Annotated in this window: 59 protein-coding genes and 1 pseudogene (1 of these 60 cut by a window edge); 37 read left to right on the top strand and 23 right to left on the bottom strand. The window is 72.2% G+C overall.

Annotated features, from left to right (window positions below; genetic code table 11):
- Positions 1-15 precede the first annotated feature (15 nt).
- A complete protein-coding gene (locus N7925_RS32300; RefSeq protein WP_265603005.1) occupies positions 16-504 on the top strand; it encodes a glutathione peroxidase in 489 nt (162 codons plus the stop codon).
- 65 nt (positions 505-569) lie between these two features.
- Here the strand turns inward: N7925_RS32300 and N7925_RS32295 are convergent, their stop codons facing one another.
- A complete protein-coding gene (locus tag N7925_RS32295; protein WP_265603004.1) occupies positions 570-1,796 on the bottom strand; it encodes an acyl-CoA dehydrogenase family protein in 1,227 nt (408 codons plus the stop codon).
- Positions 1,797-1,983: 187 nt separating this feature from the next.
- On the opposite strand from N7925_RS32295, the gene N7925_RS32290 reads away from it, so the two are divergent.
- Complete coding sequence (locus tag N7925_RS32290) at positions 1,984-2,646, top strand: TetR family transcriptional regulator (RefSeq protein WP_274345945.1); 663 nt, start codon at positions 1,984-1,986, stop codon at positions 2,644-2,646.
- A 37-nt stretch (positions 2,647-2,683) separates the two neighbouring features.
- Here N7925_RS32290 and def read toward each other — a convergent pair whose 3' ends face one another.
- A complete protein-coding gene (def, locus tag N7925_RS32285; protein ID WP_265603002.1) occupies positions 2,684-3,229 on the bottom strand; it encodes a peptide deformylase in 546 nt (181 codons plus the stop codon).
- A gap of 114 nt (positions 3,230-3,343) precedes the next feature.
- Between def and N7925_RS32280 the strand changes: the two genes are divergently transcribed.
- The 7 genes from N7925_RS32280 (at position 3,344) to N7925_RS32250 (ending at position 9,891) form a co-directional block, all read left to right on the top strand.
- Positions 3,344-4,582 (top strand): MurT ligase domain-containing protein, encoded by a 1,239-nt coding sequence (locus tag N7925_RS32280; RefSeq protein ID WP_274345944.1) that lies wholly within the window; start codon positions 3,344-3,346, stop codon positions 4,580-4,582.
- Positions 4,583-4,616: 34 nt separating this feature from the next.
- Entirely contained in the window at positions 4,617-5,345 is a 729-nt protein-coding gene (locus N7925_RS32275; RefSeq protein WP_265603000.1) for a type 1 glutamine amidotransferase, read from the top strand.
- 175 nt (positions 5,346-5,520) lie between these two features.
- Positions 5,521-6,546, top strand: coding sequence for a 6-phosphofructokinase (locus tag N7925_RS32270; protein ID WP_003970624.1), 1,026 nt, complete (start codon positions 5,521-5,523; stop codon positions 6,544-6,546).
- A 132-nt stretch (positions 6,547-6,678) separates the two neighbouring features.
- The gene (locus N7925_RS32265; protein WP_265602999.1) at positions 6,679-7,629 is read left to right on the top strand and encodes a cytochrome c oxidase assembly protein; all 951 of its coding nucleotides are present in this window, start codon (positions 6,679-6,681) and stop codon (positions 7,627-7,629) included.
- Between the two features lie 66 nt (positions 7,630-7,695).
- Positions 7,696-7,854: a hypothetical protein gene (locus N7925_RS32260; protein ID WP_274345943.1), complete on the top strand. Its 159-nt coding sequence runs from the start codon at positions 7,696-7,698 to the stop codon at positions 7,852-7,854.
- A gap of 206 nt (positions 7,855-8,060) precedes the next feature.
- Positions 8,061-8,777, top strand: coding sequence for a lysophospholipid acyltransferase family protein (locus N7925_RS32255; protein ID WP_274345942.1), 717 nt, complete (start codon positions 8,061-8,063; stop codon positions 8,775-8,777).
- Positions 8,778-8,841: 64 nt separating this feature from the next.
- The gene (locus N7925_RS32250) at positions 8,842-9,891 is read left to right on the top strand and encodes an NAD-dependent epimerase/dehydratase family protein (RefSeq protein ID WP_274345941.1); all 1,050 of its coding nucleotides are present in this window, start codon (positions 8,842-8,844) and stop codon (positions 9,889-9,891) included.
- Between the two features lie 94 nt (positions 9,892-9,985).
- On the opposite strand, the gene N7925_RS32245 is transcribed toward N7925_RS32250, so the two are convergent.
- The 7 genes from N7925_RS32245 to N7925_RS32215 form a co-directional block, all read right to left on the bottom strand.
- Complete coding sequence (locus tag N7925_RS32245) at positions 9,986-10,774, bottom strand: urease accessory protein UreD (RefSeq protein ID WP_274345940.1); 789 nt, start codon at positions 10,772-10,774, stop codon at positions 9,986-9,988.
- Complete coding sequence (ureG, locus tag N7925_RS32240; protein ID WP_274345939.1) at positions 10,771-11,448, bottom strand: urease accessory protein UreG; 678 nt, start codon at positions 11,446-11,448, stop codon at positions 10,771-10,773. Before ureG ends, N7925_RS32245 begins: the two co-directional genes overlap by 4 nt.
- Before the next feature lie 22 nt (positions 11,449-11,470).
- On the bottom strand, positions 11,471-12,133 hold the full coding sequence (locus tag N7925_RS32235; RefSeq protein ID WP_265602993.1) for an urease accessory protein UreF: 663 nt from the start codon (positions 12,131-12,133) through the stop codon (positions 11,471-11,473).
- A 12-nt stretch (positions 12,134-12,145) separates the two neighbouring features.
- Positions 12,146-13,867: an urease subunit alpha gene (locus N7925_RS32230; protein WP_274345938.1), complete on the bottom strand. Its 1,722-nt coding sequence runs from the start codon at positions 13,865-13,867 to the stop codon at positions 12,146-12,148.
- Positions 13,860-14,171 carry an urease subunit beta gene (locus N7925_RS32225; protein ID WP_265602991.1) on the bottom strand — a complete coding sequence of 104 codons (312 nt, stop codon included), beginning with the start codon at positions 14,169-14,171 and terminating at the stop codon, positions 13,860-13,862. The genes N7925_RS32230 and N7925_RS32225 overlap by 8 nt, the downstream gene beginning before the upstream one ends.
- 13 nt (positions 14,172-14,184) lie before the next feature.
- On the bottom strand, positions 14,185-14,487 hold the full coding sequence (locus N7925_RS32220) for an urease subunit gamma (protein ID WP_274345937.1): 303 nt from the start codon (positions 14,485-14,487) through the stop codon (positions 14,185-14,187).
- A gap of 137 nt (positions 14,488-14,624) precedes the next feature.
- Complete coding sequence (locus N7925_RS32215) at positions 14,625-15,245, bottom strand: TetR/AcrR family transcriptional regulator (protein ID WP_265602990.1); 621 nt, start codon at positions 15,243-15,245, stop codon at positions 14,625-14,627.
- Between the two features lie 137 nt (positions 15,246-15,382).
- On the opposite strand from N7925_RS32215, the gene N7925_RS32210 reads away from it, so the two are divergent.
- Complete coding sequence (locus N7925_RS32210) at positions 15,383-16,366, top strand: ABC transporter permease (protein ID WP_274345936.1); 984 nt, start codon at positions 15,383-15,385, stop codon at positions 16,364-16,366.
- Between the two features lie 82 nt (positions 16,367-16,448).
- On the opposite strand, the gene N7925_RS32205 is transcribed toward N7925_RS32210, so the two are convergent.
- Positions 16,449-16,733 (bottom strand): type II toxin-antitoxin system Phd/YefM family antitoxin, encoded by a 285-nt coding sequence (locus N7925_RS32205; protein ID WP_274345935.1) that lies wholly within the window; start codon positions 16,731-16,733, stop codon positions 16,449-16,451.
- 85 nt (positions 16,734-16,818) lie between these two features.
- Here N7925_RS32205 and N7925_RS32200 point away from each other — a divergent pair, with 85 nt between their 5' ends.
- The 3 genes from N7925_RS32200 to N7925_RS32190 all read left to right on the top strand — a co-directional run bounded on the left by N7925_RS32200 (position 16,819) and on the right by N7925_RS32190 (position 18,780).
- On the top strand, positions 16,819-17,424 hold the full coding sequence (locus tag N7925_RS32200; RefSeq protein WP_265602987.1) for an ATP-dependent Clp protease proteolytic subunit: 606 nt from the start codon (positions 16,819-16,821) through the stop codon (positions 17,422-17,424).
- Between the two features lie 37 nt (positions 17,425-17,461).
- Entirely contained in the window at positions 17,462-17,767 is a 306-nt protein-coding gene (locus tag N7925_RS32195; RefSeq protein WP_018957895.1) for a hypothetical protein, read from the top strand.
- Between the two features lie 542 nt (positions 17,768-18,309).
- Positions 18,310-18,780 (top strand): C40 family peptidase, encoded by a 471-nt coding sequence (locus N7925_RS32190; RefSeq protein WP_097870801.1) that lies wholly within the window; start codon positions 18,310-18,312, stop codon positions 18,778-18,780.
- Between the two features lie 75 nt (positions 18,781-18,855).
- Here the strand turns inward: N7925_RS32190 and N7925_RS32185 are convergent, their stop codons facing one another.
- Positions 18,856-19,515, bottom strand: coding sequence for a LysE family translocator (locus N7925_RS32185; protein ID WP_274345934.1), 660 nt, complete (start codon positions 19,513-19,515; stop codon positions 18,856-18,858).
- A gap of 73 nt (positions 19,516-19,588) precedes the next feature.
- Here N7925_RS32185 and N7925_RS32180 point away from each other — a divergent pair, with 73 nt between their 5' ends.
- Positions 19,589-20,512 carry a LysR family transcriptional regulator gene (locus N7925_RS32180; protein ID WP_265602985.1) on the top strand — a complete coding sequence of 308 codons (924 nt, stop codon included), beginning with the start codon at positions 19,589-19,591 and terminating at the stop codon, positions 20,510-20,512.
- Positions 20,513-20,523: 11 nt separating this feature from the next.
- Here the strand turns inward: N7925_RS32180 and N7925_RS32175 are convergent, their stop codons facing one another.
- Positions 20,524-20,955, bottom strand: coding sequence for an ATP-binding protein (locus tag N7925_RS32175; protein WP_274345933.1), 432 nt, complete (start codon positions 20,953-20,955; stop codon positions 20,524-20,526).
- A gap of 234 nt (positions 20,956-21,189) precedes the next feature.
- Between N7925_RS32175 and N7925_RS32170 the strand changes: the two genes are divergently transcribed.
- Entirely contained in the window at positions 21,190-22,044 is an 855-nt protein-coding gene (locus N7925_RS32170) for a helix-turn-helix domain-containing protein (protein ID WP_274345932.1), read from the top strand.
- A 9-nt stretch (positions 22,045-22,053) separates the two neighbouring features.
- Positions 22,054-22,305: a DUF397 domain-containing protein gene (locus tag N7925_RS32165; RefSeq protein ID WP_274345931.1), complete on the top strand. Its 252-nt coding sequence runs from the start codon at positions 22,054-22,056 to the stop codon at positions 22,303-22,305.
- On the opposite strand, the gene N7925_RS32160 is transcribed toward N7925_RS32165, so the two are convergent.
- On the bottom strand, positions 22,298-23,458 hold the full coding sequence (locus N7925_RS32160; RefSeq protein ID WP_274345930.1) for an 8-amino-7-oxononanoate synthase: 1,161 nt from the start codon (positions 23,456-23,458) through the stop codon (positions 22,298-22,300). The genes N7925_RS32165 and N7925_RS32160 overlap by 8 nt on opposite strands.
- Before the next feature lie 201 nt (positions 23,459-23,659).
- On the opposite strand from N7925_RS32160, the gene bioB reads away from it, so the two are divergent.
- The 4 genes from bioB (at position 23,660) to N7925_RS32140 (ending at position 27,816) form a co-directional block, all read left to right on the top strand.
- Positions 23,660-24,943, top strand: coding sequence for a biotin synthase BioB (bioB, locus tag N7925_RS32155; protein WP_274345929.1), 1,284 nt, complete (start codon positions 23,660-23,662; stop codon positions 24,941-24,943).
- Positions 24,936-26,279 carry an adenosylmethionine--8-amino-7-oxononanoate transaminase gene (locus N7925_RS32150; RefSeq protein ID WP_274345928.1) on the top strand — a complete coding sequence of 448 codons (1,344 nt, stop codon included), beginning with the start codon at positions 24,936-24,938 and terminating at the stop codon, positions 26,277-26,279. Before bioB ends, N7925_RS32150 begins: the two co-directional genes overlap by 8 nt.
- A gap of 6 nt (positions 26,280-26,285) precedes the next feature.
- Entirely contained in the window at positions 26,286-26,981 is a 696-nt protein-coding gene (gene bioD / locus N7925_RS32145; protein WP_265602978.1) for a dethiobiotin synthase, read from the top strand.
- A 157-nt stretch (positions 26,982-27,138) separates the two neighbouring features.
- Positions 27,139-27,816 carry a class I SAM-dependent methyltransferase gene (locus tag N7925_RS32140; protein WP_274345927.1) on the top strand — a complete coding sequence of 226 codons (678 nt, stop codon included), beginning with the start codon at positions 27,139-27,141 and terminating at the stop codon, positions 27,814-27,816.
- Between the two features lie 72 nt (positions 27,817-27,888).
- Here N7925_RS32140 and N7925_RS32135 read toward each other — a convergent pair whose 3' ends face one another.
- A complete protein-coding gene (locus N7925_RS32135) occupies positions 27,889-28,260 on the bottom strand; it encodes a hypothetical protein (protein ID WP_018957883.1) in 372 nt (123 codons plus the stop codon).
- On the bottom strand, positions 28,257-28,484 hold the full coding sequence (locus tag N7925_RS32130) for a hypothetical protein (protein WP_010062312.1): 228 nt from the start codon (positions 28,482-28,484) through the stop codon (positions 28,257-28,259). The genes N7925_RS32135 and N7925_RS32130 overlap by 4 nt, the downstream gene beginning before the upstream one ends.
- Positions 28,485-28,600: 116 nt before the next feature.
- Between N7925_RS32130 and N7925_RS32125 the strand changes: the two genes are divergently transcribed.
- From N7925_RS32125 to mug, 6 genes are all read left to right on the top strand, one after another.
- Complete coding sequence (locus tag N7925_RS32125) at positions 28,601-29,035, top strand: GNAT family N-acetyltransferase (RefSeq protein WP_265602975.1); 435 nt, start codon at positions 28,601-28,603, stop codon at positions 29,033-29,035.
- Between the two features lie 167 nt (positions 29,036-29,202).
- The gene (locus N7925_RS32120; RefSeq protein WP_265602974.1) at positions 29,203-30,540 is read left to right on the top strand and encodes a hemolysin family protein; all 1,338 of its coding nucleotides are present in this window, start codon (positions 29,203-29,205) and stop codon (positions 30,538-30,540) included.
- Entirely contained in the window at positions 30,537-31,556 is a 1,020-nt protein-coding gene (locus N7925_RS32115; protein WP_274345926.1) for a hemolysin family protein, read from the top strand. Before N7925_RS32120 ends, N7925_RS32115 begins: the two co-directional genes overlap by 4 nt.
- Before the next feature lie 43 nt (positions 31,557-31,599).
- Entirely contained in the window at positions 31,600-32,469 is an 870-nt protein-coding gene (locus tag N7925_RS32110; protein WP_265602972.1) for an SGNH/GDSL hydrolase family protein, read from the top strand.
- Positions 32,470-32,569: 100 nt separating this feature from the next.
- A complete protein-coding gene (gene purB, locus N7925_RS32105) occupies positions 32,570-34,012 on the top strand; it encodes an adenylosuccinate lyase (protein WP_274345925.1) in 1,443 nt (480 codons plus the stop codon).
- 19 nt (positions 34,013-34,031) lie between these two features.
- Positions 34,032-34,613 carry a G/U mismatch-specific DNA glycosylase gene (mug, locus tag N7925_RS32100; RefSeq protein ID WP_265602970.1) on the top strand — a complete coding sequence of 194 codons (582 nt, stop codon included), beginning with the start codon at positions 34,032-34,034 and terminating at the stop codon, positions 34,611-34,613.
- A 66-nt stretch (positions 34,614-34,679) separates the two neighbouring features.
- Here the strand turns inward: mug and N7925_RS32095 are convergent, their stop codons facing one another.
- The gene (locus N7925_RS32095) at positions 34,680-35,417 is read right to left on the bottom strand and encodes an ABC transporter permease (protein ID WP_265602969.1); all 738 of its coding nucleotides are present in this window, start codon (positions 35,415-35,417) and stop codon (positions 34,680-34,682) included.
- A gap of 2 nt (positions 35,418-35,419) precedes the next feature.
- The gene (locus N7925_RS32090; RefSeq protein WP_274345924.1) at positions 35,420-36,352 is read right to left on the bottom strand and encodes an ABC transporter ATP-binding protein; all 933 of its coding nucleotides are present in this window, start codon (positions 36,350-36,352) and stop codon (positions 35,420-35,422) included.
- Positions 36,353-36,460: 108 nt separating this feature from the next.
- On the opposite strand from N7925_RS32090, the gene N7925_RS32085 reads away from it, so the two are divergent.
- From N7925_RS32085 to N7925_RS32075, 3 genes are all read left to right on the top strand, one after another.
- Positions 36,461-37,654, top strand: coding sequence for a sensor histidine kinase (locus N7925_RS32085; protein WP_274345923.1), 1,194 nt, complete (start codon positions 36,461-36,463; stop codon positions 37,652-37,654).
- On the top strand, positions 37,626-38,276 hold the full coding sequence (locus N7925_RS32080) for a response regulator transcription factor (protein ID WP_265602966.1): 651 nt from the start codon (positions 37,626-37,628) through the stop codon (positions 38,274-38,276). The genes N7925_RS32085 and N7925_RS32080 overlap by 29 nt, the downstream gene beginning before the upstream one ends.
- Before the next feature lie 100 nt (positions 38,277-38,376).
- Complete coding sequence (locus tag N7925_RS32075; RefSeq protein ID WP_265602965.1) at positions 38,377-39,534, top strand: ROK family transcriptional regulator; 1,158 nt, start codon at positions 38,377-38,379, stop codon at positions 39,532-39,534.
- Between the two features lie 248 nt (positions 39,535-39,782).
- Here the strand turns inward: N7925_RS32075 and N7925_RS32070 are convergent, their stop codons facing one another.
- Positions 39,783-40,553 carry a GntR family transcriptional regulator gene (locus tag N7925_RS32070; protein WP_265602964.1) on the bottom strand — a complete coding sequence of 257 codons (771 nt, stop codon included), beginning with the start codon at positions 40,551-40,553 and terminating at the stop codon, positions 39,783-39,785.
- A gap of 284 nt (positions 40,554-40,837) precedes the next feature.
- Positions 40,838-41,722: an RNA polymerase sigma factor SigJ gene (sigJ, locus tag N7925_RS32065; protein WP_274345922.1), complete on the bottom strand. Its 885-nt coding sequence runs from the start codon at positions 41,720-41,722 to the stop codon at positions 40,838-40,840.
- A 122-nt stretch (positions 41,723-41,844) separates the two neighbouring features.
- On the opposite strand from sigJ, the gene N7925_RS32060 reads away from it, so the two are divergent.
- Entirely contained in the window at positions 41,845-42,675 is an 831-nt protein-coding gene (locus tag N7925_RS32060) for an alpha/beta fold hydrolase (RefSeq protein ID WP_265602962.1), read from the top strand.
- A 93-nt stretch (positions 42,676-42,768) separates the two neighbouring features.
- On the opposite strand, the pseudogene N7925_RS32055 reads toward N7925_RS32060, so the two are convergent.
- A pseudogene (locus tag N7925_RS32055) lies at positions 42,769-43,611 on the bottom strand (DMT family transporter); the annotation flags it as partial.
- A gap of 47 nt (positions 43,612-43,658) precedes the next feature.
- Here N7925_RS32055 and pdxR point away from each other — a divergent pair.
- Both pdxR and N7925_RS32045 read left to right on the top strand, forming a co-directional pair.
- Positions 43,659-45,116: a MocR-like pyridoxine biosynthesis transcription factor PdxR gene (pdxR, locus tag N7925_RS32050; RefSeq protein WP_443032293.1), complete on the top strand. Its 1,458-nt coding sequence runs from the start codon at positions 43,659-43,661 to the stop codon at positions 45,114-45,116.
- Positions 45,117-45,244: 128 nt separating this feature from the next.
- Positions 45,245-46,837 carry an alkaline phosphatase D family protein gene (locus N7925_RS32045; RefSeq protein ID WP_274345921.1) on the top strand — a complete coding sequence of 531 codons (1,593 nt, stop codon included), beginning with the start codon at positions 45,245-45,247 and terminating at the stop codon, positions 46,835-46,837.
- A gap of 38 nt (positions 46,838-46,875) precedes the next feature.
- Here N7925_RS32045 and N7925_RS32040 read toward each other — a convergent pair whose 3' ends face one another.
- Positions 46,876-46,998, bottom strand: coding sequence for a hypothetical protein (locus tag N7925_RS32040; protein WP_265602959.1), 123 nt, complete (start codon positions 46,996-46,998; stop codon positions 46,876-46,878).
- A 196-nt stretch (positions 46,999-47,194) separates the two neighbouring features.
- Between N7925_RS32040 and N7925_RS32035 the strand changes: the two genes are divergently transcribed.
- The gene (locus tag N7925_RS32035; protein ID WP_274346588.1) at positions 47,195-48,673 is read left to right on the top strand and encodes a GNAT family N-acetyltransferase; all 1,479 of its coding nucleotides are present in this window, start codon (positions 47,195-47,197) and stop codon (positions 48,671-48,673) included.
- Here N7925_RS32035 and N7925_RS32030 read toward each other — a convergent pair.
- Positions 48,561-49,820 carry a trans-sulfuration enzyme family protein gene (locus N7925_RS32030; protein ID WP_274345920.1) on the bottom strand — a complete coding sequence of 420 codons (1,260 nt, stop codon included), beginning with the start codon at positions 49,818-49,820 and terminating at the stop codon, positions 48,561-48,563. The genes N7925_RS32035 and N7925_RS32030 overlap by 113 nt on opposite strands.
- 59 nt (positions 49,821-49,879) lie before the next feature.
- On the opposite strand from N7925_RS32030, the gene N7925_RS32025 reads away from it, so the two are divergent.
- The 3 genes from N7925_RS32025 to N7925_RS32015 all read left to right on the top strand — a co-directional run bounded on the left by N7925_RS32025 (position 49,880) and on the right by N7925_RS32015 (position 53,137).
- A complete protein-coding gene (locus N7925_RS32025) occupies positions 49,880-50,359 on the top strand; it encodes an Lrp/AsnC family transcriptional regulator (protein WP_265602957.1) in 480 nt (159 codons plus the stop codon).
- A 133-nt stretch (positions 50,360-50,492) separates the two neighbouring features.
- Positions 50,493-52,181 (top strand): DUF885 domain-containing protein, encoded by a 1,689-nt coding sequence (locus tag N7925_RS32020; protein ID WP_274345919.1) that lies wholly within the window; start codon positions 50,493-50,495, stop codon positions 52,179-52,181.
- 65 nt (positions 52,182-52,246) lie between these two features.
- Entirely contained in the window at positions 52,247-53,137 is an 891-nt protein-coding gene (locus N7925_RS32015) for an ATP-grasp domain-containing protein (protein ID WP_274345918.1), read from the top strand.
- Between the two features lie 58 nt (positions 53,138-53,195).
- Here N7925_RS32015 and N7925_RS32010 read toward each other — a convergent pair whose 3' ends face one another.
- Complete coding sequence (locus N7925_RS32010) at positions 53,196-53,690, bottom strand: rhodanese-like domain-containing protein (RefSeq protein WP_274345917.1); 495 nt, start codon at positions 53,688-53,690, stop codon at positions 53,196-53,198.
- Positions 53,691-53,779: 89 nt separating this feature from the next.
- Here N7925_RS32010 and N7925_RS32005 point away from each other — a divergent pair, with 89 nt between their 5' ends.
- Positions 53,780-53,839, top strand: partial view of an Lrp/AsnC family transcriptional regulator gene (locus N7925_RS32005; protein WP_265602953.1) — the beginning only. Its footprint extends 387 nt past the window's final position; the window shows 60 of its 447 coding nt (coding positions 1-60); its start codon is at positions 53,780-53,782; the stop codon falls past the right edge of the window.

Here is a 53,839-nt window from a genome sequence, read left to right as displayed (position 1 = left end):
ATCAGGGAGACTTTCATGACGCTGCACGACATTCCGCTGCGCACCCTCGCGGGCGAGCCGACCACGCTGGGCGCGTACAGCGGCCGGGCCGTCCTCTTGGTGAACGTCGCCTCCAAGTGCGGGCTCACCCCGCAGTACGAGGGTCTGGAGCGGCTGCAGCAGAACTACGGGGACCGGGGGCTGACCGTGCTCGGCGTCCCGTGCAACCAGTTCGCCGGGCAGGAGCCGGGGAGCGCGGAGGAGATCCAGAGCTTCTGCTCGACGACGTACGGGGTCACCTTCCCGCTGCTGGAGAAGATCGACGTCAACGGCGCGGACCGGCACCCGCTGTACGTGGAGCTGACGAAGCTGGCGGACGCGGACGGGGAGGCCGGGGACGTCCAGTGGAACTTCGAGAAGTTCCTCATCTCGCCGGCCGGTGAGCCCGTCGCCCGGCTCCGGCCGCGCGCCGAGCCCGAGGCCACGGAGGTCGTGGCGGCGATCGAGGCGCAGTTGCCCGGCTGAGTACACCGGGAGGGGGCGGTCCGGTACGCGTGTTCCGGACCGCCCCTTTCCGTCGCCCGCGGCGGCTACCGGATCGGCATGCCCGACAGCGTGCGGGCGATCACCAGGCGCTGGATCTCGCTGGTGCCCTCGAAGATGGTGTAGATGGCCGCGTCGCGGTGCATGCGCTCGACCGGGTACTCACGGGTGAAGCCGTTGCCGCCGAGGATCTGGATCGCCTGGGCGGTGACGTCCCGGGCGGTCTCGCTCGCGTACAGCTTGGACATGGAGCCCTCGGCCGAGGTGAACGGCTTTCCGGTAGTGGCCATCCAGGAGGCGCGCCAGACCAGCAGCCGGGCGGCGTCGATCCGGGTGCGCATGTCGGCGAGCTGGAAGGCGATGCCCTGGTTGTCGATGATCGGGCGGCCGAACTGGCTGCGGGTCTTCGCGTAGTCGAGGGCGACCTCGTAGGCGGCGCGGGCGGTGCCGACGGCCATCGCGCCGACGGCCGGGCGGGACGCCTCGAAGGTGGCCATCGCCGCGTTCTTGACGCGCTCGCCGCCGGACTTGGCGCGTTCCCGGGCGCGGGCGAGGCGCTCGTCGAGCTTCTCCTTGCCGCCGAGCAGGCAGTGTCCGGGGACGCGGACGTCCTCCAGGACCACCTCGGCGGTGTGCGAGGCGCGGATGCCGTGCTTCTTGAACTTCTGGCCCTGGGAGAGGCCGGGGGTGTTGGGCGGCACGATGAAGGAGGCATGGCCCTTGGAGCCGATGTCGGGGTCGACGACGGCGACGACGACGTGGACATTGGCTATGCCGCCGTTGGTCGCCCAGGTCTTGGTGCCGTTGAGGACCCATTCGTCCTTGGCCTCGTCGTATACGGCCCGGGTGCGCATCGAGGCGACGTCCGATCCGGCGTCCGGCTCGGACGAGCAGAAGGCGGCGACCTTCACGTCGTCGGCGTCGCCGTACATCTGCGGGATCCAGGTGCCGATCTGCTCCTCGGTGCCGTTGGCGAGGACGCCGACGGCCGCCAGGCCCGTACCGACGATCGACAGGCCGATGCCCGCGTCGCCCCAGAAGAGCTCTTCCATGGCCATGGGGATGCCGAGACCCGTAGGGTCGAAGAACTGCTGGGCGTAGAAGTCCAGGGAGTAGATGCCGACCTTGGCCGCTTCCTGGATGACGGGCCAGGGCGTTTCCTCACGCTCGTCCCACTCCGAGGCGGCGGGGCGGATGACATCCGCCGCGAAGCCGTGGAGCCACTCCTTGACCTGCTTCTGGTCGTCGTTGAGATCGAGCGTGAACTCGGCCATGTTCCCCTCCAGGCACTGCGGCGAAAACCATGCGTTACTTGCGGTAACCACAGTCTGTTACCGGCAAGTAGGTACTGTCAACCGCCACGGAGCCGATCAGGCGCCCGCCCAGCGGAGTGTTACGTTGCGCGGGCGTGCAGAGGCGATGCGACGGCATCGCGTGGCCAGGGGTGGGAGAAGAGACGACATGGAGACCGCACGAAACGCCGAGCGACAGCGGACCGCGGCCGAGCGCCGTCGCCGCGAGTTGCTGGAAGCGGCGGACCGGGTGGTGCTCAGGGACGGACCGCAGGCCTCGATGAACGCCATCGCCGCCGAGGCCGGGATCACCAAACCCATCCTCTACCGCCACTTCGGGGACAAGGGCGGCCTCTACCGCGCCCTCGCCAAGCGCCACACCGACGCGCTGCTCAGCGCCCTGCGGGCCGCCCTCGACGCGCCCGCCGGCCGGCGTGAGCGGGTGGAGTCGACGCTCGACACCTATCTCGCCGCGATCGAGGCCCGCCCCCAGGTCTACCGCTTCCTGATGCATCCTGCTGACGGTGCTGCCGCCGACACAGCCCCCTCCCCCGAGCAGGGCTTCGACGTCGGCCGGCACTCCGCCCCGCTGCTGCGCCGCCTCGGCGAGGAGCTGGGCCAGGTGATCGCCGAGCGCGTCGACCTGGGCCCGGACAGCGAGCAGATGGCCCGCATCTGGGGGCACGGGATCGTCGGCATGATGCACGCGGCGGGCGACTGGTGGCTCGGCGACCGGCCCTGCTCCCGCGAACGGCTGGTGAGCAGTCTCGCCGATCTGCTGTGGGGCAGGCTCGCGGAGGCCGGCGACCTCCAGGGCGGCCCTGGGTTCTGACCCTCTCGGGACGCCGGACCCCGGAGCCCGGCAGGCTTCAGTCCTTGCGCGCCCACGGTGCGCGGCGCGCCGCGCGCAGCGCCCGGGTACGCCGCAGCCCGGTCAGCCGGTCGGTGTAGACCATGCCCTCCAGGTGGTCGCACTCGTGCTGGAGGCACCGGGCGAACCATCCCGTCCCGGCGATCCGGACCGGCTCGCCGGTCATCGTGAGGCCCTCGACGACCGCGTGGTCGAAGCGATCCGTGCCCGCTTCCAGACCGGGAAGTGACAGACAGCCCTCCGGTCCGCGTACGGTGAGTCCGTCCGCCTCGACCAGTTCGGGATTGACCACGTGTCCCAGATGGCGGACATCGTCGTCGTCCGGGCAGTCGTAGACGAACACCCTGAGCGGGACGCCGACCTGGTTGGCGGCGAGTCCGACACCCTGCGCGGCGTACATCGTCGCGAACATGTCCTCGACCAGCCGCGCCAGCGACGGGCCGAAGTCCGTGACCTCCTCGCAGGCTCGGTGGAGCAACGGGTCGCCGAGCAGACTCATCTCACGGACCAGTCCGGAACTGCCGGGGATCGGGCGGTTTCGCATGGCGGCAAGGTTACGTTCCGCCGGGGCCGGGGAGTTCCCGTGGTGCCGCGGTGCGGTCGCCGCGCCGGACATCGATAGGCTGGGCGCGGACCGATGCAAGGAGGATCTAGGACGATGGCAGGCAACACGGAGCCGTTGTCGCCGCGGGCCAAACTGGCCGTGACGGCGGGCAAGGCCGCGGCGGCGGTGTCACGCGCCGCGGGGCGGGGCAGCGGATCGGTGATCGGCGGCCGGGTGGCGCTCAAACTCGACCCCGACCTGCTGGGGCGGCTGGCGCAGCACCTGGACGTGATCCTCGTGTCGGCGACGAACGGCAAGACGACCACCACACGGCTGATCGCCGAGGCGCTGCGGGCCGCCGGGCCCGTCGTGTCGAACGCGCTCGGCGCGAACATGCCCGCGGGCATCACCTCGGCGCTGGCCGGCGGCTCGGACGCGAAGTTCGGCGTGATCGAGGTCGACGAGAAGTATCTGGCGGGTGTCGCGCGCGACACCACGCCCAAGGTGATCGCCCTGCTCAACCTCTCGCGCGACCAGCTGGACCGCGCGGCCGAGACCCGGATGATGGCCGAGCACTGGCGCGAGGGCCTCTCCGGCTCGAAGGCCGTGGTCATCGCGAACGCGGACGACCCGCTGGTCGTCTGGGCGGCCTCCTCCTCGCCCAACGTGGTGTGGGTGGCGGCCGGCCAGGCGTGGAAGGACGACGCCTGGTCCTGCCCGTCCTGCGGCGGTGTGATGCAGCGCCCGGGCGACGACTGGTTCTGCGGGCAGTGCGGCTTCCGCCGCCCCGCCCCGAGCTGGGCTTTGAGCGGCGACTACGTCCTGGACCCGCACGGTTCGGCGTGGCCGATCCACCTCCAGCTGCCGGGCCGGGCGAACAAGGCGAACGCCACCAGTTCCGCCGCCGTCGCCGCCGTCTTCGGCGTGCCGCCGCAGGTCGCGCTGGAGCGGATGTACCAGGTGCAGGCGGTGGCCGGACGCTATGACGTCGTCACCTTCGAGAACCGTGAGCTGCGTCTGCTGCTGGCGAAGAACCCGGCCGGCTGGCTGGAGACCTTCTCGCTGATCGACCCGCCGCCGACGCCGGTGATCCTCTCGGTGAACGCGCGGGGCGCGGACGGCACGGACACCTCCTGGCTGTGGGACGTGGACTACACGCAGCTGGCGGGTCACCCGATCTTCGTGCTCGGCGACCGGAAGCTGGACCTCGCGGTCCGCCTCGAAGTCGCCGGTCTCGACTTCCGGGTCTGCGAGACGCTCGACGAGGCCGTGAGTCACGCACCGCCCGGCCGCATCGAGGTCATCGCCAACTACACCGCCTTCCAGGATCTGCGCCGTCGTGTCGGCAACTGACCCCGGCCCCGGCCACCTCCGGAGAGGACGAAGCATGAGCAACAACGGTCTGCGTCTGGTCTGGGTCTACCCCGACCTGCTCAGCACCTACGGCGACCAGGGCAACGCCCTGGTCGTGGAGCGGCGTGCCCGGCAGCGCGGTCTGGACGTGCAGCGCGTCGACGTGCGCAGCGACCAGCCGGTGCCGACGTCCGGCGACATCTATCTGATCGGCGGCGGTGAGGACCGGCCACAGCGCCTGGCGGCCGAGCGGCTGCGCCGCGACGGCGGGCTGAGCCGGGCCGCGTCCAACGGCGCGATCATCTTCTCGGTCTGCGCGGGCTACCAGATCCTCGGGCACGAGTTCGTCAACGACCTCGGCGAGCGCGAGGCCGGCCTCGGTCTGCTCGACGTGGTCTCCACCCGCGGCGAGGGCGCACGGTGCGTCGGCGACGTACTGGGGGACATCGACCCGCACCTCGGGCTGCCGCCGCTGACCGGGTTCGAGAACCACCAGGGCGTCACCCATCTCGGCCCGACGGCACGGCCGCTGGCCCGGGTGCAGTTCGGCCGGGGCAACGGCACCGGGGACGGCACGGAGGGCGCGTACAACGACACGGTCTTCGGGACGTACATGCACGGCCCCGTGCTGGCCCGCAACCCGCAGATCGCCGATCTGCTGCTGAAGCTGGCCCTCGACGTGAACGCGCTGCCGCCCACCGACGACCGCTGGTACGACGCGCTGCGCGCCGAGCGGATCGCCTCGGCGACCCAGCCCGCCTGAGGCACTTTCCGCTCGCCTGAGCGGTGTCCGTCTGAGGTGTTTTCCGCTCGGTTGAGCGGAGTCCAGCAGGCGGACGGCCGGTTCGGTCCCGCCACCCTGCGCCGGTAGGGTGGCGGGGATCCAACCGGACGACGTGGTCCGGTCGTCGACTCAACGTTGCAAAGGTTCCCGGGCCATGCGCATTGGCGTACTCACCTCCGGCGGCGACTGCCCCGGCCTCAACGCCGTCATCCGTTCCGTCGTGCACCGCGCGGTGGTGGACCACGGCGACGAGGTCATCGGCTTCCACGACGGCTGGAAGGGCCTGCTGGAGTGCGACTACCGCAAGCTCGACCTTGACGCGGTGGGCGGCATCCTGGCCCGCGGCGGCACGATCCTCGGTTCCTCCCGGGTCCAGCCCGCGCATCTGCGCGACGGCGTGGAGCGCGCCCGCGGCCATGTCGCGGACCTCGGTCTGGACGCCATCATCCCGATCGGCGGCGAGGGCACCCTCAAGGCCGCGAACCTCCTCTCCGAGGCCGGCCTCCCGATCGTCGGCGTCCCCAAGACCATCGACAACGACATCGCCTCCACCGACGTCACCTTCGGGTTCGACACCGCCGTCGGCGTCGCCACCGAGGCCCTGGACCGGCTGAAGACCACCGCCGAGTCGCACCAGCGGGTGCTGATCGTCGAGGTCATGGGCCGTCACACCGGCTGGATCGCCCTGCACTCCGGCATGGCCGCCGGCGCCCACGCCATCGTGGTGCCCGAGCGCCCCTTCGACATCGACGAGCTGACCGAGCTGGTCGGCAAGCGCTTCTCGGCCGGCAAGAAGTTCGCCATCGTGGTGGTCGCCGAGGGCGCGAAGCCCCGCGAGGGCTCCATGCAGTTCGAGCAGGGCGTCAAGGACATCTACGGTCACGAGCGGTTCGCCGGGGTGGCCACCCAGCTCTCCGGGGAGCTGGAGCAGCGGCTCGGCAAGGAGGCCCGTCCGGTCATCCTCGGCCACGTCCAGCGCGGCGGCACGCCCACCGCGTACGACCGGGTCCTGGCGACCCGGTTCGGCTGGCACGCGGTGGAGGCGGCGCACCGGGGCGAGTTCGGGATGCTGACCGCGCTGCGCGGCACCGACATCGTGATGGTCCCGCTGGGCGAGGCCGTCGAGACGCTGAAGACGGTCCCCGCCGAGCGGTACGCCGAGGCGGAGTGCGTGCTCTAGAACACCTCGTCCACCTCGTCGGGACACGTCGTCCCAGAACTGCCCCCGGCCGCAACCGCGGCCGGGGGCAGTTCTACTCTGGACCGGACAACCGGCACGAAACGGGGACGTGTCCCCATCGGGAGTGAACAGATGGATCACAGCGGGCACGGCATGAACATGGATCTGCCGCCGTTCACGCTGGGGCGGGGGCTGGAGCTCTCCGTCGACCCGTTCTTCCTGACCGGCTGCGTCCTGGCGCTCGCCCTGTACGGGTACGGCGTGGTGCGGCTGCGTCGGCGCGGGGACGGCTGGCCGGTGAACCGGATCGTGTTCTTCACCGTGGGCGTGCTGAGCATCGCGCTGGTGATGTGCACCAAGCTCAACGACTACGGCATGGTCATGTTCAGCGTGCACATGGTGCAGCACATGGTGATCAGCATGCTGTCGCCGATCCTGCTGCTGCTGGGCGCCCCGGTGACGCTGGCGCTGCGCGCGCTGCCGCCGGCCGGGCGGGGGCGGACCGGACCGCGCGAACTGCTGCTGAAGCTGCTGCACAGCCGGTACATGAAGATCATCTCGCATCCGGTGTTCACCATCCCGCTGTTCATCGCGAGCCTCTACGCGCTGTACTTCACGCCGATCTTCGACTTCCTGATGAGTTCGAAGCCCGGCCACATCGGGATGATGGTGCACTTCCTCGCGGTCGGCCTGGTCTTCTTCTGGCCGATCATGGGCGTGGACCCGGGCCCGCACCGGCCCGGTTACCTGATGCGCATGCTGGAGCTGTTCGCCGGGATGCCGTTCCACGCGTTCTTCGGGATCGCGCTGATGATGGCGTCGACGCCGATGGTCAAGACGTACGAGAACCCGCCGGCCTCGCTCGGCATCGACGCCCTGAGCGACCAGAACTGGGCGGGCGGCATCGCGTGGGCGTTCAGCGAGATCCCCTCCGTGCTGGTGCTGATCGCGCTGGTCTTCCAGTGGTACCGCTCCGAGCAGCGCACCGCGCGGCGCACCGACCGGGCTGCGGACCGCGACGGTGACAAGGAGCTGGCGGCGTACAACGCCTATCTCGCGTCTTTGCAGGCGCGCGGACGGTAGCGCGGAGGGCGCGTACGGGGTGACCATGGGGACAACGGCCGCGCGGCCGACGAGGAGCGTGCGCGCATGTCCGGATCGACGAAGACCATGGGATACCTGACCGGCGGGACCCTGATCGCGGTGACCGCGTACACGGTGGCGCTGGGAAGCAGTGGCTGGCTCTGGTTCGGCTGGGTGGTGCTGGGACTGTGCACCCTCGGCATGCTGGCCACGCAGGACACCTGAGCCCGCGGGACGGTCTCGGCAGCGGGTGAGCATGCCTGACGGGCCCGGAGGCGGGTACGAGCCGGGAGACCGGTTCGCTACGGTCGCACAGTGGTGCCGGGACCTACGCTTTTGGTCCCGGCACCACCGTGACCTGGTAGTACGCAGCCCTGAACCCGGCAGTACAGCCCTGACGCCGACCCGGCAGAGCGAGGTGCACCCGCAAGGTGTTCTATTACGTCCTGAAATATGTCGTGCTGGGGCCCGTACTGCGGCTGCTGTTCCGGCCCCGGATCGAGGGTCTGGAGCACCTTCCCGAGGACGGCGCGGCGATCGTCGCGGGCAACCACCTCTCCTTCTCCGACCATTTCCTGATGCCGGCCATCATCAAGCGCCGGATCACCTTCCTGGCGAAGGCCGAGTACTTCACGGGCCCGGGCATCAAGGGCCGACTGACCGCGGCCTTCTTCCGCAGCGCCGGGCAGATCCCGGTGGACCGGTCGGGCAAGGACGCCGGGCAGGCGGCCATCCGCGAGGGGCTCGGCGTGCTGAGCAAGGGCGAGCTGCTGGGGATCTACCCGGAGGGCACCCGCTCGCACGACGGTCGGCTCTACAAGGGCAAGGTCGGGGTCGCGGTGATGGCGATCACCGCGCAGGTGCCGGTGATTCCCTGCGCCATGGTCGGCACCTTCGAGATCCAGCCGCCCGGCCAGGTCGTGCCGAAGATCAAACGGGTCGCGATCCGCTTCGGCGCACCGCTGGACTTCTCCCGCTACGCGGGCATGGAGAACCAGAAGGCCGCGATCCGGGCCGTGACGGACGAGATCATGTACGCGATCCTCGTACTCTCCGGCCAGGAGTACGTGGACGAGTACGCGGCCAAGGTGAAGGCCGCCGAACAGGAGGCCGCGCCGCCGAGGAAGTTCCCCAAGCTGCGACGCTGAGCGCGAATACGCCACCGGCAGAGCGCCCTCCCCCCGGCGGGTCGGCTCCCCTAGCGTCGGACCCATGAGCAAGGGACACGCATGGGTGCTGGGAGCGACGGGCCAGATCGGGCGGGCCGCGGTGCGGGCGCTGGCCGCGGACGGCTGGGAGGTCACCGCGGCCTCGCGCGCCGGCGGCCGGGACGAGGGGTGGGACGCCGGGGTCCGGGCGGTGGCGCTCGACCGTGACGAGGAGGGGGCGCTCGGCCGGGCGCTGGGCGACGGCTGTGACGTGCTGGTCGACATGGTGGCGTTCGACGGCGCGCACGCCCGGCAGCTGACGGGGCTGGCCGACCGGATCGGATCGGCCGTCGTGATCTCCAGCGGGGCGGTGTACGAGGACGACCGGGGCCGCAGCTTCGACACGCAGGCGGAGCGTGACGGTTTCCCCCGCTTCCCGGTGCCGCTGCCGGAGACCTGGCGCACGGTGGCACCGGGGGACGCCTCGTACGCGACGCGGAAGATTCTGCTGGAGCGGGAGCTACTGGCGGCGGGCGAGGAGCTGCCGGTGACGCTGCTGCGCGCGGGCGCGGTCCACGGCCCGTACTGCCGCACACCGCGCGAGCTGTACGTGGTGAAGCGGCTGCTCGACGGGCGCCGGCGCCGGGTGTTCGTGTACGGCGGGGAGAGCCGCTTCCATCCGGTCCATGTGTCCAACGCGGCGGAGCTGATCCGGCTGGCCGCCGGGAATCCGGGCTCCCGTGTGCTGAACGCGGCGGACCCCGAGGCCCCCACGGTCGCGGAGATCGCGTCGGCCATCGACGACGTGCTGGGGCGGGAGACGGAGACGGTGCTGATCGAGGGCGCTTCCCCGGAGGGTCACATCGGGGTGACACCGTGGAGCGGCGCCCACCCCGTGGTCTACGACATGACGGCCGCCGAGGAACAGCTCGGCTACCGCCCGGTGACCGGGTACGCGGAGTCGCTGCCGGAGACGGTCGAGTGGCTCGCCGGGCAGCTGGCGGAGCGCGACTGGCGCGAGGCGTTCCCGAAGATGCTCGCCAACTACGGTGCCTGGCTCTTCGACTACGCGGCGGAGGACGCCTGGCTGGAGGCGTACGACCGGGGGCGCTGAGCGACCCCGGTCCCACGAACCGTTCTACGGCTTCGGCGTGGCGTGCGGGGCGCTGCGGAGGGTCGCTGAGTGGCCCCCGCCGGCCCAGCGGCCCTCAACCCGTGTCGTGGTCCGCCTGCAGACCGTCCAGCAGCTCACGCATCGCCTCGTCCAGGATCCCGCGCAGCAGGCGGGCGTCGGCGGCCACGGCGGTCACCAGGACGGCGGGGCCGGCGAGTGGGGTGAGGGCGGCGGTGGGCCCGAGAAGGCGCGCGGGGAGCGGGGCGTCCTCGAAGGCCGGGTCTGCGAGGAGCAGTTGGCCGACGGCCCGGTGGCCGCCGAGGACTGCCGGGCCATCCCAGCCACCCGGGGCACCGGGCCCGTAGGCCAGTTGCTGGTCCAGGAGCGGGCGGCCCGCGCGGTGGACGGTGAGCCGGGTGGTGAGCGCGCCGGTGGGCTCGCCGTGCCGGCCGAGGATCTGTTCCTCGCGCAGCAGCAGGCGGGCGGTGCGGGCGAGTCGGACCCGGGTGGTCTGGTGGAGATCGCTGCCGTGGGCGGAGACGAGTTGTTCGGGCAGCCAGTGCAGCACGGCCCCCTCCCCCACGGTCAGGTCCATCCCGTACGTGGACGGACCGGTGCCCGCCCGTGGGCCCGGGAGGGCGACGGTGGCCGCCGCCGCGTCCACGGTGAGGCGCGCCCCGTCCGCGATGTCCGCCTCGATCGCCAGCCGGTCGCCGTTGAGCGGGGCGCTCATCGCGCCGACGACGGTAACCCGGGCGTACGCGGCCTGCGGCGAGCGGGTGCGGCGCAGGGCGAGCGGGCCGTCGCTGACCAGGACGGGCAGGGCGGTCCCGTCCCGCCCGTCGGGCTCGGCGCGCAGCCGGGCCGTCGCGCGGACGCTCACGCGGCCCAGGCGGCGAGCTGTGCCCGCACCCAGTCGGCGACAGGACCGACGCCTTCGGCCGAGGTCAGCGAGGTGAAGGCGACGGGGAGGTCGCCGCGCTGCTTCTTGGCGTCGAGGGCCATCTGCTCCAGGTCGGAGCCGACGTAGGGGGCGAGGTCGGTCTTGTTGACGACCAGCAGGTCGGCGGTGGTGACGCCGGGGCCGCCCTTGCGCGGGATGTCGTCGCCGCCCGCGACGTCGATGACGAAGATCTGCGCGTCGACCAGTCCCTTGGAGAACGTGGCGGTGAGGTTGTCGCCGCCGGACTCGACGAGGATCAGGTCGAGCGGGCCGACCGCGTCCTCCAGGTCCTCGACCGCTTCGAGGTTGGCGGAGATGTCGTCGCGGATCGCGGTGTGCGGGCAGGCGCCGGTCTCGACGGCCTGGATCCGCTCGGGCGGCAGGACCGCGTTGCGCAGCAGGAAGGCGGCGTCCTCCTGGGTGTAGATGTCGTTGGTGACGACGGCGATGGAGAGCCGGTCGCGCAGTTCCCAGCAGAGGGCGGCGACGGTGGCCGTCTTGCCGGAGCCGACGGGGCCGCCGAGGCCGATGCGCAGGGCGCGCCGGGTGCCGTCGGGGCGGGTGGCGTCGGCGCTGACGGCGGCGGGGCCGTCGTGGGAGTGGCCGAGGTGCATGGGGGGCTCCTGTGGGTGCGGGTTACGAGGCGAAGAGGCGGACCGGCCAGGCGGCGTGCGCCTCGGCGGTGATGTCGAGGAGCGGCGACGAGGCGGCGGGCAGGGCGTCGATGCCCTGCCGGGCGGCCTCGGCGGCCTGTTCGGCGACCCGGTCCAGCTCGGGGGCGAGCCGGGCGAGTACGGCGGTGGCGTGGAAGGGGTCGAGGGAGAGGAGCCGGACGACGGCGGTGGCGGGGCCGCTGACGGTCTCGTACGCGGCACAGTGGGCGGCGTCCACGGGGTCCAGACCCGCCGACCGTGCGGTGAGCCCGAGGACGACCGGCTGGTGGGCGCCGCGCGGGCGGGCCGCCGCGAGCGCGTCCAGCTCGGGGCTCGGCCAGGTGGCGCGGGCGGCCCGCATCAGCTGCCGGCCCAGCTTGCGCGCGGTGGCCCGCAGGGCGGGCGAGGGTGTACGGGCGTCGGCGGCCTCGTCCAGGGCGAGCGGGTCGAGGCCGTGGGCCGCCGCCGCGGCGAGGGCGGCGGCGGTGAGGCCTGTGGTGTGGAGCCGGCCCCGGCAGAAGTCGGCGAGGGAGTCGGCGTCGAGGACGCGGCCCTCGGCGACGGCCGGTTCGGCGCCGCCGGAGTGGGCGTGTCCTCCGGCGGGGAACCGGCCGTCGGCGAGGACGAGGAGTGCTGCGCGTGACATGGCCGGACCCGCTCAGAAGAGGAAGTAGCGCTGGGCCATGGGCAGTTCCGCCGCCGGCGCCGGCTCGACCGGGTCGCCGTCGATCGTGACGGCGAAGCTGTCGGGGTCGACGTGGACCCGGGGCAGGGCGTCGTTCTCCCGCATGTCCGCCTTGGTGGTCCCCCGGGTGCTGGTGATGGGAACGAACCGTTTGTGCAGGGCGAGGCGTTCGGGCAGCTTGTCCTCGATCGCGGCGGCGGAGACGAAGTTGAACGAGCCCTGGGCGGCCGCTCGTCCCAGCGCGCCGAACATCGGCCGGGGCAGGATCGGTTGGGGCGTCGGGATGGAGGCGTTGGCGTCGCCCATCTGCGCGTACGCGATCTGACCGCCCTTGATGACGGTCGCCGGCTTCACGCCGAAGAACGCCGGGTCCCAGAGGACCAGGTCGGCGAGCTTGCCGGTCTCGACGGAGCCGATCTCCTGGTCCAGTCCCTGCGCGACGGCCGGGTTGATGGTGTATTTGGCGACATAGCGACGGACCCGGTGGTTGTCGGCCCGCCCGTCCCCGGGCAGGGCTCCGCGCCGCTTCTTCATGACGTGGGCGGTCTGCCAGGTCCGCAGGATCACCTCGCCGATCCGCCCCATGGCCTGGGAGTCCGAGGAGATGATCGAGATGGCCCCGAGATCGTGCAGGATGTCCTCGGCCGCGATGGTGGAGGGCCGGATCCGGGACTCCGCGAAGGCCAGGTCCTCGGGGACGGCGGGGTTCAGGTGGTGGCAGACCATCAGCATGTCGAGGTGTTCCTCGATGGTGTTGACGGTGTGCGGCCGGGTGGGGTTGGTCGAGCTGGGCAGGACGTAGGGCTCGGAGACCACGCTGATGATGTCGGGTGCGTGTCCGCCGCCCGCCCCCTCGGTGTGGTAGGCGTGGATCGTCCGGCCGGCGATGGCCGCGAGGGTGTCGGCGACGAACCCGGCCTCGTTGAGGGTGTCCGTGTGGATGGCGAGCTGCGCGCCCGTCCGCTCGCAGACCGTGAGGCAGGCGTCGATGACGGCGTGCGTCGCGCCCCAGTCCTCGTGGATCTTGAATCCCAGTGCGCCGCCGCGCAGTTGGGAGTGCATGGCCTCCTGCGACATCGTGTTGCCCTTGCCGAGCAGCCCGATGTTGACCGGAAAGGTCTCCAGCGCCTCGAACATCCGGGCCAGGTGCCACGGTCCCGGGGTGACGGTGGTGGCCTTGCTGCCCTCGGCGGGTCCGGTGCCGCCGCCGACGAGGGTGGTGATGCCGCTGGAGAGCGCCTGGTCGACGAGGGTCGGCGAGATGAAGTGGACGTGGGCGTCGACCGCTCCGGCCGTGAGCAGCTTCCCGTTGCCCGCAATGATCTCGGTCTCCGGGCCGATCACCAGGTCGGGGTGGACGCCGTCCATGGTGTCCGGGTTCCCGGCCTTGCCGATGCCGGTGATCCGGCCGTCCCGGATGCCGATGTCGGCCTTGACGATGCCCCAGTGGTCGATGACGACGGCCCCGGTGATGACGGTGTCGGGCGCTCCCTCGGCGCGGGTGGTGCGAGCCTGGCCCATCGACTCCCGGATCACTTTGCCGCCGCCGAACACCGCCTCGTCGCCCGCGTGACCGGGGCCGCCCGAGCGGTCCTCCTCGATCTCTACGAGCAGGTCGGTGTCGGCGAGCCGGATGCGGTCGCCGGCGGTGGGCCCGAACAGATCGGCGTACACGGCTCTCGTGAGGTCAGGCATCGAGGGCACCTCCGGTTTCGCCGCGCAGGCCGGGGACGACGCGGCGGCCGGCGAGGGGGACGAGTTCGACGTCGACGGGGATGCCGGGTTCGAAGCGGACCGCCGTGCCGGCGGCGATGTTCAGCCGCAGCCCGTGGGCGGCGGCGCGGTCGTAGCGCAGCCCGGGGTTGGCCTCGGCGAAGTGGTAGTGGGAGCCGACCTGGACGGGGCGGTCGGCGGCGTTGAGGACGGTGAGGCGGGTGACGGCCCGCCCCTCGTTGAGGGGGATGTCCCCGTCCCCGTACAGGATCTCTCCGGGAGTCATCGGCGCTGCCCCGTCAGACGATCGGGTCATGGACGGTGACGAGCTTCGTGCCGTCCGGGAAGGTGGCCTCGACCTGGACATCGTGGAGCATCTCGGGGATGCCTTCCATCACCTCGTCCCGGGTGAGCAACGTACGTCCGGATGCCATGAGTTCGGCGACCGTGCGGCCGTCCCGGGCGCCTTCCAGCAGATGGGCGGTGATCAGGGCGACGGCCTCGGGGTGATTGAGCCGCAGCCCGCGTGCCCGGCGCTTCTCGGCCACGTCGGCGGCCACATGGATGAGCAGACGCTCCTGCTCGTGCGGGGTCAGTTGCACGCTTCCACCTCATCGTCTTCCGTCCGGCTCCGGCTCCGGACGCAGCGGGACCTTATCCCCGTGCAACAGTTCGTTGAACGGGAACAGCGGTCCCGCGACCAGGCATTGCACGTTAGGGCGGAAGTTTTTCCATTGCGTTAACTGGTCTTTTGCGGGTTCATGGACATCAGCCCGCGCAACCCGTTCTCCAGCACCTCGGGGCGTACGTCCCCGAAGAGCGCCTCCTGCACGATGAAGCCCTGTGCCGTCGCGATCATCGTGCGCGCCACATCGTCGCCGGGGACGTCGCTCGTCAGGATCCCGGCGGAACGGTAGGCGCCGACGAGCTTCGCCCAGGCGACGCGCATGGTCGCGTAGCCGTCGTCGAGGAGCGCGGCGAGCCGTTCGTCGCGCAGCGTCTCGGACCAGAGCTGGACGACGAGCGCGGCGAAGGCCCGGCGCTCCAGCCCGTGCACCTCCCCCGCGAGCACCCCGCCGAGCACCCGGCCGAGCAGAGCGTCCGGGGTGGGCGGGGGCGTCATGCGGGAGGCCTCCTCGAAGGCGCTGCGGATGGCGGCGAAGGTCTCCTCCGTGATGGCCGCGATGATGTCCTCCTTGCCGGGGAAGTAGCGGTAGACCGCTCCGGCGGACAGACCCACCTCCCTGAGGACGTCCTGCATGGACGTGCCGTGGAATCCGTTGCGGGCGAAGCAGCGCGCCGCACCGTCGAGGATCTGACGGCGACGGGCGTCGAGGTGTTCCTGGGATACGCGAGCCATGGCACCAACCTAAAACGAACGTTCCTTCTTGACAATCCCGCAGGGTGTGCCGACAGTGGGGACACGACGTAAAACGAACGATCCTTCTTTCAGATGTCGATGCAGATGCTCTACTGCCGCACGAATCGAGGCCTCTCATGCCCACCGCACCCAACCGCCGCGCGGTGGCGGTGATCCTGTTGATCCCCCTGATGGTCACGCTCGCCCTCTGGGCCTTCGCCTGGCCCGCCGCCCGGATCGCACCGCGCGACCTTCCGGTCGGGGTCGCGGGCCCGGCGGCGGCGGCCCAGCAGCTGGAACAGCGCTTCGAGCAGCGCGACGGCGCGTTCGACGTGCACCGCTTCGACGGCGAGGCCGCCGCCCGCACCGCGATCGAGGACCGGACCGTATACGGAGCCGTCGTCGTCACCCCGCAGGGACCGCACCTGCTCACCGCCTCGGCGGCGAGCCCCGTCGTCGCCCAGCTGCTGCGCGAGGCCGTGACGGCGTCCGCCCCCGAGGGCACCCCGGTCCGGGTCACCGATGTGGTCGCCGCGCCGCCCGGGGACCCACGCGGCAGCGCACTCGGCGCGAGCGTCCTGCCGCTGGCCCTGGCGGGCATGGCGGCCGGAGCCGTCGTCACCCTGGCGGGGCTGCGCGGGGCACGGGCCGCAGTGACCCTGGTCGGGTCGGCCGCACTGGTGGGCCTCGCCGCCACGGCCGTGGCGCACAGCTGGCTCGGCGCGATCGCGGGCGACTGGTGGACGGAGGCGGGAGTGGTCGCGCTCACCGTGCTGGCCATCGGTTCGGCCGTGGCGGGACTCGCCGCCCTGTTCGGGCCGCGCGGCATCGGGCTCGGGGCGCTGCTGATGGTCCTGCTGGGCAACCCCTTCTCCGGCGTCACCAGCGCACCGGAGCTGCTGCCCGAGCCCGTCGGCGTGATCGGCCAGTGGCTTCCGCCGGGCGCGGGCGGTTCACTGCTCCGCTCGGTCGCCTTCTTCGAAGGGAGCGCTGCGGGCGGCGCCGCGCTGACGCTCTCGCTGTGGTCGCTGTTCGGCCTGGCGGCGGTGCTGTTCGCCCGGCGGGCGCCCACGTCGGCCGAGCCGGCCGCACCCGTCCGGGAGCCGGCCCTGACCGGCTGAACTCCGGATCCGCGTCGCCGAGCCGGGCGCCCCTCCTGCCGGAGGGGCGCCCGGCTCCATGCCGTCCTGGGGAATCGCGGCCTCAGACGTCCCGGCCGTCGTGGGGGCGGTGCTCGGCGGCGATGCCGAACCTGCGCCGTTCGCCCTGAGCGGATGGCGCGGAGCCGATCGAGGAGACCGAGCTGATCACCTGCTCCTCGGCAGCCGCTTCATCGGTTTCGAGTCGTTGCAGGTCAGCGGCGGAAACCAGGGCGATGAGCGGTTTGCCGTGCCGCGTCACCACTACGCGTTCACCGCCGTAGACAACGCGGTTGATCAGTTCGGCGAGCTCCGCCCGTGCTTGCGTCACCGGAATCTCGTAGGCCATAGTCCCCATCATAACCTTCTGTACGTCCTGTACATTTTTTACGGATGGGCAGACGGATGGTCAGCTCCAGGAGAGAGGCACTGCCATGATCCGCCCCGCCGCCCGCTACGTACTGCCGGAGTTCACCGAGCGCACCGCGACCGGGACCCGGACGCTGGACCCGTACTCGAAGCTGCTGTCCGAGCGGATCGTCTTCCTCGGGAGCCCGATCGACGACATCGCCGCGAGCGACCTCATCGCCCAGTTCATGTATCTGGAGCACGCCGATCCCGACCGGCCCCTGTCGCTCTACATCAACTCCCCCGGCGGCACGTTCCAGGCGATGGCCGCGGTCTACGACACGATGCGGTTCCTGACCTGCGAGGTGGAGACCTTCTGCCTGGGGCAGGCGGGCTCCTACGCGGCGGCCCTGCTGGCGGCCGGGGCGAAGGGGCGCCGACATGCGCTGCCCGGCGCGCGGGTAGTCATTCAGCAGCCCGCCATGGAGGAGCCGATGCGGGGCCAGCCGTCCGACCTGGAGATCCACGCGCGCGAACTGGTGCGCACCCGCGAGATGTTCGCGGCCATGCTGGTCCGGGACACGGGCCGGACCGCGGAGCAGATCATCGCCGACATCGAGCGCGACACCATCCTCGACGCCAAGGCTGCCCTCGCCTACGGGCTGGTCGACCACGTCGTGGACAACCGCTGACTCTCCCGGCCGCCGTACGACGCGAGGTGAAACGCCGATGGAGCCACCCGAGTTCCCGCCCCTGCCCGCACTGACCCGGGCCGAGGGCGAGTTCGTCGACTGCTATCTGGCCGTGCTCGACCAGGTGGGCCGGATCAACCCGGCCCGTGGCAGCGACACCTACAGCGCGCTGCGGGCCGCCCAGGCCCTGGCCTCCCGGGCGGCCGCGCTGCGCGACGCCCTGGCCCTGATGCACGAGCGCGGCGAGTCGCGGATCCACGCCGCCACCCTGGCGCGGGCCCTGCGCGTCCTGGACGGGGAGCGCCGGGCGGGCCGGGTCGCGATGGAGCCGCCCGTGAACTGACCGGCCCCGCGCACGGGGAGCGCGCTACGGGAGCGGGCCGGTCGGCCCCGGGCACGACACGCCCGGCCCCGGGACCGATTCGTCTCGCTCGTTCGGCGTAGGCGATCACCCGCCCGAGCGACGGCTCAACTTGCGCTCGGCGCGCGGTCCGTACTCGAAATGCTCCCTTTCGTCGCTGGTACGAGGGTGTGCGCCCGGCTCGTGGGCGAGCGCGAATCCGGCCTGTCCACCCGAATGGATCAGTGGTGAGGAGACTCACAAACCGTTGTTTCGGCTCGGAAATCCGGCACCGGGTGAGTCAAGATCCCTGGGACGACAAGCCCCCGCCACCGCGGCGGGGCGGTCCGGGCGGACGCCGAGTCCTGCCGCCGCCCGGATGACTGGTCGACAGGAGTGGATCGGCAGGAGTGGAGGACCCGAGCACAACGGGCCGCCCGGGAGACCGGGAAGCCCTCGGGGTGAAGCCGCGACAGCGGCCGGGCAACTTCGCCAGCCCGAACCCGACAGGTCATCCTTCACAGGCGGCTGACGAAGGGTTGCGCATGTCTGCGCAGGTTCATGTCCCGTCTCTGTTCGCCCGGGTCGGTACGGCTTCGGTACTCACCCTGGCCGTGACGTCCACGATGCTGGCGCCCGGTCTGGTGAGCGATGCCGAGGCCGCCACCCACTCGACGAAGGCCCTGAAGGTCGCCGCGTCGAAGAAGGGGGCCCCCTACAAGTACGGAGCGGCCGGTCCCAGCCGCTTCGACTGTTCGGGGCTGACGGTCTATTCGTTCAAGAAGGCCGGCAAGAAGCTTCCCCGCACGGCTCAGCAGCAGTACAACAAGACCCGCCACATCGGGAAGTCGCAGCGCAAACGCGGCGACCTCGTCTTCTTCCATTCGGGTCGCAGCGTCTACCACGTGGGCATCTACGCCGGGGCCGGGAAGATCTGGCACTCCCCCAAATCGGGGGACGTGGTGAGACTGGCCAAGATCTGGTCCAAGAGCGTCTGGTACGGACGGGTCCGCTGACCCACCGACCGGACGCTCTTTCCATGCGGGCGGCCCGGCCCGTCCTCGGGGCCGCCCGCCACGTCCACCGCGCCCTCAGCGCAGCAGGGGGCCGGTGACCAGGGCCAGTCCCAGACCGGTGAGCGCCACGCCGCTGCCGCCCTCGATGGCGCGGGCGGTACGCGGGCGGCGCAGCCACCGGCCCAGCCGGTCCACGAGCAGGGCGACGGCCGGGAACCAGATCAGCGCCAGCACCACCACCAGGGCCGCGAGCAGCAGGGTCCTGGGCAGCGGCGGCTGACCGTGGGGCACGAACTGCGGCAGCAGGCTGAGGAAGAGGACCGGGGCCTTGGGGTTGAGCGCGTTGGTCAGGAACCCCTGGCGCAGCGCGCGTCCGAACTCCCCGGTCACGGGCCGCCCCGGCTCGTCCTCCCGCGTACCGGAGGGTGAGCCGGCGCTGTCCTGCGAGGGCCGGCGGCGGGCCGCGTACAGCGTGCTGATCCCGAGGTAGAGCACGTACGCGCCGCCGAGCAGTTGGACGGTACGGAAGAGCACCGGCATGGTCACCAGCACCGCGGCGAGCCCGGCGACCGCGAGCGCGGTGTGCACCAGCAGCCCTCCGGCGACGCCGAACGCGGTGGCCAGGCCCGAGCTGCGCGAGGCCAGGGCGTTGCGTACGACGACGGTGAAGTCGGCGCCGGGCAGCGCGACCATCCCGGCGGCGACCCCGGTGAAGGCGATCAGTTGTGCGTCCATGGGTCCACCTTGGACCGGCGGAGCCTTTAGCGTGTACTTGCAATCTTCTGGGTCTGCCTAAAGGAACGCTTTCATGTACGACCCCACACGGCTCGCGGCACTCGTGGCGGTCGCGGAGGCCGGATCGATCACCCGGGCCGCCGCCCGCCTCGGCTACACCGCGCCCGCGCTCTCCCAGCAGCTGGCCAAACTGGAGCGGGAGGCCGGGGCGGCGCTGCTGGTGCGCCACCACCGCGGGGCGCGGCTGACGGCGGCGGGCGAGCTGCTGGCGGGCCGGGCCCGGCGGGTCCTGGACGAGCTGGACCAGGCGCGGCACGAGCTCGCTCAGCTGGCCGGGCTCTCGGGCGGCAGGCTGCGGGTGGGGACGTTCACCACGGCCGGGATCCATCTGCTGCCACCGGTCCTGAGCGCGTTCCGGCGGGCCCATCCGGAGGTCGAGCTGGCCGTCGCCGAGTACGAACCGCCGGGCGGCATCGCCGCGGTGGTCGCGGGCGAGGTGGACCTCGCCCTGACCCACGCCTACGAACCGGCGGCGGCCGAGCCCCTGTCGGCGGGCGTTCTCGTCGAACCCCTGCTGGTCGAGGAGCTGGTGCTGGTCACCTCGGTGGGCCACCGGCTCTCCGAGGGCACCGGGCGGCTGCCGGTCGGCGAGCTCGCGGGGCGGCCGCTGATCAGCAGCGCGCCCACCCATCCGCCCCGGCGCGGGGTCGAGAACGCGCTCGCCGAGGCCGGGGCGACCCCGGCGGTGGTCTGTGAGTCGCCCGGGTACGCGCTGGTGTGCGCGCTGGTCAGCGCGGGGCTCGGAGTGGCGGTGGTGCCGGAGATGGTCGCCTCGATGTCCTCGGCCCCGCTCTCGGTCCGGCGGCTGGAGCCCGCCTCGTTCCGCCGGACCATCTCGGTCGTGCACCGGGGCGACCGGTCGACCGCGGCGGCGGCGACGCTGCTCGCGCTGCTGCGCGGCGGCTTCGGCCGCGGGAGCACGGCTCACGCGCGATGAGCCTCACCGGGTCAGCCCTGGACCGGGAGGACCCAGGGGAGGGCGATCCAGACCGTCTTGCCGCCCTCGGCGGTCGGGGTCACCTGGAGCCGCCCGCCGCGCTCCTTGGCCAGTGCCCGGATGATGACCATGCCCCGGCCGTTGTCCTGCCGTACGGCGGCGGGCAGCCGCTGGGGCCAGCGGGGGTGACTGTCCGTGACGCCGAGATACAGCTCCTCGTCGCGTTCGAGGCGCAGGTCCACGGTGAAGGTGGGCGACTGGCCGAACGTGTGCTGAACGGCGTTGGTGGCCAGCTCCGAGACGATCAGCCGGATGGTGTCGGCGAACTCGGTGTCGTCGGGCAGGCCCCATAGGGCCAGGGTCCTGGCGACATGTCTGCGAGCCGATGAGACCGAGACCGGATCGGTCGGCAGCGTGACGGTTGCTTCCTGATGGTCTGCCATGGCGACGCCGTCCCTTTCCCGCCCTGGCCGACCGGCGGCCGGCCAGGATTGTGCTTCGCGCCAGATTGCCATTGATGCAGCTCCCTGTAACGGCGTTCGGCCAAGATATGCATATATCTGTCGCTCGAAGCGGTGAATTCGGGACCCGTACGGCGTGGGCGGACGGCACACTGGCCCCTCTGCGGGCCGCCCCGGTGACGGACCGGCCCTTCCCGACAGCAGAAGGAGACCGGCATGCTGCACGGCCCCGTCGTCCGACGCCGCAAGCTCGGTGAGGAGCTGCGGAGTCTGCGCCACGCCTCCGGGCTGACCAGCCGGGACGCGGCGCGGCTGCTCGGCTGGCACCAGTCGAAGGTGAGCCGCATCGAGACGGGCGCGAGCGGGGTGTCGCCCGCCGACGTGTCACGGCTGCTGGACGTCTACGCGGTGTGCGACACCCAGTTGCGTTCCCTGCTCGAAGTCCTCGCGGGGTCGGCGGGCGGCGGCGGTTCGGGCTGGTGGCATGCCTACCGGGGGCTGATCCCGCCGCAGTACCGGGACTTCATCAGCCTGGAGTCGCAGGCCAGTACGGTCCGGACACTGGAGACCTCGGTGGTGCCGGGGCTGCTCCAGACCGCCGGATACGCACGTGCCGTGACCCGCGCCTCGCTGGACGGCTTACCGGACGGCCGGCTCGACTCGCTGGTCGAGGTCCGGCTGACCCGCCAGCGGGTGCTGCGCGCGAGTCCGCCGCTGCGCTTCACCGCCGTGCTGGACGAGGCGGTACTCCGCCGCGAGGTGGGCGGGCCGGAGGTGATGAGGGACCAGCTGCACCATCTGAGCCAGGTCGCCCGACTGCCGCATGTGCAACTGCAGTTGCTGCCCTTCTCGGTCGGCGGATACGTCGGCCTCACCGGCCCTTTCGTTATTTTCTCCTTTCCGAACATTTCTGATCTGGATGTGGTCGTTCTTGACCACTTGACGAGTAGCCTCTATCTGGAACGGAAAGAAGACCTCGACGCGTACAGCTCGGCCTTCCGTTCCTTGCAGGCACACGCGCTGTCACCAGAACGCTCGCTGGACCTCATCACCGAGATCAGACGCAGCTAAGGGGCCGCCATGTCAGACCGTCTCGCACAGCCCTCCGCACCGCCGCCGTCCACCGCGCCGCCCGCCCCGCGGTGGCGGCGCAGCAGCCGCTCGACCGGGATGAACAACTGCGTGGAGACCGCCCTGCTGAGCGGCGCACTCCTCGCCGTACGCGATTCCAAGGACGTGCGGCGGCCTCCGCTGCGCTTCTCGGCAGTGGCTTGGAGCACGTTCGTGGACGGGCTCCGCCCGCACGGAGCCCATCCACGGCGCTTCACCTGACCGGAACGTCCGCCTGCCGGGGAGCGGTGGCGAGGACCGTGGCCACCGCGGTCGTGATCTGCTCCTCGGTCAGGTCGGCGCGCGCGGTCAGCCGCAGCCGCGAGACGCCGTCCGGTACCGACGGCGGGCGGAAGCAGCCCACCGCCATCCCGGCCGCGCGGCAGTCGGCCGCCCAGCGCACGGCCGCGTCCGCCGAGGGCGCCCGGACGGAGACGACGGCCGCGTCGGGCCGGACCGCCCTCAGCCCGGCCGCGGTGAGCCGGGTGAACAGCGCGGTGGCCACCTCCCGGGCGCGGGCCGCCCGTTCGGGCTCCCGCCGCAGGACCCCGAGGGCGCCGAGCGCGCCGCCTGCCGCCGCCGGGGCGAGTCCGGTGTCGAAGATGAACGTCCGGGCCGTGTTCACCAGATGGTCGATGACCCGGGCGGGCCCCAGCACCGCTCCGCCCTGGCTGCCCAGGGACTTGGACAGGGTGAGCGTGGCCACGACCCCGTCGCGGCCCGCCAGCCCGGTCGCGGCGAGCGCGCCGCGACCGCCCTCCCCCAGCACTCCGAGGCCGTGGGCGTCGTCGACCACCAGGGCGGCGTTCGCGGAACGGCAGACCTCGGCCAGGGCGGGGAGCGGGGCGGCGTCGCCGTCGACGGAGAAGACCGAGTCGGTGACGGCGAGGGCCCGCCCGTCGTGTTCCCGCAGGGCCTTCTCGAACGCGTCCGGGTCGGCGTGGGGCACGACGGCGGTCCCGGCGCGGGAGAGCCGGCAGCCGTCCACGATCGAGGCGTGGTTGCCCGCGTCGGAGACGATGAGGGAGCCGCGTCCGGTCAGCGCGGTCAGCGCGGCGAGATTGGCCGCGTACCCGGAGGAGAGCACGAGGGCCGCCTCGAAACCGCAGAACGCGGCGAGCTCCCGTTCCAGCTGGGCGTGCAGGACGGTGGAGCCGGTGACCAGCCGGGACCCCGTCGCCCCCGCCCCCCAGCGTCGGGCGGCGCCGGCGGCGGCGGCGGTGACCTCCGGGTGCCGGGTGAGGCCCAGATAGTCATTGCTCGCGAGGTCCAGCAGCTCCGGCTCGGCGCCGCGCGGACGCAGGGTCCGTACGAGTCCGGCGGTGGCCCTGCTGCGGGCCTCGGCGTCGATCCAGTCGAACGGGGCGAAGGACATGGGGCGGTCCCTTGGGTAGGCGGGCCCTCGGCGGGCGGCCCGCGCGGACGGTCCGGTGCGGACGGTCCCTTTGTAGGCAGCCAACAGACCCTAGCCGGGTGCGCAGCAGGTCAGGGTGTGGCAATACACACACCCTCGCCCGGGTCTCCTGTCTGGTTCCTCCTTGGCTGGAGGCGGTGCCGTACGTCAGGATCATCTCTCATGGACCTGCTGAACACGCTGGTGGACAAGGGGTTGCGGCGCGAACTGCCGACCCGCGAAGAAGCGCTCGCCGTACTGGCGACCTCCGACGACGAGCTGCTCGACGTGGTGGCCGCCGCCGGGAAGGTGCGCCGTCAGTGGTTCGGGCGGCGCGTCAAGCTCAACTATCTGGTCAACCTCAAATCGGGGCTCTGCCCCGAGGACTGCTCCTACTGCTCGCAGCGGCTCGGCTCGAAGGCCGGGATCCTCAAGTACACCTGGCTGAAGCCGGACGAGGCGTCCAAGGCCGCCGCCGCCGGAGTGGCGGGCGGCGCCAAGCGGGTCTGCCTGGTCGCGAGCGGGCGCGGCCCGACGGACCGGGACGTCGACCGGGTCTCGAAGACCATCGAGGCGATCAAGGAGGAGAACGAGGGCATCGAGGTCTGCGCCTGCCTCGGCCTCCTCTCCGACGGACAGGCCGACCGGCTGCGTTCGGCGGGCGCCGACGCGTACAACCACAACCTCAACACGTCCGAGGAGACGTACGGGGCGATCACCACCACCCACACGTACGCGGACCGGGTGGAGACCGTGCAACAGGCCCAGGCCGCCGGGCTCTCGGCGTGTTCCGGGCTGATCGCCGGGATGGGCGAGAGCGACAAGGACCTGGTCGACGTCGTGTTCGCACTGCGGGACCTGGACCCCGACTCGGTGCCGGTGAACTTCCTGATCCCGTTCGAGGGAACGCCGCTCGCCAAGGAGTGGAACCTCACCCCGCAGCGCTGCCTGCGCATTCTGGCGATGGTCCGCTTCGTCTGCCCCGACGTCGAGGTCCGGCTCGCCGGGGGCCGTGAGGTGCACCTGCGCTCGATGCAGCCGCTGGCGCTCCACCTGGTCAACTCCATCTTTCTGGGCGACTACCTGACGAGTGAGGGCCAGGCCGGCCAGACCGACCTGGACATGATCGCGGACGCCGGTTTCGAGGTGGAGGGCGCGGGCACGACGACGCTTCCGCGCCACCGGGCCGACGCCCTGAGCGGCGGCTGCGGGACGCGGGACGCCCCGGCGGGGTCCGGCTGCGGAGCGCACGAGGACTCCGGAACCGGTGGCTGCGGTTCCCACGGTGGCGGCGGGGGCTGCGGGCCGTGCGGTGGTCACGGGGAGCGGGAACCGGTGGCTGTCGCCGGCTCCGACGCCGGGGAGAGCGCCCCGGTGGCGCGTACGGACGCCAACGGCGCGGCGCGCACGGATCTCGTAGCGGTGCGCCGGCGCGGCGCGGGAACGGATCTCGCGCCCAATGCCTGAGCCGTATGCCCCCGCACTCCCCCTGTCCGCCGCGCCGAAGCCGTACGCCCCCGACGAACTGCGGGCGCTGGACCGGGCGCACGTCTGGCATCCGTACGGTCCGATGCCGGGCCGCCAGGAGCCGCTGATCGTGGAGTCGGCCTCCGGCGTACGGCTCCGGCTCGCCGAACCCGTCGAGGGGCGGCGCGAGTTGGTGGACGGCATGTCGTCCTGGTGGTCGGCGGTGCACGGCTACAACCACCCGGTCCTCAACGAGGCGGCACGCGGCCAGCTGGACCGGATGAGCCATGTGATGTTCGGCGGGCTCACCCATGAGCCCGCCGTCCGGCTGGCGACCCGGCTGGTGGAGATCACCCCCGGGCCGCTCCAGCACGTCTTCCTCGCCGACTCGGGGTCCGTCGCCGTGGAGGTCGCGGTCAAGATGTGCCTCCAGTACTGGCGTTCGGCCGGGCGTCCGGCCAAACAGCGGCTGCTGACCTGGCGCGGGGGGTATCACGGGGACACCTGGCAGCCGATGTCGGTGTGCGATCCGGAGGGCGGGATGCACGGGCTGTGGTCGGGGGCTCTGCCCCGCCAGGTCTTCGCCGACGCCCCGCCGGACGGTTTCGACGCGGAGCCGGACCCCGCCTACGTGACGCATCTGCGGGACACGATCGCCGAGCACGCCGACGAGCTCGCGGCGGTCATCGTGGAGCCGGTGGTGCAGGGGGCCGGCGGGATGCGGTTCCACTCCCCCGCCTATCTGCGCGTGCTGCGCGAGGCCTGCGACGAGCACGACGTCCTGCTCATCCTCGACGAGATCGCGACCGGTTTCGGGCGTACGGGCAAGCTGTTCGCCGCCGGTCACGCCGGGATCTCGCCGGACGTCATGTGCGTCGGCAAGGCCCTGACCGGCGGCTATCTCACGATGGCGGCGACGCTGTGCACCACCCGGGTGGCCGAGGGCATCTCCAGCGGCGAGGTGCCGGTGCTGGCGCACGGACCGACGTTCATGGGCAATCCGCTGGCCGCCTCGGTGGCCTCGGCCTCGGTGGACCTGCTGCTAGGGCAGGACTGGGAGGGCGAGGTCGCGCGGATCGGCGCGGGCCTGCGCTCCGGGCTCGCTCCCGCCGCGGAGCTCGCCGGGGTGGTGGACGTACGCGTCCTGGGGGCGATCGGGGTCGTCCAGCTCGACCACGAGGTGGACATGGGCGCGGCGACCCGCGCGGCCGTGCGCGAGGGCGTCTGGCTGCGACCGTTCCGCGATCTCGTCTACACGATGCCGCCGTACGTCACCGAGGACGAGGACGTGGCGCGGATCTGCCGGGCCGTGTGCGCGGCGGCACGGGAGGGCTGAGCCGATATGTCGACGATTCTGGTGGTGTCCGGTACGGGCACGGAGATCGGCAAGACCGTGGTGACCGCCGCGGTGGCGGCCGCGGCGCGGGGCCGCCGGGTCGCGGTGCTCAAGCCCGCGCAGACCGGGCTCGCCCCCGGGGAGCCGGGCGACGCGGCCGAGGTCGCACGCCTGGCGGGGAGCCAGGTGACGGCGGTGGAACTGGCCCGCTTTCCGGAGCCGTTGGCCCCGGCCACGGCCGCCCGGCGGGCGGGGCTCGTGCCCGTGCGGCCGTACGAGGTAGCCGAGGCCGCGGAGAAGCTGGCCACCGAGCACGACCTCGTACTGGTGGAGGGTGCGGGCGGGCTGCTCGTGCGGTTCGACGACGAGGGCGGCACCCTCGCGGACGCGGCCCGGCTGCTGTCCGCGCCGGTGCTGCTGGTGGCCCCCGCGGGCCTGGGCACGCTGAACGCCACCGCGCTGACGGCAGAGGCGCTGCGGAACCGGGGGCTGAGCTGCCGGGGCGTCGTGATCGGCAGCATGCCGGCGGAGCCGGACCTCGCGTCCCGCTGCAACATCGAGGACCTGCCGGTGGCCGCCGGTGCGCCGCTGCTCGGCGCGGTGCCGGCCGGAGCGGGCTCGCTGTCGGCAGCCGCCTTCGCGGCACGCGCGCCGGGCTGGCTGGCTCCGGAGCTCGGAGGGACCTGGGCGGCGCCGCGCTGACGGGCGCGCCGGGGCGTCCGGGCGGTCCTCGGGGATTCCCGCCGGGACGGTCCGGGGGGAGAATCGTGGAGGAACGTCACGTCCACTCCACTCCACGCCTTAGGCCCGTCATGTCCGCTCCTCAGGCGTCATGTCCACTCCTCAGCGGAGGTCCGTCATGCAGCTGCGCAGCAGGAAGCTCCCCCGGGGTGCCGTGCACCACCCGGTCTTCGCCCGCTTCTACGCACGGGTGAGCGTGACCGCCGACCTGAAGGGCGGCATCGCCGCGTACCGCGAGGAGCTGCTGTCGGGGCTCTCCGGCCGGGTCATCGAGATCGGCGCCGGGAACGGGCTGAACTTCGCCCACTACCCCGGCGCCGTCTCGGAGGTCGTGGCGCTGGAGCCCGAACGCTCGCTGCGGCAGCTCGCCGCCCGCTCCGCCCTGCGCGCGGAGGTGCCGGTGGACGTGGTGCCGGGGGCCGCCGAGGCGCTGCCGGTCAAGAGCGAGGCCTTCGACGGGGCGGTGGCGTCCCTGGTCCTGTGCACCGTACGGGATCTGCCCCGGGCGCTCGCCGAGATCAGGCGGGTCCTGCGGCCGGGCGGCGAACTGCGGTTCTTCGAGCACGGGTCGGCGCAGGGCCGGGCGCTGGCCACGGCGCAGCGGGTGGCCGACCGGACCCTGTGGCCGCTGCTGTTCGGCGGCTGTCACACGGCCCGGGACCCGCTGGCCGCGATCGAGGCGGCGGGCTTCGAGATGGGCACGTACCGCAGGCTGCGGGTTCCGGAGACGGGCCTCCAGGTGCCCTCCTCCCCCTGTGTGCTGGGCGTGGCCCGCAAGCCGTTCACCGAGGGCTGAGGGCCGGGGGCCGGGACCGATCCGGATGGTGGGGCGCTTCGCCCGGTCTGTCGTGGCGTGGTCCGCCCGGTCTCACACGCTCCACTGCCGCAGCTCGTCGGCGATGGCGCGCACGTCCGCCTTGCCCTGCTTCACCAGCAGCGCCAGATCCCGGACCTGCTCGGGCGAGGTGATGACCTTGAGCCCGGAGGCGACGAGGTAGCCGTACGCGACGGCCGAGGCGAACATCGCGTTGGAGTGTTCGAGTGCGGGCACGTGCAGGAGCAGCTGCAACAGGGCGGCGGCCCGCGCGTGCGGGTCGCTGTAGACGGCGCTGCCGAAGATCTCCGCGTCATGCCGTGCGACGGCGGCGACGAGCGCACCCCAGTCGACGACCTGCGGGTCTCCGGGCGTCTTGTGCTCGGCGACCATCAGCAACCAGGAAAGGTCGATCCGCAGGTTCAACGGGTTCCTTCGCGCTCCGGGCCGAACTCCTCGGCGAACACCGACTCGTACTGCTTCATGAAGTCGGCCGCGGCCTCGACGAAGGTGTGTCCCACCTCGCCCGCGTCCTGCTGGACGAGTTCCTCTATGTAGCGGTTCACGCTCATCCCCCTTTGCAGCGCGCGCTGCCGCGCGGCCTCGGCGGTGGCCTCGTCCACTCGAACGTTCAGCTGAGTCTTGGGCACCCGACCACGCTAGCGCGGCCGTGCTAGCACCCGCAAGGGGAGCGCGGGGGCGGGGCGCGGGACGCCGCGCCCGGACTGTGGAACGCGATCGACGCCCCGTCGCCGCGGATGGTGGGATGGCCGTCATGAACGATCTTTCGATACGGTCCGCGACCCCGGCCGACCTGGAGGCGGTCCTCGCCTTCTGGAAGGTGGCCGCCGAGGGCACCAGCATCAGCGACGACGGGGACGGGGTCGCACGCCTGGTGGAACGCGACCCCGACGCCTTGGTACTCGCGGAGCGGGAGGGAGCGCTGGTGGGCACGGTCATCGTGGGCTTCGACGGCTGGCGCTGCCATCTCTACCGGCTCGCGGTCCACCCTGGCCAGCGGCGCCGGGGCGTCGGCGGCGCCCTCCTGGCGGCGGCCGAGGCTCGGTTCGTCGCGCTGGGCGGGCGGCGCGCCGACGCCATGGTCCTCGACCGCAACACATCGGCCCACCACGCCTGGCGCGCGGCGGGCTACGGGCCCCAGCCGCAGTGGAGCCGCTGGGTGAAACACCTGACCGGCTGAACGGTACGGCGGGGTGCTGCTGGGCAGACGCCTACGATGACATGCCCTCCGTCACCTGCCGCCGAAAGGTGTGAACGTCCGTCCATGGGCGAGCCTCCCCGTAGCCGAGACCACCGACACCGCGCGGTCCCCCCGCCCCTGCCCGATCATGGGACGGAGGTGAACCGATGATCGAAGTGCTGCTGCTGCTCGTCGCCCTGCTGCTCTGCGTCGCCTGCGGCGCGTTCGTCGCGGCTGAGTTCTCCCTGACCACGGTGGAGCGCGGCGAGCTCGAACGGGCTGTCGAGCGGGGTGACCGGGGCGCCGCGAGCGCGCTCAGAGCGGTCCGGAGCCTCACCTTCCAGCTCTCGGGGGCCCAGCTCGGCATCACCGTCACCAATCTGGTGATCGGCATGCTCTCCGAACCGTCCATCGCCAAACTGATCCGCGGCCCCGTCGAGGCGGCGGGACTGCCTCCCGCCGCCGCGTCCACCCTGGCGCTCGTCCTCGGCACGGCGCTGTCCACGGTGGTCCTGATGGTGGTCGGCGAACTGGTCCCCAAGAACTGGGCGATCTCCTCCCCGCTCGCCGTGGCCAAGGCGGTGGCCACACCACAACGCGTGTTCACCGCGCTGTTCCGCCCCTTCATCAGCCACCTCAACAACACGGCCAACCGGATCGTGCGCCGCTTCGGTCTGGAACCGACCGAGGAGCTGGCCTCCGCCCGCAGTCCGCAGGAGCTGGTGGCGCTGGCCCGGCACTCCGCGAAGGCGGGTGCGCTGGAGGCGGACACGGCCGAACTGTTCGTCCGCACGCTGAACCTCTCGGAGCTGACCGCGGAGAACGTGATGACGCCGCGGGTGCAGGTGACCGCGCTGGAGCTGCGCGCGACGGCCGAGGACGTCGCCAACGCCACCCGGGCGACCGGTCTGTCCCGTTTCCCCGTCTACCGGGGCAGCCTCGACACCGTGGTCGGCGTGGCCCACATCAAGGACGTGCTGGCGATCCCCGCCGACCTGAGGCCCCACACCCGGATCTCGGAACTGCTGCGCGAGCCCCTGCTCGTACCGGAGACGCTCACCGTGGACCGGCTGCTGGACCGGTTGTCCGGAAGGCTCGCCATGGCCGTGGTGATCGACGAGTACGGCGGGACGGCCGGAGTCGCGACGCTGGAGGACATCGTGGAGGAAGTCGTCGGCGAGGTCCGGGACGAGCACGATCCACATGAGACGCCGGACCTCGCCGCCGCCGGTGAGGACGCCGACGGGCGGACCCTGTGGTCGGCCGACGGGGCGGCGCGCACCGACCAGCTCCGCAGAATCGGTCTGCGGGTGCCGGACGGGCCCTACGAGACCCTCGCGGGGCTGATCGCCGCCGAGATCGGACGGATCCCGACGGTGGACGACAGCGTCGAGCTGGAGGGATGGCGGGTCGACGTGGTCGACGCCTCGGGCCGCCGCGCCGCGCGGGCCCTGCTGCACGCCCCACTGCCGGGGTCCGAGCACCGGACGGAGGACGAGCGGTGATTGTTCTCCAGCTCTTCATCGGCCTGCTGACCCTCGTGGCCAACGCCTTCTTCGTGGGCGCCGAATTCGCGCTGATCTCCGTGCGCCGCAGCCAGATCGAACCGGAGGCCGAGGCCGGGAACCGGCGGGCCCGCAGTGTCATCTGGGGCCTGGAACACGTCTCCGCGCTGCTCGCCGCCGCCCAGCTCGGCATCACGCTCTGCACCCTGGTGCTGGGCATCGTCGCCGAACCGGCCATCGCGCATCTGCTGGAGCCGGTCTTCGACGCGGTGGGGGTCCCGCACGGGCTGGTCCACCCGCTGTCGTTCGTCATCGCGCTGGGCGTGGCCACCTATCTGCACATGCTCCTGGGCGAGATGGTGCCGAAGAACATCGCGCTGGCCGAACCGGCGCGGAGCGCCCTGCTGCTGGGCCCTCCGCTGGTGGCGATGGCCCGTGCCCTGCGGCCGGTGATCTTCGCGATCAACGCCTTCGCCAACACCCTGCTCAAGCTCTTGCGGGTGGAGACGAAGGACGAGGTCTCCGCGACGTTCTCGGACGACGAACTGGCCCGGCTGGTCCAGGACGCCGGGGATGCCGGGTTGGTCGACGACCGCTCCGCGCAACGCCTCCACCACGCCCTGGAGCTGGGCCGCCGACCGGTACGGGACGTGGTCATGCCCGTCGACCGGGTCCTGTTCGCCAGGGTCGGTACCACTCCGGAGGAGCTGGAGCGGCTCTCGTCCGAGTCGGGGTTCTCCCGCTTCCCGGTGATGGACAGCGAGCGGCGCATCCTCGGCTACCTCCATGTGAAGGACGCCCTGGACGCGACGCCCCGGGACGTTCCCTTCCCGGTGACGGCGATGCGGCCGATCGCCCGCGTCCGGGCGGCGACTCCGCTGGACGATGTGCTCACCGCCCTGCGGCGCAGCCGGACCCACCTGGCGGCCGTTCTCGACGAGGACGACCGGCTGGCCGGCATGGTCACGATGGAGGACGTGCTCCGCGAACTCGTGGGACGGCCGGGGCCCCGGTGACCTGTTGGCCTGTTGGCCTACCGGCCGGTAGGCTCATCGGGCCATGGAATTGAATGCCTCCTACACCAGTCTCGTCGCGGTCGGCGACTCGTTCACCGAGGGCATGTCGGACCTGCTCCCCGGCGGCGCCTACCGGGGCTGGGCCGACGTCCTCGCCGCCCGGCTCGCGGTCCGGTCCCCCGGTTTCCGGTACGCCAATCTCGCCGTACGCGGAAAGCTCATCGGCCAGATCGTCGACGAGCAGGTGGAGGCGGCGGTCTCGCTCCGGGCCGATGTGGTCACCCTCGTCGGCGGGCTCAACGACACGCTGCGCCCGAAGTGCGACATGGGGATGGTCAGGGGACGGCTCGAAGAGGCCGTGGAGCGTCTGGCACCCACTTGCAAGCAGCTGGTGCTGATGCGCAGCCCCGGGCGGAGCGGGCCGGTGTTCGACCGGTTCCGCCCCCGGATGGAGGCGCTGTTCGCCCTGATCGACGATCTGGCCGGGCAGCACGGCGCCGCGGTGGTGGATCTCTACTCCGCGCCCTCGATCGCCGATCCCCGGATGTGGGACGTCGACCGGCTCCATCTCACCACCGAAGGCCACCGGCGCGTCGCCGAAGCCGTCTGGCAGACCCTGGGGCTGCCGGCCGAACTGGACTGGCGTGCGCGGATGCCCGCGAGCGCGCCGCCGCGCTGGGCTGCCCGGCGAACGCAGGACATCCGCTTCGCCCGTCAGCACCTGGCCCCCTGGATCGGGCGGCGGCTCACCGGCCGCTCCTCCGGCGACGGGCTCTCGGGCGCCCAGTTCGACGCCACGACGGGCCGGGCCTTCTGGATCACGCCGACCGACGGGGAGAACCCGGGCCCGGTGACGGGGTGGCGCCGTGCCGTCTCCCCCGACACCACGGTGGGCACCGCGGAGACCGGCTGATCCGGTCGGCCGGGCCGGCCGCCTCCCCCGCCCCTTCGTAGCAAGCCACAAACCGGGGCGCGTCGCTGGCCTGCACGAACCGCCAGTAGAATCCCTTCACGTGACTGCTGTGTCTGCGAAGCCTCGCATCCCCAATGTCCTGGCCGGCCGCTACGCCTCCGCGGAGCTCGCCGTCCTCTGGTCCCCCGAGCAGAAGGTGAAGCTGGAGCGTCAGCTGTGGCTGGCGGTGCTGCGCGCTCAGAAGGACCTCGGGATCGAGGTGCCCGACGCGGCGCCGGCCGACTACGAGCGTGTGCTGGACCAGGTGGACCTGGCCTCGATCGCCGAGCGCGAGAAGATCACGCGGCATGACGTCAAGGCCCGGATCGAGGAGTTCAACGCCCTCGCCGGTCATGAGCAGGTCCATAAGGGGATGACCTCCCGGGACCTGACGGAGAACGTCGAACAGCTCCAGATCCGCCTTTCGCTGGAGCTGATGCGCGACCGCACCGTGGCCGTACTGGCCCGGCTCGGCAAGCTCGCCGCGGAGTACCGCGAGCTCGTCATCGCCGGACGCTCGCACAACGTGGCCGCGCAGGCGACGACGCTGGGCAAGCGCTTCGCGACCGCGGCCGACGAGATGCTGGTCGCCCACGGCCGCCTGGAGGATCTCCTCTCCCGCTACCCGCTGCGCGGAATCAAGGGCCCGGTCGGCACGGCACAGGACATGCTGGACCTGCTCGGCGGCGACGCGGGCAAGCTCGCCGACCTGGAACAGCGCATCGCCGGGCACCTCGGCTTCGCCGAGGCGTTCACCTCGGTGGGTCAGGTCTACCCCCGATCGCTCGACTACGACGTGGTCACCGCTCTGGTGCAGCTCGCCGCGGCGCCCTCCTCGGTGGCGAAGACCATCCGCCTGATGGCCGGCCACGAACTGGTGACCGAGGGCTTCAAGCCCGGGCAGGTCGGCTCGTCCGCGATGCCGCACAAGATGAACACGCGCTCCTGCGAGCGGGTGAACGGTCTGATGGTGATCCTGCGCGGCTACGCCTCGATGACCGGCGAGCTGGCGGGCGACCAGTGGAACGAGGGCGACGTGTCCTGCTCCGTGGTCCGCCGGGTGGCCCTCCCGGACGCGTTCTTCGCGTTCGACGGCCTCCTGGAGACCTTCCTGACGGTGCTGGACGAGTTCGGCGCGTTCCCCGCCGTCGTGGCGCGCGAGCTGGACCGCTACCTTCCGTTCCTGGCCACCACCAAGGTCCTGATGGGCGCCGTACGGGCCGGAGTGGGCCGCGAGGTCGCGCACGAGGCGATCAAGGAGCACGCGGTCGCCTCCGCCCTCGCGATGCGGGAGCAGGGCGCCGAGCGCAACGAGCTGCTCGACAAGCTCGCCGCTGACGAGCGGATCCCGTTGGACCGCGCGCAGCTGGACGAGCTGATGGCCGACAAGCTCTCGTTCACGGGTGCCGCCGGCGACCAGGTGTCGTCGCTGGTCGCCCGGATCGAGAAGATCACCGAGCAGTACCCCGAGGCCGCGAAGTACGCCCCCGGCTCGATCCTCTGACCGGCACCGCCCTCACCGTATGACCCCCGAAGAGCTGAGCGCCGCCCGTGATCGCATCGTCCCCGATGTGGCCGCGGGCGGTCTGCGCGTGCTCTTCTGCGGTATCAACCCGAGCCTGATGACCGCGGTGACGGGCCACCATTTCGCTCACCCGGGAAACCGGTTCTGGCCGGTCCTGCACCGCGCGGGTTTCACGCCCCGGCAGCTGCGTCCGTCGGAGCAGGCGGAGTTGCTCGATCTCGGACTCGGCATCACCAACGTGGTGGCGCGGGCCACGGCCAGGGCCGACGAGCTCGGCGCGGAAGAGTTCCGGGAGGGCGGGGCCGCTCTGACGGCGAAGGTCGAACTGCTCGCGCCCCAGTGGCTCGCGGTGGTCGGCATCACCGCCTACCGCACGGCCTTCGGGGAGCCCCGGGCCCGGATCGGCCCCCAGGACCGCACGGTCGGCGGCACCCGCGTGTGGGCTCTGCCCAACCCCAGCGGCCTCAACGCCCACTGGACGGTCCAGACCATGGCCGAGGAGTACGCTCGCCTCCGGGACGCCGTCCTCACCCGGCCTCCGACCGACCAGGCCGCCCCCGGCCCCGCCCCGACCGACTGAACCGCTCCCGCCCGCGCCTCTCCCCCCAGTCCTCACGCCCGCGCCTCTCTCCTCCTCTTCCGGGCCTCATGCGTCCCGGTTGCGGACCGCCCACCAGCCCGCCAGGAGCGCGGCCGCCGCCCATAGGGCGGTCACCGCCAGGCCTGTCCACGGCCCCGGACCGTCTGCCGGATTCTGGTGGAACACCGCCTGCCCCGCACGGTCGGGCAGATACGTCACCACCGCGGTGGCAACGTCCACCAGCACGAAGGGGACGATGAGGAAGAGCGGTATGAGCAGGCCGAGCACCGCCACCGCGCTCCGCAGGAGCGCGGCGAGACCCGCCGCGAGCAGGGCCATCAGCGCCAGGTAGATCCCTCCTCCGAAGGCGGCACGCAGCGCACCCGGGTGCCCCAGGCCGATGGCGTGCTCCCCCAGGAAGAGCTGACCGACCAGGAACGACGTGAAGCTGGTCACCAGCCCGACGACGAGCGCCGATCCTCCGATCGCCGTCATCTTCGCCGCGTAGAAGAGGGAGCGTCGGGGAACCGCGGCAAGCGATATGCGCAGGGCTCCGTTGAGAAACTCGGAGGAGACCGCGGTCGCGCCGAACGCGATGGCCGCGATCTGCCCGAAGGTCAGAGCGAAGAAGGCGTTGAGGAGCGCATCGGCCCCGGGCTGCTCCGCTTGCTCCTGGCCGGTGGTGCCCAGGATGAGCACGGTGATGGGGAGGGTGGTGGCGAGGACGGCCATCAGGGAGCCGTAGATCGACCGTATCGACCTGATCTTGATCCACTCGGAGTGGAGTACTGCAGCCAGGGTCATGGTCACGCCTCCTGGCGGTTGCGGGTGGCCGAAGCGGCGAAGGGGGTGTCGTCCGCCGTGAGATCGAGGTAGGCCTGCTCCAATGTGGCGCGCTCGTCGCCCAGTTCGAGCAGGGGAATGCCTTCGCCGGCGACGATCGCGCCGACCTCCTCCGCCGTGACGCCGTCGATGACCCAGCGGCCGTCCTCGGCCTGCACTCCGGTCAGGCCCTTGGAGGCCAGCGCCGAGTGGAGCCTGCTCGGTTCGGTCGTTCGCAGGCGTACGCGGGGACGGCTGCGGGAGTCGAGGAACTGTTTCATCGGCATATCGGCGAGCAGCCGGCCCCGGCCGAGCACCACCAGGTGGTCGGCGAAGGAGGCGGTCTCGCTCATGAGGTGGCTGGAGACCAGCACCGTCCGGCCCTCGCGGGCGAGCCGCTTCATGAGTTCGCGGATCCAGATGATGCCTTCGGGGTCCAGCCCGTTCGACGGCTCGTCGAGCATGACCACCCGCGGGTCGCCGAGCAGGGCGGCCGCGATGCCGAGACGCTGGCGCATGCCGAGGGAGAAGGACTTGATCCGCCGTGCGCCCACGTCGCCGAGCCCGGTCTCCTCCAGCACGGCCTTCACCCGCGACATGGGTATCCCGTTGCTCGCGGCGAGTACGGCCAGATGGCTGCGCGGTGTGCGTGAGCCGTGGGCGGCCTGGGCGTCGAGCAGAGCGCCGACGGTGCGTAGCGGTTCGGTGAGCCGGGCACCGGGCCTCCCGCCGATCGTGGCCGAGCCGCCGGTCGGCCGGTCCAGGCCGAGGACGAGACGCATGGTCGTGGACTTGCCGGCGCCGTTGGGGCCGAGGAATCCGGTGACCCTGCCCGGGTGGACGCGAAAGCTGAGGCGGTCCACCGCGCGGGTGGTTCCGTACTCCTTGGTGAGCTCGTGGACGTCGATGCTGGTCATGCCCTCAAGCCTGGCCGGTACGCCGTGCGGCCCGCCTCCCCCGTCAGCGGGGATCGTCTCCCTCTCATGGGGGAGCCGGTGCGCCCGGCCCGCTGGGACGATGAGGACATGCACCGCATCCTCACCCCGCTGACCAGCGCGGTCACTTACAGCCGCTGGTTGCACATGTTCATTCCGGCTGCCGCGGCCAGTCTGTGGTTCTTCATCTCCGACCAGCTCTGGATGCCCCTGCTCTTCGCGGTGCCCATGGGCCTCATCCCCGCGATGCGGCTCGAGGAGGGTCTGCAGGCGCAGTTGTTGCTGACCCCGTCCGAGCGTGGGCAGCCCGATGCCTCCATCTCGGTGGCTGCCTCGACGAGTTGGGCGGAGCGGTGGCGGACCGTGCTCTGGCTGGAGGTGCGGCTCCTGATCTCGGCCGCGGCGATCATGGCCCTCTGGCTGCCCGTGGCGTCGATCGAGCTCGTCCTGTCGGCGACGGGCAGGCCTCCGGACGGGCTGGTCGAGGGCATGAGCCCGCACTGGTGGAACGCGCTGCTCGCGCCGCTGCCGATCATTCCGCTGCTCGTGCTGGTGGTGCTCGGCGGCCGGCTCAGTACAGCGGCCGCCCGGTGGCTGCTCGGTCCGTCGCCGACGGACCGGCTGAGCGTGCTGGAGGAGCTGACCGAGCAGTTGCTGGAGCGCAATCGCATGGCGCGGGAGCTGCACGATTCCATCGGTCATGCGCTGACGGTGGCGGTGGTGCAGGCCGGTGCGGCGCGGGCGGCGAACGATCCGGCGTTCACCGAGCGGGCGCTGGCCGCCATCGAGGAGACGGGGCGTGATGCGCTGGAGGATCTGGAGCGGGTGCTGCGGGTGCTGCGCGAGTCCGGCACACCCGTGAGCCGGCGGCCGACGCTGGGAGAGGCGGAGCGGCTGCTGGACTCGGCGAGGAGTTCCGGGGCGCGGGTGGACGCGCGGGTGTCCGGGGATCTCGGACTGGTCCCGGCACCGGTTTCGCGGGAGGGGTATCGGATTCTTCAGGAGAGCCTCACCAATGTGCTCCGTCACGCGGGGCCGGTACCCATCCGGGTGAGCATCACGGTGGCCGACGGGCGGCTGGAGTTGGAGGTGATCAATCCGCTCTCCGGAGCGGCCGGTCTGCCGGGGAGCGGCAGCGGGCTGCGAGGTATGCGGGAGCGGGCCGCACTGCTGGGCGGGAAGGCGACGATGGAGTCGCGGGAGGGCGATTGGCGGGTGCGCGTAAGCCTCCCGCTGGACGGCATACGCTGGTCGGATGCCCTTCACCGTTCTTCTGGTCGATGACGAGCCGCTGGTACGCGCCGGACTGCGTGCCGTGCTGGAGGCCCAGCCCGATATCGAGGTGGTGGGCGAGGCGGCGGACGGCGCGGCGGTGCTCCCCCTGGTGAACCGGTTGCGGCCCGATGTGGTGGCGATGGATGTGCGGATGCCGCTGATGGACGGCATCGAGGCGACCCGGCTGGTGCTGCGTACGGTGCCGGATCCCCCGAAGATCCTGGTGGTGACGACGTTCGAGAACGACGAGTACGTGTACGAGGCGTTGAGGGCGGGGGCGGACGGCTTTCTGCTCAAGCGGGCCCGGCCGGCGGAGATCGTGCATGCCGTGCGTCTGGTGGCCGAGGGGGAGTCCCTGCTGTTCCCGGCGGCGGTCCGGCAGCTCGCCGCCGAGTACGGGACGGACAAAGCACGGGCCGCTCTCGACCGTGCTGCGCTCACCGAGCGGGAGGCGGCCGTGCTCCGGTTGATGGCCCGAGGCCTGTCGAACGCGGAGATCGCGGCCACCCTCGTCGTCGGGACGGAGACGGTGAAGTCGCATGTCAGCTCGGTCCTGGCGAAGTTGGGGGCCAGGGATCGTACCCAGGCGGTCATCGCCGCGTACGAGTCCGGTTTCGTCGCTCCGGGGTGACCGAGGTTGCGGCTCGATACCGGCTTCTCTCGCTGGTCGCAGGGCTCCCGGCCAGCGAGTACGATCCGGCAGACATGCGCACGAGCTGGGAGGACATACCGTGGGCCGGCTGACCGGTGGGGACCCGTCGCTGTTGCGACGGATCAATTCCGCGGTAGTACTGCACGCCCTGAGAGGGGCCGGCTCGCCGACGCTGACGGACCTGACACGGATCACGGGGCTGTCCCGGCCGACGGTCGAAGGCGTCGTCGAGGGGCTGTTCGAAGCGGGGCTCGTGGTCGAGGCGGTGCCCGACGAGGGCGAGGCGCGGCGCCAGGGGCGCCCTGCCCGGAGGTTCCGTTTCCGGGCCGAGGCGGGGCATCTCCTCGGGGTGGAGATCGGTCCGCACCGGGTGTCGGCGCTCATCTCGGGGCTCGACGGCCGCATCGTCGGGGCGGGCTCCCGCGTGGTGTCGGAGACCGCCGGCGCGGACGACCGGCTCGACCAGGTACGGGCCGTCATCGCGGACGTACTGCGACGCACCGGGGTGGCCCGGAGCAGTCTGCGTGCGGTGGGCGTGGGCAGTCCCGGGATCGTGGAGGCCGATGGCACCGTGCGGCTGGGTACGGCGTTGCCGGACTGGACCGGCCTCGCGCTCGGGGAGCGGCTTCGCCGTTCGTTCCGCTGCCCCGTGCTCGTCGAGAACGATGCCAACGCCGCGGCGGTCGCCGAGCACTGGAAGGGCGCGGCCACGGAGTCCGATGACGTGGTCTTCGTGCTGGCGGGGCTGAGCCCCGGGGCGGGGTCCTTGATCGGCGGGCGTCTGCACCGGGGGTTCGGCGGGGCCGCCGGGGAGATCGGCGCCCTGCACCTGCTGGGCAGGGACGTGACGCCGGAGCATCTGCTGTCGACGACGGACACGCCACTGGAACCGCTGGACGAGCTTGCGGTGACCGCGGTGTTCGCCAAGGCCCGGGAGGGCGACGCGGGGGCCCAGGCGGCGGTCGAGCGCTTCCTTCAGCGGCTGGTGCACGATGTGGCGGCGCTGGTGCTGGCGCTCGACCCGGAGCTGGTCGTGGTGGGTGGCTGGGCCGCCGGGCTGGACGGGGTACTGGAGCCCCTGCGCAGAGAGCTGGCCCGCTACTGCCTGCGCCCACCCCGGGTGACCCTGTCGCTGCTCGGGGAGGCCGCCGTCGCGACGGGGGCGTTGCGGCTCGCCCTGGACCACGTCGAGGAGCAGCTGTTCGCCGTCGAGGGTGCCGTGACGGCCCGCCGCTGACCGCGGGGAGGGCCGGCACACGGACCGCGTGCGCTTCGGTGGGTCGGGGCACGGACGCTGCCCGGGAACCGGGGGGCTACGGGCGCTGCCCCCGGGAGCCGGGGAATCATGGGCGCTCCCCCGGGCCGGGTTGATCACCGGCGCTGATCCCTGAGCCGGATCGGGCGGGAACACGCGCGCCCGCCGGTTCCCGAGGACTGGCGTCCTGGAGGAGCGGCGGGCGTGGGGCCGAGCGGGTGTCGGAGGCGTCAGGAGGCCTGGCGCTCCGACTGTTCGTCGTGGCTGATCTCCAGCGCGCCCGAGTCCCCGAAGGTGAGTCGGCAGGTGTCCGCGCGGTAGGTGGCGACGGACACGGCCGCCGTACCGTCGGCGGTGAAGTAGCGGGTGGTGACGACGAGGACGGGGGCGCCGGGGAGCCGGTCCAGCTCCTTGGCGTCGGCCGCGCGCGCCGAGCCGAGCTCCACGGAGCGGTCCTGGCCCTGCAGGCCGAGCCGGTGCAGCTCGCGCAGCACGCTCCGGGCCCGGACGGCGCCGGACGGGGCCTCGATGGCGGAGAGGTCGGGCACCGAGGAGGCGGGGATGTAGAGGAGTTCCGCCGCTACCGCCTGCCCCTGGGTGTCGCGGATACGGCGCACCACGTGCACCGCTTCGGCGGGGTCGGTGCCGAGCATGGAGGCCACCGCCGCAGGGGCCTTGTCCATGACGCTGTCGACCGGCTGCCAGGCCTCGCCGCTGACGCCGCCCGTCCATTCGTGCTGGGCGGTGGAGACGGCGATGCCCACGCGCGGCGGGGCGACGGTCGTCCCGACACCACGGCGGCGCTGCAGTCTGCCTTCGAGTTCGAGCTGCTCCAGGGCCTGTCGGAGCGTGGCTCGCGCGACACCGAACCGCGCCGCGAGGTCCCGCTCGTTGGGCAGGATCTCCCCCACCGCAAAGTCCGAGTCGAGTGCCTCACTGAGCACGGTCTTGAGGTGCCAGTACTTCGGCTCCTGTACCGATTCCAGCTGCGTGGTCCCCACCCTGATCCTCCGCAATCGCCCGGCGTCTTTTTCCGCGACGTTATTTATTAAAGGTTCCTGCCTTAAGGGACCCTAGGACGGCATACCCCCTTGGTCAAGACCAATCCTTATTCCGTAACGGAACGAAACGGAACTCTGGCGCAGAGCGTTCACACGACGTTCGTGACGCCGTGAGGCGAGCGCAGCACAGAGCCCCGCCATCGCGACGGATGACGGGGCTGTGACCAGGCCCGCGGCGGACCTGTGGGGCACCGGGGGGCCGGGGAGGCCGGTGGTGCTTTTGACTATGCGACGGGCAGCCCGGAAAACTTGTCCGGATTACGAATGATATAAGCGCATTGAATAACACCTTGGCTGACTTCGATCTGGAAGACGGCGTCGGCCTTCCCTCCGACGAAGTAGACGACGGCGGGCCCTCCGTTGAGCTCCATGATGCGGATGTCCCTGTCCGGGCCGAGCTCTCCGGCCACGGCGAAGAGGAAGCGGCCGACCTTGTCGGCGGTCTCGATGATCCGCCTCGGCGCCTTCGCCTTGCCACCGCTGTCGCTGACCAGCCGGACGTCCGGGGCCAGCAGCGCGAGCAGCTGCTCGATGCCGCCTCCGGAGGCGGCGACCAGGAAGCGTTCGGTGAGATCGCGGCGCTCGGCCGGGTCCACGTCGTAACGCGGCTTGCGCTCCCCCACATGCCGCCTGGCGCGGCCGGCGAGCTGCCGGACGGCCTCCTCGGTGCGGTCCAGGGCCGTGGCGATCTCGGCGTACGGGAACCCGAAGGCCTCCCGGAGCACGAACACCGCGCGCTCCAGCGGCGAGAGCGATTCGAGGACGACCAGCACGGCGAGCGACACGGAGTCGGCGAGGACGGCGCGCTCCGCCGTGTCGGGCACGGCGGGGCCGAAGTCCGTGACCACCGGCTCCGGCAGCCAGGGACCCGTGTACGACTCCCGGCGCGACTGGAGGTGCCGGAGCCGGTCGATGGCCAGCCGGGTGGTGATCCGCACGAGGAAGGCCCTCGGCTCCCGGATGTCCTCGCGTGCCGCCGCCGACCACCTCAGCCACGCCTCCTGGACCACGTCCTCGGCGTCGGCGACACGGCCGAGCATGCGGTAGGCGACACCGGTGAGAACGGGCCGGTGTTCTTCGAAGAGCTCGGTCGCGGTGTCGACGGTCATCGGCCCATCCCAGCCCACCGGTCACGCGCTGTCCAGCGGGAATCGCCGAGCCCCTTGAACTACAAGCTACCCGGCGGTAATTGTTGTTGACGAGATGTCTACCCACCCCAGGGAGCAGCAGCATGACCACCACGGTCTCCTTCACCGTCGCAGCGGCCGACGGCCCCCACCCGGTCTCGGTCGCGTACGAACGGACCGGCTCGGGCGAACCGTTGCTGCTCCTGCACGGCATCGGGCACCACCTGAGGGCCTGGGATCCGGTGACCCGGATCCTGGCCGCCGAGCGCGAGGTGATAGCCGTGGACCTGCCCGGCTTCGGCACCTCGCCCGCGCTGCCGGACGGCGTCCCCTACGATCTCGCGACCCTCGGCCGGGTGCTCGGAGCCTTCTGTGCCGAACTCGGCCTGGACCGGCCTCATGTGGCCGGGAACTCGCTGGGCGGCCTGCTCGCGCTGGAGCTGGGGCGCACCGAGCTGGTGCGGTCGGTGACCGCGCTCTCCCCGGCCGGCTTCTGGACCGAGGCGGAACGGCGCTACGCCTTCGGCACCCTGCGGACCATGCGCCGGAGCGCGCTGGCCCTGCCGGTGGGGCTGATCGAGCGACTGTCGCGCAGCGCGGCCGGCCGGGCGGCGCTCACCAGCACCATCTACGCCCGGCCCGGCAGGCGTTCACCGGAGGCCGTCGTCGCCGAGACGCTCGCCCTGCGCGGAGCGACCGGCTTTCACCAGACGCTGGAGACCGGCAGGGGCCTGCTCTTCGGCGACGACGTGAAGGGCCTCCCCGTCTCCGTCGCCTGGGGCACCCGCGACCGGATACTGCTGCGCGGGCAGGGGGTCCGCGCCAAGCGGGTGATCCCCCACGCCCGGCTCGTGCGGCTGCCCGGCTGCGGGCACGTCCCGATGAACGACGACCCGGCGCTCGTGGCCCGCGTCATCCTGGACACCAGCCGCTGAGCCGGCCCGTCGGGGCGCCGGCGCCCCGACGGGAAGTCGCGCTCCGGCGGCCCCGCGCCGCCCGAGGACACCGGAGCCGTAGGCCACACCGGCACCGACCAGGAGGCTTCCCACCCCCTGCGCGAGACCGTACGTCCCGGCTCCGACGAGAGGTGCGGTCAGGGCGGCGGAGACCGGGATCAGGCCGGAGAAGAGTGTGGCGCGTTCGGCTCCGATGCGCTGCATCCCGCTGTACCAGCAGACGAATCCGACCACGGTGACGACGACGGCCTGCCACAGCAGGGCCACCGCCTCGCCGCCCGTCGGGACGCGCAGGAACGACCCGCCGTCCATCAGCAGACCGAGCAGCGCCGACTCGACGGCCGCGACACCGCAGACCGTCGCGGAGAGCAGCTTCGGGCCGAGCGGCCGCAGCACAGGGACGGCGAGGACCGCGAAGCCGACCTCGCCCGCGAGCGCGCCCACCGAGAAGAGCACGCCCGCCAGGTCGGTGCGCCCCCAGCCCTGAACGGTGAACGCCCCGACGGCGACGAGACCGGCCGCGTACAGCGTGACGCGGGACGGGCGGCGACCGTCCAGGAGCGGGACGAGCACGCCCACCACGATCGGAGCGCAGCCCACGAAGACACCCGGAACAGCTGGTTCCGCCGACTGTTCGGCCGCCAGGACCGCCAGGTTGAACCCGACCATGCCCACGGCGGCGAGCAACCCGATCCGCCCCCACTGGCGGCGGGTGAGACGACGCAGCCGCGCCGTCGTGGAGTCGGGATCACGCCGCAGGAGTGGGACGAGCAGGAGCGCGGCGAGTCCGTAGCGGAGCGCCTGGCCACCCGCGAACGGGTAGTCGCCGAGGACACTGTTGGCCGTGAAGGATGCCCCCACCAGCACGCACGCGAAGGCCGCGAGGAGGGCCCCGCGCAGAGAGGTTGCGTTCATGGGGTCGACGCTAGGGTCGGCGGCGGACCGGTTTAAGGTCCACTTCCATGACGTTTTCGGGGACCAATGCGCATCGTCCTTCGGCGGAACCCCTCTCTCCGGCGTGGGAGTTGCTGCTGCCCGCCGCCTCCGCGCCGGCGCGCGGACGAGGGCGCGCACTCCGGTCCGCGCTGCGGGAAGCGGTCCGCTCCGGCCGTCTCGCGGCCGGCACGAGGCTCCCCTCCAGCCGTGAGCTCGCCGCCGATCTGGGGGTGTCGCGCGGGCTGGTCACCGAGGCGTACGAGCAGCTCACCGCGGAGAGCTATCTGCGCAGCGGGCGGGGCGCGGGTACCTGGGTGAGCGAGGGCGTGCGCGCGGCGGAGCGTCCCGTACACGACCGCGCGCCGCGCGCGGCGGGCGCGCTGGTGGACTTCCGGCCCGGCACCCCCGATCTGTCCCTCTTCCCGCGCAGTGCGTGGAGCGCGGCCCAGCGGACGGTGTTCGGCCGACTGCCGCACGGCGCGCTGGGCTACCCCGATCCGCGCGGGCTGCCGGAACTGCGTGAGGTCCTGGCCGGCCTGCTCGCCCGGCGCCGGGGCGTGGTGGCCGATCCGGAGCGGCTGGTGGTCTGCTCGGGGGTGGCCCAGGCGACGACCCTGCTCGGCTTCGTCCTCCGGGACGAGGGCGTGACCTCGATCGGGGTGGAGGATCCTGGCAGCCCGGAACACGCCTCGCTGTTCGCGGCGACCGGTCTGGGCACGGTCCCCCTGCCCCTGGACGACGACGGCCTCGCCCTCGCACCCCTGAAACGCTCCGGAGTGCGCGCCGTGGTGACCACGCCGGCGCACCAGTTCCCCACCGGAATCGGATACTCCGCGCAGCGCCGCGGCGAACTGCTCGACTGGGCGCGGGACGCGGACGCCGTGATCATGGAGGACGACTACGACGGTGACTTCCGGTACGACCGGGCGCCGGTGGGAGCCTTGCAGGGGCTGGATCCCGAGCGGGTCGTGTACACCGGTTCCGTGAGCAAGTCGCTGGCTCCCGGCCTGCGGCTCGGCTGGCTGATCGCCCCCGCCGCGCTCACCGGGCGGATCGTCGCCCGCAAACGGACCATGGATCTGGGCAACCCGGTGATCGACCAGGCCGTCCTGGCCGACTTCATCGTGCGCGGCGGTTACGACCGGCAGTTGCGGCGCTGCCAGCGGGCCTACCGGGAGCGCCGGGACGCCCTGGTGGCCGCGCTCGACGAGCACTTCCCCGGCACGACGGTCAGCGGCATCGCGGCGGGCCTGCACATCATCGCCCGACTGCCCGCGCGGTACGGCCCCGAGGACGTCTTCCTGGAGCGCGCGGCCGGGGCGGGCGTCGCGCTGCGGCCGCTGCGCGACTGCGGAACGGCGGACTCCGAGGACGGCACCCTGCCCCTGGTCCTGGGCTACGCCCATCTCGCCCCCGGCGACATCGCCCGGGGGATCGCCGCGCTGGCGGCCGCGTGGCGTTCCGGCCGGCCCGTCCCCGGCTGACGGGCGCCGTTCACCGGGGGTTGGGGCTCCGGCCGCCGCGGGGCACTAAGCATGGGCCGAGACCGGCGCCGGTCCTTGGTCTTCTCGCGAACGGCGCACCGCCCGCCCACCTCCCAGGAGGCGCTTCGATGTCCTACCGTCCGCACCGTCCGCGTGTTCCCTCGCCCGGCCGCCGCGCCGTCCTGCGCGGCTCGCTGATCGCCCCGGCGGCGGTCGCCCTCTCCCCCGCGACCGCTTCGGCGGTGCCCGCGCTGCACCTGGCGGGGCGGCCCGAAGCGTCGTGGGGTGTACAGGTGGGCGGCGTCACCGCCTCGTCGGCGCTCCTGTGGGTGCGCTCGGACCGGCCGGCCCGGATGCTGGTGGAGACCTCGGCGACCGAGTCGTTCCGGCGGGTCCGCAGGTGGCACGGGCCGTCGATCGGCCCTGGTACGGACTTCACCGGCACCACACCGCTGTACGGTCTGCCCGCGGGCGAACAGGTGCACTATCGGGTGACGCTCGCCGATCCGGCCGATCCGCGCCGTACCGGCAAACCGGTGTACGGGACCTTCCGTACCGCCCCGGCCCGGCGCCGCTCCGGGGTGCGGTTCCTGTGGTCGGGCGACATCGCGGGGCAGGGCTGGGGCATCAACCCGGACATCGGCGGCTACCGCGTGTACGAGGAGATGCGCCGGCTGGACCCGGACTTCTTCCTGTGCAGCGGCGACAGCATCTACGCGGACGGTCCACTGGAGCCGAGCGTGACGCTGCCGGACGGCCGGATCTGGCGCAACGTCATGACCGAGGAGAAGGCGAAGGTCGCCGAGACGCTGGACGAGTACCGGGGCAACTTCCGCTACAACCTGCTCGACCGGAACGTCCGCCGCTTCAACACGCAGGTGCCCTCCGTCGTGCAGTGGGACGACCACGAGGTGCGCAACAACTGGTATCCCGGCCAGATCCTCGACGACGCGCGGTACACCGAGAAGAACGTGGACATCCTCGCGGCACGCTCCGTACGCGCCTTCCACGAGTACGTTCCGCTCGCGCCCAGTTACGGTTCCGGGGGGCGTTCGCGGATGTACCGGGTCGTGCACCACGGGCCGCTCCTCGACGTGTTCGTGCTCGACATGCGTTCGCACCGCAACGCCAACTCCCCCGGCCGGCAGGCCGACGACACGACGGGCATCCTCGGCGAGGAGCAGGCGCGGTGGCTGAAGCGCTCGCTGGCCGCCTCCCGGGCGGAGTGGAAGGTGATCGCCGCCGACATGCCGCTCGGCCTCGTGGTGCCGGACGGCGCGACGGACTTCGAGGCCGTGGCGCAGGGTGATCCGGGGGCCCCGCTCGGGCGGGAACTCCAGATTGCCGAACTGCTCCGGTTCATCAAGCACCGCAGGATCACCGGCACCGTGTGGCTGACGGCCGACGTCCACTACACCTCGGCCCAGCACTACGCGCCGGAGCGGGCGGCGTTCAAGGACTTCGCGCCGTTCTGGGAGTTCGTGTCGGGGCCGCTGGCGGCGGGCGGCTTCCCGGCCAACGCGCTGGACAGCACCTTCGGCCCGGACCGGGTCTTCGTGCGGGCTCCCGACCGTGCCAATGTCTCGCCGATGGAGTCCCCGCAGTATTTCGGCGAGGTGGAGATCGACGGCGACAGCGCGGAGCTGACGGTGCGGCTGCGGGCCGAGGGCGGGGCCGTGCTGTTCACCAAGGTGCTCCGGCCGGGCCGCGTCGGGCAGTGAACCGAGGCTGGGGAGAGGCCCGTTGTCAGTGGTGGGTCCTACGCGGCGGCGCCGAGGGGGCGGAGGTCGCTGCGGCCGCCGAGGCGCTGGGCACCGGCGAGGGCGACCGGCCGGCCGCCTGGATCCGTGCCGACGAGCCGGTGGCCCCGGTGCTCCGGCATCCGGCGGGACGCAAGGGCTCCTCCCAGACGGCCCGTCAGGCCGCGCGGCTGCTCGCGACGTTCCCTGCCGTGGCGCAGGGTTCCACGGAATCTGACCGAAAACGACGATAGGCGACCAGATCAACACGTAACCCATCAGTCACAAGGCGTTCGTGATCAGGCAACACCGTTCGTTCACAGTGAGGACATGACTGATGTGACCTCCGCGAAGAGCGCCCGCCGTCCGCACCACTGGCGGCGGGACCTGATCGAACTGGCCGCCCTGTTCACCGCCGTGGCTGTGGCGGACGCCATCGCCAACCTGATCGGACACCAGCCGGACGGGCCCTACCTGCTCGTGGCGTCGGCGGTGGTGCTGGTGGCCACCGCGGGGTTCCACACCTGGTGGGCGCGGAGGCACAGTCACGCTCCCCCGTTCGGTGAGGGGGGCTCCGGGTCGGATGGAGCGGGCGCGGCGGAGCACGGGGCACGGGAAGGGGCGGGGGCGGCGAGCAGGGCCGGGGGCAGCGGTGCGGGCAGGATCACCGGTGCCGAGGAGACCGCCCTGTGGCGGATGCGGACGACCGTGCGCGACGTCCCGGGCAGTCTGGCCGCGCTGTGCGTGGCCCTCGCCGGGCTCCGGGTGGACATCCTCACCCTGGGGACCCACCCGCTGACGCGGGGGACCGTCGACGAGTTCCTGCTGCGGGCCCCGGCCTCGCTCCAGGCTGCGGAGCTGTCCCGGGAGATCTCGGCCGTCGGCGGCACGTCCACGTGGATCGAGCGGGCGGACGCCCACGACCTGGTCGACGTCCCGACCCGGATGCTGTCGCTGGCCACCCGTACGGCGCTCGACGCGGCCGAGCTGCCGCTCGCCCTGCGCCAGTTGCTCGGCCGGTGCACCATCCACTCGCTGCCCGCCGTCTCCGTCACCGGCCGCCCGACCGGGGAGAGCGCCCAGGTCGAGGGTGTGCTGGAAGAGACGGTGATGCGGCTGCGGGACCCCTCCGGCGGGGTGATCTCCGTGGAGCGGCCGTATCTGCCGTTCACACCGACCGAGTTCGCGCGGGCGCGTGCCCTGGTCGAGCTGGACGCCCGGCTGGGCCCGCGGGTGCCGCGCAGCGAGGACGTCCTCACGCTGCCCGAGGGCAACGAGATCACCGTGCGCCGCGCGGACCACGGCGATCTCGCCGCCGCGCGCGCCATGCACGACCGCTGCTCGCAGCGCACTCTGGGCCTGCGCTACCACGGTCCGGTCGCGGACGCGGACCGCTATCTCGACCATCTGCTGAGCCCCCGCTTCGGCCGCACCCTGGCGGTCCAGACGGCCTCCGGCAAGCTGGTGGCGCTGGGCCACCTCCTCTGGGACGGCGACGAGACCGAGGTCGCCCTCCTCGTCGAGGACGACTGGCAGCGCCGGGGCATCGGCTCCGAGTTGCTCGGCCGCCTGGTGGCCCTCGCCGTGGAGGCAGGCTGCGACAGCGTGTACGCCGTGACGCAGTCCCACAACACCGGCATGGTGGCGGCGATGCGCGCGCTGGAGCTGCCCCTCGACTACCAGATCGAGGAGGGCACGCTCGTCATCACCGCCCGGCTGACGACTGACCGACTGGCGACCGACCAGCTGACGACCGCCCGGCTGACGACTGAAGGGGCCGCCCTTCCGGCTGCGCCGACGGAAGGGGCCCGTCGCTGAGCGCCTGACACAGGTCGGCCCACAGGTCCTCGACGTCCTCCAGGCCGACCGACATCCGCAGCAGCCGGTCGCCGACGCCGGACGCCCGCCGGTCTCCCTCCTCCACGATGCGGTGGCTGATGGAGGCCGGGTGCTGGATCAGCGAGTCCACGCTGCCGAGGCTGACGGCGGGCGTGATGAGCCGCACCCCGGAGATCACCCGGTGCGGGTCCCCGTACACGTCGAAGGAGATCATCGCGCCGCCGATGCGCGGGTAGTGCACCCGGGCGATGCGCGGGTCGGCGGTGAGCCTGCGGACGAGTTCGGCCGCGCTCGTCGAGGCCGCCCGCACGCGCACCGGAAGCGTGGACAGGCCGCGCAGCAGGAGGTAGCCGGCCAGCGGGTGCAGCACTCCGCCGGTGGCGAAGCGGACCTGGCGCAGCGTGGCGGCGAACTCCTCGTCGCAGGCGACGACGCCGCCCATGACGTCCCCGTGGCCGCCGAGGTACTTGGTGGCGCTGTGCAGGACGATCCGCGCGCCGTGTTCGACGGGACGCTGCAGGACGGGGGTGGCGAAGGTGTTGTCGACCAGCAGCGGGACGGTTCCGCAGGCGTGGGCGACGGCCCGGATGTCGATCTCGGCCAGCGTCGGGTTGGCCGGCGTCTCGACCATCACGAGGCCGGTGTCCGGGCGGATGGCGTCGGCGATGCCCGCCGGGTCGGTCCAGGTCACCTCGGTGCCCAGCAGCCCGGCGCCGAGCAGATGGTCGCTGCAGCCGTAGAGCGGGCGGACCGCGACGACATGGCGCAGTCCCTGGCTCGCGCGGGCGAGCAGGACCGCTGTCAGCGCCGCCATCCCGCTGGCGAAGGCGACCGCACTCTCGGCGCCCTCCAGCCGGGCGAGCGCCGTCTCGAAGCGGCCCGTGGTGGGGTTGTCCAGCCGGGCGTAGACGGGCGGGCCGTCGGGTCGGGCCCCGGTGGTGGCGAAGGCGTCGATCCGCATCGCCTCGCCGCGAGAGTCGTAGGAGGGGTACGTGGTGGACAGGTCGATCGGCGGGGCGTGCAGGCCGAGGGAGGCGAGGTCGTCGCGTCCGGCGTGCACGGCTTCGGTGGCGAGAGCCCTGGACGGGGTGGGGGCAGGGGGCGTCATCGAGACTTCGTTGTCCATGCCGTCACTCTGAACAGTTACCGGTTCGTAGCGGCTATTTCCCGTGCTACGTTCGCCACATGTCCGATTCTGTCGCTCTTGATCCGGTGGATCTGCAGATTCTGCGGCTGTTGCAGAACGATGCGCGGACCACGTACCGGGAGCTCGCGGCCGAGGTCGGCGTGGCCGCTTCGACCTGCCTGGACCGGGTGGCCCGGCTGCGCCGCTCCGGGGTGATCCTCGGGGACCAGCTGCGCCTCGATCCGGCGAAGCTCGGCCGGGGTCTCCAGGCGCTGCTCCTGGTGCAGGTCCGGCCGCACCGCCGGGAGCTCATCGGGCCGTTCGTCGACCGCGTCAGGTCCCTGCCGGAGTCGCGTGCGCTCTTCCACCTCACCGGCCCCGACGACTATCTGGTGCAGGTCGCGGTGGCGGACGCGGCTGATCTGCAGCGGCTGGTGCTGGACGAGTTCACCTCGCGCCGGGAGGTGGCCCGGGTGGACACCCGGCTGATCTTCCAGCAGTGGGAGTGCGGGCCCCTGCTGCCTCCGGCCGGGAGCTGAGTACCGGAACCATGCCCGGGACGCGTCGGCGACGCCCACCGGAAGCCCCGGAAGCGCTGGAAGGTGATCGTCTTTCGGACGCCCCGGGACCCCGATGATGACGAGGAGGCCACCGCCGTACGAGGATGTCCGCATGTCAGACACTTCGAGCAGCGCGCTGCCCCGTCAGGTCGCCGACGCCTACGTCGACGCCATCATCGAACTCGACCCCATCACGGGCACCTATCTGGGCGTGTCCGAAAGCTCGCGTCGGCTGCCCGACTTCTCACCTGCGGGTCAGGCCGCGGTCGCCGACCTCGTCCGCGCGACGCTGCGGGAGCTGGACGCCGCCGAGCGGCGTCCCGGTGCCGACAGCGCATCCGAGCGGCGTTGCGGACGCCTCCTGCGGGAACGCCTGACGGCGGAACTCGCCGTGCACGAGGCCGAGGAGGGGCTGCGGACGGTCTCCAACCTGCAGTCGCCGGCCCACAGCATCACCGAGGTCTTCACCCTCACGCCGACCGCGACGGACGAGGACTGGGCGGCGGTCGTGGATCGGCTGCGCGCGGTGCCCGCCGCGCACGAGGGGTACCGCGCCTCGCTCGCGCTCGGCCTGGAGCGCAAGCTGTACGGCGGTCCCCGCGCGACCGCCACGTTCGTCGGTCAGCTCACGGAGTGGGGCGGGGAGGGCGAGGGCACGGCGTTCTTCGCGGAGTTCGTCGCCCCCGGCCCCGCGTCGCTGCGGGCGGAGCTGGACGAGGCCGCACGGCTGGCGACGGCGTCGGTCCTCTCCCTGCGTGACTGGGTGCGCGACGTGTACGCCCCGGGCGTCGAGGGGGCCCCGGACCCGGTGGGCCGGGAGCGCTACGCCCTCTGGTCGCGGCTGTACAACGGCACCGACCTGGATCTCGACGAGGCGTACGCGTACGGCTGGTCGGAGTACCACCGGCTGCTCGCCGAGATGAGGACCGAGGCCGGGAAGATCCTGCCGGGGGCCGGCCCCTGGGAGGCGCTCGCCCACCTCGACGTGCACGGCAAGCATATCGAGGGCGTGGACAAGGTCCGCGAGTGGCTGCAGGGTCTGATGGACGAGGCGATCGAGGCGCTGGACGGCACGCACTTCGACCTCGCCGAGCGGGTCCGGAAGGTGGAGTCCCGCATCGCGCCGCCCGGCGGGGCCGCCGCACCGTACTACACCGGCCCCTCCGAGGATTTCTCCCGCCCCGGGCGCACCTGGCTGCCCACCATGGGAGAGACCCGTTTCCCGGTGTACGACCTGGTCTCGACCTGGTACCACGAGGGCGTTCCCGGCCACCACCTGCAGATCGCTCAGTGGACGCACGTCGCCGACAGCCTCTCCCGTTACCAGGCGTCGATCGGCATGGTCAGCGCGAACGCCGAGGGCTGGGCGCTGTACGCGGAGCGGCTGATGGACGAGTTGGGCTTCCTGCCCGACGCGGAACGGCGGCTCGGTTATCTGGACGCGCAGATGATGCGCGCCTGCCGGGTGATCGTCGACATCGGCATGCACCTGGAGCTGGAGATTCCCGCGGACTCCCCCTTCCACCCGGGCGAGCGCTGGACACCCGATCTGGCCCAGGAGTTCTTCGGCAACCACAGCGGCCGTCCCGCCGACTTCGTGGAGAGCGAACTGACCCGCTATCTGTCGATGCCGGGCCAGGCCATCGGCTACAAGCTCGGGGAGCGCGCCTGGCTGCTCGGCCGGGAGAACGCGCGCGCCGCGCACGGCGACGGCTTCGACCTCAAGGCCTGGCACATGGCGGCGCTCTCCCAGGGGTCGCTGGGCCTGGACGATCTGGTGGACGAGCTGTCGCGGCTCTGATTGAGGACGCCTGACCGAGGACACCTGATCGAGGACGCCTGATCGAGGAAAGAGGGCAGCACGTCATGAACGGCAGGGGCGAGCGGAACGGATTCCTCTTCTGCGCCGACCCGTTGCGGTTGTCCCGGCCCGATCCGCAGTTCGCCGCCGAGCTCGCGGCGGCGCGTGCGGCCGGCGGGCGGATCGCGCTGCTCGATCATGACGCGCTGCTCGCGGGGGACGCACCCGGGGCGGTGGCCCGGGTCGCGCGGGACTCCGGACCGTACTGGTACCGGGGCTGGATGATCCCCTCCGCCCGGTACGCGGAGCTGGAGGCCGCGCTCGGCGCCCGGGGGTGTGCGCTGCTCACCGGCGCCGCCGGCTACCAGCGGGCACATGAACTCCCCGGCTGGTACGAGGCGTTCGCCCCACTCACGCCGCGCAGCGTCTGGTGCGCCACGGCTCCGGGGGCGCCCCCGCCCACCGCCGACGAGCTGGCCGGGCTCGCGGCGCCCCTGGGGCCGGGGCCCGGCATCGTGAAGGACTTCGTCAAGTCCCGCAAGCACGAGTGGTACGAGGCGTGTTACGTGCCGGAGCTGGCGGATGCGGAGCAACTGGCCTCCGTGGTCGGCCGGTTCGTCGAGCTGCAGGGCCCCTTCCTCGCGGGTGGTCTGGTACTGCGGTCCTTCGAACCGTTCGTCGCGGACGGCGAGGCGCGGGTGTGGTGGGTGGACGGGGAGGCGGTGCTCGTCACCGCCCACCCCGACTCCCCGGGCCCGGTGTCCGTTCCCGAACCGGACTTCTTGCGGGAGGCCGTGGGCCGCCTCGGGCTGCGCTGGGTCACCACCGACCTGGCGTTGCGCGAGGACGGCGTGTGGCGGGTGGTGGAGGTCGGCGACGGCCAGGTCAGCGGGGTTCCCGCCGGGGCGGAGGCCGGGGCCCTGTTCGCCGCCCTGGCGGGTGCCGGACCGCGCTGACCCCGACGCGGGGCCGGACGCACGTCGAACCGCGCCGGCCTCCGCCCGGGCCCCGGTCTCAGCAGCCGCAGTCCGCGGCGTCGGCCGGCGCGGTGAACGGGTCGGCTCCGCGCCGCTCGACGCCCTCCGGGGTCTCGAAGGCGAACCCCTCGCGCACCCAGTACTCGAATCCGCCGAGCATCTCCTTGACCTGGTAGCCCAGTTGGGCGAGGGCCAGGGCGGCGCGGGTGGCGCCGTTGCAGCCCGGCCCCCAGCAGTACGTGATGACGGGGACGGCCGGGTCCAGCAGTGCCGCCGCCTGCTCGGGGATCAGCGCGGTGGGCAGGTGCACCGCGCCGGGCACGTGCCCCTGGTCCCAGGAAGCGGTGGAGCGGCTGTCCAGGACGACGAACCCGGGATCCCCGTCGGCGGCCAGCGTGGAGGCGACGTCGGAGACGTCCGCGTGGAAGGCGAGCGAAGCGCCGAAGTAGGCCGCCGCCGCAGCGGGAGAAGCGGGTGCGACGCGCAGGACGGGGCTGTCGGCCGTGGCCGTGAGGTGCGAGGTCATGACCATGAATCTACGACCGGGGGGGCGGGGCCGGGAAGTGAGATTCCCCGGCACTCCTCTTGATTCGCCGGGGATTTCCCTGTTGTCTCGGACGAGTGACCGACTATTCCCCGGACGCCACCGACTGGCGCATCCTCGACGTCCTCCAGCGCGAC

Origin of the sequence: Streptomyces sp. CA-278952 (genome assembly GCF_028747205.1) — a bacterium.
Classification (GTDB): Bacteria; Actinomycetota; Actinomycetes; order Streptomycetales; family Streptomycetaceae; genus Streptomyces.
The sequence above is the reverse complement of the archived record's forward strand: the minus strand, read 5'-3'. Positions and strand labels throughout refer to the sequence as shown.

What these genes read in the sequence shown, in the direction of transcription:
- N7925_RS32125 (WP_265602975.1), top strand. Translation starts at nt 28,601, where the DNA reads ATGGCCGTCATGAACGATCTTTCGATACGGTCCGCGACCCCGGCCGAC.
- N7925_RS32090 (WP_274345924.1), bottom strand. Translation starts at nt 36,352, where the DNA reads ATGACCAGCATCGACGTCCACGAGCTCACCAAGGAGTACGGAACCACC.
- N7925_RS32230 (WP_274345938.1), bottom strand. Translation starts at nt 13,867, where the DNA reads ATGCCTGACCTCACGAGAGCCGTGTACGCCGATCTGTTCGGGCCCACC.
- N7925_RS32280 (WP_274345944.1), top strand. Translation starts at nt 3,344, where the DNA reads ATGGCAGGCAACACGGAGCCGTTGTCGCCGCGGGCCAAACTGGCCGTG.
- N7925_RS32020 (WP_274345919.1), top strand. Translation starts at nt 50,493, where the DNA reads ATGTCAGACACTTCGAGCAGCGCGCTGCCCCGTCAGGTCGCCGACGCC.
- N7925_RS32030 (WP_274345920.1), bottom strand. Translation starts at nt 49,820, where the DNA reads ATGGACAACGAAGTCTCGATGACGCCCCCTGCCCCCACCCCGTCCAGG.
- N7925_RS32200 (WP_265602987.1), top strand. Translation starts at nt 16,819, where the DNA reads ATGATCCGCCCCGCCGCCCGCTACGTACTGCCGGAGTTCACCGAGCGC.
- N7925_RS32165 (WP_274345931.1), top strand. Translation starts at nt 22,054, where the DNA reads ATGTCAGACCGTCTCGCACAGCCCTCCGCACCGCCGCCGTCCACCGCG.
- N7925_RS32265 (WP_265602999.1), top strand. Translation starts at nt 6,679, where the DNA reads ATGGATCACAGCGGGCACGGCATGAACATGGATCTGCCGCCGTTCACG.
- N7925_RS32215 (WP_265602990.1), bottom strand. Translation starts at nt 15,245, where the DNA reads ATGGCTCGCGTATCCCAGGAACACCTCGACGCCCGTCGCCGTCAGATC.
- N7925_RS32040 (WP_265602959.1), bottom strand. Translation starts at nt 46,998, where the DNA reads ATGCCGGAGCACCGGGGCCACCGGCTCGTCGGCACGGATCCAGGCGGC.
- N7925_RS32260 (WP_274345943.1), top strand. Translation starts at nt 7,696, where the DNA reads ATGTCCGGATCGACGAAGACCATGGGATACCTGACCGGCGGGACCCTG.
- bioB (WP_274345929.1), top strand. Translation starts at nt 23,660, where the DNA reads ATGGACCTGCTGAACACGCTGGTGGACAAGGGGTTGCGGCGCGAACTG.
- N7925_RS32175 (WP_274345933.1), bottom strand. Translation starts at nt 20,955, where the DNA reads ATGGCAGACCATCAGGAAGCAACCGTCACGCTGCCGACCGATCCGGTC.
- N7925_RS32110 (WP_265602972.1), top strand. Translation starts at nt 31,600, where the DNA reads ATGGAATTGAATGCCTCCTACACCAGTCTCGTCGCGGTCGGCGACTCG.
- N7925_RS32085 (WP_274345923.1), top strand. Translation starts at nt 36,461, where the DNA reads ATGCACCGCATCCTCACCCCGCTGACCAGCGCGGTCACTTACAGCCGC.
- N7925_RS32010 (WP_274345917.1), bottom strand. Translation starts at nt 53,690, where the DNA reads ATGGTCATGACCTCGCACCTCACGGCCACGGCCGACAGCCCCGTCCTG.
- N7925_RS32095 (WP_265602969.1), bottom strand. Translation starts at nt 35,417, where the DNA reads ATGACCCTGGCTGCAGTACTCCACTCCGAGTGGATCAAGATCAGGTCG.
- N7925_RS32150 (WP_274345928.1), top strand. Translation starts at nt 24,936, where the DNA reads ATGCCTGAGCCGTATGCCCCCGCACTCCCCCTGTCCGCCGCGCCGAAG.
- N7925_RS32045 (WP_274345921.1), top strand. Translation starts at nt 45,245, where the DNA reads ATGTCCTACCGTCCGCACCGTCCGCGTGTTCCCTCGCCCGGCCGCCGC.
- N7925_RS32185 (WP_274345934.1), bottom strand. Translation starts at nt 19,515, where the DNA reads ATGGACGCACAACTGATCGCCTTCACCGGGGTCGCCGCCGGGATGGTC.
- N7925_RS32080 (WP_265602966.1), top strand. Translation starts at nt 37,626, where the DNA reads ATGCCCTTCACCGTTCTTCTGGTCGATGACGAGCCGCTGGTACGCGCC.
- N7925_RS32205 (WP_274345935.1), bottom strand. Translation starts at nt 16,733, where the DNA reads ATGGCCTACGAGATTCCGGTGACGCAAGCACGGGCGGAGCTCGCCGAA.
- ureG (WP_274345939.1), bottom strand. Translation starts at nt 11,448, where the DNA reads ATGCACCTCGGCCACTCCCACGACGGCCCCGCCGCCGTCAGCGCCGAC.
- N7925_RS32160 (WP_274345930.1), bottom strand. Translation starts at nt 23,458, where the DNA reads ATGTCCTTCGCCCCGTTCGACTGGATCGACGCCGAGGCCCGCAGCAGG.
- N7925_RS32140 (WP_274345927.1), top strand. Translation starts at nt 27,139, where the DNA reads ATGCAGCTGCGCAGCAGGAAGCTCCCCCGGGGTGCCGTGCACCACCCG.
- pdxR (WP_443032293.1), top strand. Translation starts at nt 43,659, where the DNA reads ATGACGTTTTCGGGGACCAATGCGCATCGTCCTTCGGCGGAACCCCTC.
- sigJ (WP_274345922.1), bottom strand. Translation starts at nt 41,722, where the DNA reads ATGACCGTCGACACCGCGACCGAGCTCTTCGAAGAACACCGGCCCGTT.
- N7925_RS32180 (WP_265602985.1), top strand. Translation starts at nt 19,589, where the DNA reads ATGTACGACCCCACACGGCTCGCGGCACTCGTGGCGGTCGCGGAGGCC.
- mug (WP_265602970.1), top strand. Translation starts at nt 34,032, where the DNA reads ATGACCCCCGAAGAGCTGAGCGCCGCCCGTGATCGCATCGTCCCCGAT.
- N7925_RS32170 (WP_274345932.1), top strand. Translation starts at nt 21,190, where the DNA reads ATGCTGCACGGCCCCGTCGTCCGACGCCGCAAGCTCGGTGAGGAGCTG.
- N7925_RS32015 (WP_274345918.1), top strand. Translation starts at nt 52,247, where the DNA reads ATGAACGGCAGGGGCGAGCGGAACGGATTCCTCTTCTGCGCCGACCCG.
- N7925_RS32295 (WP_265603004.1), bottom strand. Translation starts at nt 1,796, where the DNA reads ATGGCCGAGTTCACGCTCGATCTCAACGACGACCAGAAGCAGGTCAAG.
- N7925_RS32120 (WP_265602974.1), top strand. Translation starts at nt 29,203, where the DNA reads ATGATCGAAGTGCTGCTGCTGCTCGTCGCCCTGCTGCTCTGCGTCGCC.
- N7925_RS32235 (WP_265602993.1), bottom strand. Translation starts at nt 12,133, where the DNA reads ATGTCACGCGCAGCACTCCTCGTCCTCGCCGACGGCCGGTTCCCCGCC.
- def (WP_265603002.1), bottom strand. Translation starts at nt 3,229, where the DNA reads ATGCGAAACCGCCCGATCCCCGGCAGTTCCGGACTGGTCCGTGAGATG.
- N7925_RS32060 (WP_265602962.1), top strand. Translation starts at nt 41,845, where the DNA reads ATGACCACCACGGTCTCCTTCACCGTCGCAGCGGCCGACGGCCCCCAC.
- N7925_RS32210 (WP_274345936.1), top strand. Translation starts at nt 15,383, where the DNA reads ATGCCCACCGCACCCAACCGCCGCGCGGTGGCGGTGATCCTGTTGATC.
- bioD (WP_265602978.1), top strand. Translation starts at nt 26,286, where the DNA reads ATGTCGACGATTCTGGTGGTGTCCGGTACGGGCACGGAGATCGGCAAG.
- N7925_RS32250 (WP_274345941.1), top strand. Translation starts at nt 8,842, where the DNA reads ATGAGCAAGGGACACGCATGGGTGCTGGGAGCGACGGGCCAGATCGGG.
- N7925_RS32300 (WP_265603005.1), top strand. Translation starts at nt 16, where the DNA reads ATGACGCTGCACGACATTCCGCTGCGCACCCTCGCGGGCGAGCCGACC.
- N7925_RS32290 (WP_274345945.1), top strand. Translation starts at nt 1,984, where the DNA reads ATGGAGACCGCACGAAACGCCGAGCGACAGCGGACCGCGGCCGAGCGC.
- N7925_RS32270 (WP_003970624.1), top strand. Translation starts at nt 5,521, where the DNA reads ATGCGCATTGGCGTACTCACCTCCGGCGGCGACTGCCCCGGCCTCAAC.
- N7925_RS32195 (WP_018957895.1), top strand. Translation starts at nt 17,462, where the DNA reads ATGGAGCCACCCGAGTTCCCGCCCCTGCCCGCACTGACCCGGGCCGAG.
- N7925_RS32275 (WP_265603000.1), top strand. Translation starts at nt 4,617, where the DNA reads ATGAGCAACAACGGTCTGCGTCTGGTCTGGGTCTACCCCGACCTGCTC.
- N7925_RS32190 (WP_097870801.1), top strand. Translation starts at nt 18,310, where the DNA reads ATGTCTGCGCAGGTTCATGTCCCGTCTCTGTTCGCCCGGGTCGGTACG.
- N7925_RS32025 (WP_265602957.1), top strand. Translation starts at nt 49,880, where the DNA reads ATGTCCGATTCTGTCGCTCTTGATCCGGTGGATCTGCAGATTCTGCGG.
- N7925_RS32225 (WP_265602991.1), bottom strand. Translation starts at nt 14,171, where the DNA reads ATGACTCCCGGAGAGATCCTGTACGGGGACGGGGACATCCCCCTCAAC.